Annotated in this window: 52 protein-coding genes and 1 pseudogene (1 of these 53 cut by a window edge); 28 read left to right on the top strand and 25 right to left on the bottom strand. The window is 63.0% G+C overall.

The window, feature by feature from the left end; all coding sequences use genetic code 11:
- The 3 genes from CI15_RS13890 to CI15_RS13880 all read right to left on the bottom strand — a co-directional run.
- Nucleotides 1–817 carry the 5' portion of an isoaspartyl peptidase/L-asparaginase family protein gene (locus CI15_RS13890; protein WP_062128671.1) on the bottom strand. The gene continues 173 nt to the left of window position 1, outside the view, so 817 of the gene's 990 nt are visible here — the first part of the coding sequence; its start codon is at nt 815–817; its stop codon lies beyond the left edge, outside the window.
- A complete protein-coding gene (locus tag CI15_RS13885) occupies nt 814–1908 on the bottom strand; it encodes a MurR/RpiR family transcriptional regulator (protein ID WP_062128669.1) in 1095 nt (364 codons plus the stop codon). The genes CI15_RS13890 and CI15_RS13885 overlap by 4 nt, the downstream gene beginning before the upstream one ends.
- Nucleotides 1909–2121: 213 nt before the next feature.
- Entirely contained in the window at nt 2122–3414 is a 1293-nt protein-coding gene (locus CI15_RS13880) for an MFS transporter (protein ID WP_174543229.1), read from the bottom strand.
- A gap of 94 nt (nt 3415–3508) precedes the next feature.
- On the opposite strand from CI15_RS13880, the gene CI15_RS13875 reads away from it, so the two are divergent.
- Nucleotides 3509–4219, top strand: coding sequence for a pseudouridine synthase (locus CI15_RS13875; RefSeq protein WP_062128665.1), 711 nt, complete (start codon nt 3509–3511; stop codon nt 4217–4219).
- 168 nt (nt 4220–4387) lie between these two features.
- On the top strand, nt 4388–4576 hold the full coding sequence (locus CI15_RS13870) for a hypothetical protein (RefSeq protein ID WP_062128663.1): 189 nt from the start codon (nt 4388–4390) through the stop codon (nt 4574–4576).
- 22 nt (nt 4577–4598) lie between these two features.
- Here the strand turns inward: CI15_RS13870 and CI15_RS13865 are convergent, their stop codons facing one another.
- Nucleotides 4599–5630 carry an NAD-dependent epimerase/dehydratase family protein gene (locus CI15_RS13865; protein ID WP_062128661.1) on the bottom strand — a complete coding sequence of 344 codons (1032 nt, stop codon included), beginning with the start codon at nt 5628–5630 and terminating at the stop codon, nt 4599–4601.
- A 95-nt stretch (nt 5631–5725) separates the two neighbouring features.
- Here CI15_RS13865 and CI15_RS13860 point away from each other — a divergent pair, with 95 nt between their 5' ends.
- From CI15_RS13860 to CI15_RS13845, 4 genes are all read left to right on the top strand, one after another.
- Nucleotides 5726–6757: a CDP-6-deoxy-delta-3,4-glucoseen reductase gene (locus CI15_RS13860; RefSeq protein WP_062128659.1), complete on the top strand. Its 1032-nt coding sequence runs from the start codon at nt 5726–5728 to the stop codon at nt 6755–6757.
- Nucleotides 6758–7150: 393 nt separating this feature from the next.
- Nucleotides 7151–8335 carry an acetylornithine transaminase gene (locus CI15_RS13855; protein ID WP_062128657.1) on the top strand — a complete coding sequence of 395 codons (1185 nt, stop codon included), beginning with the start codon at nt 7151–7153 and terminating at the stop codon, nt 8333–8335.
- Between the two features lie 19 nt (nt 8336–8354).
- Entirely contained in the window at nt 8355–8828 is a 474-nt protein-coding gene (locus tag CI15_RS13850) for a GNAT family acetyltransferase (RefSeq protein ID WP_062128655.1), read from the top strand.
- A gap of 258 nt (nt 8829–9086) precedes the next feature.
- Nucleotides 9087–9380, top strand: a complete 294-nt coding sequence (locus CI15_RS13845) for a GYD domain-containing protein (protein WP_062128653.1) — start codon at nt 9087–9089, stop codon at nt 9378–9380.
- Nucleotides 9381–9511: 131 nt separating this feature from the next.
- Here CI15_RS13845 and CI15_RS13840 read toward each other — a convergent pair whose 3' ends face one another.
- The 7 genes from CI15_RS13840 to CI15_RS13810 form a co-directional block, all read right to left on the bottom strand.
- On the bottom strand, nt 9512–10216 hold the full coding sequence (locus CI15_RS13840) for an ABC transporter ATP-binding protein (RefSeq protein ID WP_153041106.1): 705 nt from the start codon (nt 10214–10216) through the stop codon (nt 9512–9514).
- Nucleotides 10217–10233: 17 nt separating this feature from the next.
- Nucleotides 10234–11025 (bottom strand): ABC transporter ATP-binding protein, encoded by a 792-nt coding sequence (locus CI15_RS13835; protein ID WP_027198609.1) that lies wholly within the window; start codon nt 11023–11025, stop codon nt 10234–10236.
- Between the two features lie 20 nt (nt 11026–11045).
- On the bottom strand, nt 11046–12215 hold the full coding sequence (locus CI15_RS13830; RefSeq protein WP_062128649.1) for an ABC transporter permease subunit: 1170 nt from the start codon (nt 12213–12215) through the stop codon (nt 11046–11048).
- 26 nt (nt 12216–12241) lie between these two features.
- Complete coding sequence (locus CI15_RS13825; protein ID WP_062128647.1) at nt 12242–13192, bottom strand: branched-chain amino acid ABC transporter permease; 951 nt, start codon at nt 13190–13192, stop codon at nt 12242–12244.
- 228 nt (nt 13193–13420) lie between these two features.
- Complete coding sequence (locus CI15_RS13820) at nt 13421–14623, bottom strand: branched-chain amino acid ABC transporter substrate-binding protein (protein WP_062128645.1); 1203 nt, start codon at nt 14621–14623, stop codon at nt 13421–13423.
- Between the two features lie 542 nt (nt 14624–15165).
- Nucleotides 15166–16125, bottom strand: coding sequence for a 4-hydroxy-3-methylbut-2-enyl diphosphate reductase (gene ispH, locus CI15_RS13815; protein ID WP_062128643.1), 960 nt, complete (start codon nt 16123–16125; stop codon nt 15166–15168).
- Between the two features lie 2 nt (nt 16126–16127).
- On the bottom strand, nt 16128–16583 hold the full coding sequence (locus CI15_RS13810) for an FKBP-type peptidyl-prolyl cis-trans isomerase (protein WP_062128641.1): 456 nt from the start codon (nt 16581–16583) through the stop codon (nt 16128–16130).
- 208 nt (nt 16584–16791) lie between these two features.
- On the opposite strand from CI15_RS13810, the gene radC reads away from it, so the two are divergent.
- The 4 genes from radC to nadB all read left to right on the top strand — a co-directional run bounded on the left by radC (nt 16792) and on the right by nadB (nt 20150).
- Nucleotides 16792–17703: a RadC family protein gene (gene radC / locus CI15_RS13805; RefSeq protein WP_062128640.1), complete on the top strand. Its 912-nt coding sequence runs from the start codon at nt 16792–16794 to the stop codon at nt 17701–17703.
- A 211-nt stretch (nt 17704–17914) separates the two neighbouring features.
- The gene (rpmB, locus tag CI15_RS13800) at nt 17915–18148 is read left to right on the top strand and encodes a 50S ribosomal protein L28 (protein ID WP_007180631.1); all 234 of its coding nucleotides are present in this window, start codon (nt 17915–17917) and stop codon (nt 18146–18148) included.
- 10 nt (nt 18149–18158) lie between these two features.
- Nucleotides 18159–18326: a 50S ribosomal protein L33 gene (gene rpmG, locus CI15_RS13795; protein WP_008919555.1), complete on the top strand. Its 168-nt coding sequence runs from the start codon at nt 18159–18161 to the stop codon at nt 18324–18326.
- 225 nt (nt 18327–18551) lie between these two features.
- Nucleotides 18552–20150 (top strand): L-aspartate oxidase, encoded by a 1599-nt coding sequence (gene nadB / locus CI15_RS13790; RefSeq protein WP_062128638.1) that lies wholly within the window; start codon nt 18552–18554, stop codon nt 20148–20150.
- A gap of 123 nt (nt 20151–20273) precedes the next feature.
- Here the strand turns inward: nadB and nadC are convergent, their stop codons facing one another.
- The 6 genes from nadC to purN all read right to left on the bottom strand — a co-directional run bounded on the left by nadC (nt 20274) and on the right by purN (nt 27220).
- Nucleotides 20274–21197 (bottom strand): carboxylating nicotinate-nucleotide diphosphorylase, encoded by a 924-nt coding sequence (nadC, locus tag CI15_RS13785; RefSeq protein ID WP_062128636.1) that lies wholly within the window; start codon nt 21195–21197, stop codon nt 20274–20276.
- On the bottom strand, nt 21197–22336 hold the full coding sequence (gene nadA, locus CI15_RS13780) for a quinolinate synthase NadA (protein ID WP_174543230.1): 1140 nt from the start codon (nt 22334–22336) through the stop codon (nt 21197–21199). Before nadA ends, nadC begins: the two co-directional genes overlap by 1 nt.
- 130 nt (nt 22337–22466) lie before the next feature.
- Nucleotides 22467–23663, bottom strand: coding sequence for a DesA family fatty acid desaturase (locus CI15_RS13775; RefSeq protein WP_062128632.1), 1197 nt, complete (start codon nt 23661–23663; stop codon nt 22467–22469).
- A gap of 200 nt (nt 23664–23863) precedes the next feature.
- The gene (locus CI15_RS13770) at nt 23864–25240 is read right to left on the bottom strand and encodes a mechanosensitive ion channel family protein (protein WP_241495836.1); all 1377 of its coding nucleotides are present in this window, start codon (nt 25238–25240) and stop codon (nt 23864–23866) included.
- 70 nt (nt 25241–25310) lie between these two features.
- Nucleotides 25311–26570: an RsmB/NOP family class I SAM-dependent RNA methyltransferase gene (locus CI15_RS13765; protein ID WP_062128628.1), complete on the bottom strand. Its 1260-nt coding sequence runs from the start codon at nt 26568–26570 to the stop codon at nt 25311–25313.
- A complete protein-coding gene (purN, locus tag CI15_RS13760) occupies nt 26567–27220 on the bottom strand; it encodes a phosphoribosylglycinamide formyltransferase (RefSeq protein ID WP_062128627.1) in 654 nt (217 codons plus the stop codon). The genes CI15_RS13765 and purN overlap by 4 nt, the downstream gene beginning before the upstream one ends.
- Nucleotides 27221–27358: 138 nt before the next feature.
- Here purN and CI15_RS13755 point away from each other — a divergent pair, with 138 nt between their 5' ends.
- The 6 genes from CI15_RS13755 to dut all read left to right on the top strand — a co-directional run bounded on the left by CI15_RS13755 (nt 27359) and on the right by dut (nt 34830).
- Nucleotides 27359–28354, top strand: a complete 996-nt coding sequence (locus tag CI15_RS13755; protein WP_062128945.1) for a bifunctional riboflavin kinase/FAD synthetase — start codon at nt 27359–27361, stop codon at nt 28352–28354.
- A gap of 168 nt (nt 28355–28522) precedes the next feature.
- Nucleotides 28523–31360 (top strand): isoleucine--tRNA ligase, encoded by a 2838-nt coding sequence (gene ileS, locus CI15_RS13750; protein WP_062128625.1) that lies wholly within the window; start codon nt 28523–28525, stop codon nt 31358–31360.
- Entirely contained in the window at nt 31360–31866 is a 507-nt protein-coding gene (gene lspA / locus CI15_RS13745) for a signal peptidase II (protein WP_062128623.1), read from the top strand. The genes ileS and lspA overlap by 1 nt, the downstream gene beginning before the upstream one ends.
- Before the next feature lie 128 nt (nt 31867–31994).
- Nucleotides 31995–33212, top strand: a complete 1218-nt coding sequence (coaBC, locus tag CI15_RS13740) for a bifunctional phosphopantothenoylcysteine decarboxylase/phosphopantothenate--cysteine ligase CoaBC (RefSeq protein ID WP_062128621.1) — start codon at nt 31995–31997, stop codon at nt 33210–33212.
- Nucleotides 33213–33297: 85 nt separating this feature from the next.
- Nucleotides 33298–34314 carry an LLM class flavin-dependent oxidoreductase gene (locus CI15_RS13735; protein ID WP_062128619.1) on the top strand — a complete coding sequence of 339 codons (1017 nt, stop codon included), beginning with the start codon at nt 33298–33300 and terminating at the stop codon, nt 34312–34314.
- A gap of 69 nt (nt 34315–34383) precedes the next feature.
- On the top strand, nt 34384–34830 hold the full coding sequence (dut, locus tag CI15_RS13730) for a dUTP diphosphatase (RefSeq protein WP_062128617.1): 447 nt from the start codon (nt 34384–34386) through the stop codon (nt 34828–34830).
- A 146-nt stretch (nt 34831–34976) separates the two neighbouring features.
- Here the strand turns inward: dut and clpA are convergent, their stop codons facing one another.
- A complete protein-coding gene (gene clpA, locus CI15_RS13725) occupies nt 34977–37274 on the bottom strand; it encodes an ATP-dependent Clp protease ATP-binding subunit ClpA (RefSeq protein ID WP_062128615.1) in 2298 nt (765 codons plus the stop codon).
- Nucleotides 37271–37585, bottom strand: coding sequence for an ATP-dependent Clp protease adapter ClpS (gene clpS / locus CI15_RS13720; RefSeq protein ID WP_008919570.1), 315 nt, complete (start codon nt 37583–37585; stop codon nt 37271–37273). The genes clpA and clpS overlap by 4 nt, the downstream gene beginning before the upstream one ends.
- Nucleotides 37586–38142: 557 nt before the next feature.
- Here clpS and CI15_RS13715 point away from each other — a divergent pair.
- A complete protein-coding gene (locus CI15_RS13715) occupies nt 38143–38349 on the top strand; it encodes a cold-shock protein (protein ID WP_007180614.1) in 207 nt (68 codons plus the stop codon).
- Nucleotides 38350–38531: 182 nt separating this feature from the next.
- Here CI15_RS13715 and icd read toward each other — a convergent pair whose 3' ends face one another.
- Entirely contained in the window at nt 38532–39788 is a 1257-nt protein-coding gene (gene icd, locus CI15_RS13710) for an NADP-dependent isocitrate dehydrogenase (RefSeq protein WP_062128613.1), read from the bottom strand.
- A 262-nt stretch (nt 39789–40050) separates the two neighbouring features.
- Between icd and CI15_RS13705 the strand changes: the two genes are divergently transcribed.
- The 6 genes from CI15_RS13705 (at nt 40051) to CI15_RS13685 (ending at nt 46146) form a co-directional block, all read left to right on the top strand.
- Complete coding sequence (locus tag CI15_RS13705; protein WP_062128943.1) at nt 40051–40620, top strand: pseudouridine synthase; 570 nt, start codon at nt 40051–40053, stop codon at nt 40618–40620.
- A gap of 498 nt (nt 40621–41118) precedes the next feature.
- On the top strand, nt 41119–41313 hold the full coding sequence (locus CI15_RS35335; protein WP_075643700.1) for a hypothetical protein: 195 nt from the start codon (nt 41119–41121) through the stop codon (nt 41311–41313).
- Between the two features lie 144 nt (nt 41314–41457).
- A complete protein-coding gene (locus CI15_RS13700) occupies nt 41458–41973 on the top strand; it encodes a DUF192 domain-containing protein (protein ID WP_062128611.1) in 516 nt (171 codons plus the stop codon).
- Between the two features lie 274 nt (nt 41974–42247).
- On the top strand, nt 42248–44356 hold the full coding sequence (gene fusA, locus CI15_RS13695; protein WP_062128609.1) for an elongation factor G: 2109 nt from the start codon (nt 42248–42250) through the stop codon (nt 44354–44356).
- Between the two features lie 204 nt (nt 44357–44560).
- A complete protein-coding gene (locus CI15_RS13690; RefSeq protein ID WP_062128606.1) occupies nt 44561–45088 on the top strand; it encodes a cupin domain-containing protein in 528 nt (175 codons plus the stop codon).
- Between the two features lie 38 nt (nt 45089–45126).
- On the top strand, nt 45127–46146 hold the full coding sequence (locus CI15_RS13685; protein ID WP_062128604.1) for a HoxN/HupN/NixA family nickel/cobalt transporter: 1020 nt from the start codon (nt 45127–45129) through the stop codon (nt 46144–46146).
- A 345-nt stretch (nt 46147–46491) separates the two neighbouring features.
- Here the strand turns inward: CI15_RS13685 and CI15_RS13680 are convergent, their stop codons facing one another.
- Complete coding sequence (locus CI15_RS13680) at nt 46492–47736, bottom strand: HlyD family type I secretion periplasmic adaptor subunit (RefSeq protein ID WP_062128602.1); 1245 nt, start codon at nt 47734–47736, stop codon at nt 46492–46494.
- The gene (locus CI15_RS13675; RefSeq protein WP_062128600.1) at nt 47733–50126 is read right to left on the bottom strand and encodes a type I secretion system permease/ATPase; all 2394 of its coding nucleotides are present in this window, start codon (nt 50124–50126) and stop codon (nt 47733–47735) included. The genes CI15_RS13680 and CI15_RS13675 overlap by 4 nt, the downstream gene beginning before the upstream one ends.
- Before the next feature lie 578 nt (nt 50127–50704).
- Here CI15_RS13675 and CI15_RS36490 point away from each other — a divergent pair.
- Complete coding sequence (locus tag CI15_RS36490) at nt 50705–51013, top strand: ATP-binding protein (RefSeq protein WP_082814213.1); 309 nt, start codon at nt 50705–50707, stop codon at nt 51011–51013.
- A 50-nt stretch (nt 51014–51063) separates the two neighbouring features.
- A pseudogene (locus tag CI15_RS35325) lies at nt 51064–51520 on the top strand (IS66 family transposase); the annotation flags it as partial.
- Nucleotides 51521–51735: 215 nt separating this feature from the next.
- Here CI15_RS35325 and CI15_RS13665 read toward each other — a convergent pair.
- Nucleotides 51736–52443, bottom strand: coding sequence for a response regulator (locus CI15_RS13665; RefSeq protein ID WP_062128596.1), 708 nt, complete (start codon nt 52441–52443; stop codon nt 51736–51738).
- 155 nt (nt 52444–52598) lie between these two features.
- Here CI15_RS13665 and CI15_RS13660 point away from each other — a divergent pair, with 155 nt between their 5' ends.
- Together CI15_RS13660 and CI15_RS36485 are read left to right on the top strand one after the other, a co-directional pair.
- Entirely contained in the window at nt 52599–52907 is a 309-nt protein-coding gene (locus CI15_RS13660) for a transposase (protein WP_062128594.1), read from the top strand.
- A 161-nt stretch (nt 52908–53068) separates the two neighbouring features.
- Nucleotides 53069–53845, top strand: coding sequence for an integrase core domain-containing protein (locus tag CI15_RS36485; protein ID WP_063910536.1), 777 nt, complete (start codon nt 53069–53071; stop codon nt 53843–53845).
- Between the two features lie 564 nt (nt 53846–54409).
- Here the strand turns inward: CI15_RS36485 and CI15_RS13650 are convergent.
- Entirely contained in the window at nt 54410–55942 is a 1533-nt protein-coding gene (locus tag CI15_RS13650; protein ID WP_062128592.1) for a TolC family protein, read from the bottom strand.
- 399 nt (nt 55943–56341) lie between these two features.
- On the opposite strand from CI15_RS13650, the gene CI15_RS38040 reads away from it, so the two are divergent.
- On the top strand, nt 56342–56473 hold the full coding sequence (locus CI15_RS38040) for a hypothetical protein (protein WP_277621034.1): 132 nt from the start codon (nt 56342–56344) through the stop codon (nt 56471–56473).
- 474 nt (nt 56474–56947) lie between these two features.
- Here CI15_RS38040 and CI15_RS13645 read toward each other — a convergent pair.
- Nucleotides 56948–57451, bottom strand: a 504-nt coding sequence (locus tag CI15_RS13645; protein ID WP_153041104.1) for an aminotransferase class I/II-fold pyridoxal phosphate-dependent enzyme, incomplete at its 5' end; no start/stop codon positions are given.

Raw genomic sequence — 57451 nt, 5'->3', positions numbered from 1 at the left:
GCGAGACCTGGCGATAAGCCATCTGCGCGGCGACGTCGTAAGCGGCGACCATGCGCATGAACATTTCGCCGGAGCCGGTGGTCGAGACGGCGCAGGTCGCGTCGTCCGCGTAGCAGCCCGCGCCGATCAGCGGCGTGTCGCCGACGCGGCCCACCTGCTTGTTGGTCACGCCGCCCGTCGAAGTCGCCGCGGCGAGATGCCCGTGGCGATCGAGCGCGACCGCGCCGACGGTGCCGAACTTGCGGTTCGGATCGATCGGCTCGTGCGGCGTCGGCTCGTTGACGTTCGACGCCGCGCTCGCGAGCGTCGCGGCGTCGTGATCGAGCATCGGGCGCTGCTGCTCGCGCGCGACTTGCCATTGACGATAGCGCGCGTCGGTATCGAAGTAGCTGTTATCGACGAATTCGAGCCCCTGCGCGGCCGCGAACGCTTCCGCGCCTTCACCCGCGAACAGCACGTGGTCGCTGCGCTCCAGCACGAGGCGCGCGGCGAGAACCGGATTGCGCACGCGCTTCACGCAACAGATCGCGCCGGCATCGAGCGTGCGGCCGTCCATGATCGCCGCGTCGAGCTCGTGCGTGCCGGCCGCGGTGTAGACCGCGCCGTGGCCCGCGTTGAAGAGCGCGCAGTCTTCGAGCAGACGCACCGCTTCGCTGACCGCGTCGAGCGCGCTGCCGCCCTCGGCGAGCACGCGCTGGCCGGCGCTCAGCACCGCGTTGAGCGCCGCGTGATAGTCGGCTTCGGCGCTGGCCGACATCGAGGTGCGCAGGATCGTTCCTGCTCCGCCATGAATGGCAATGACTGCGTTGGAGTTCATCGTTTGGATCGTGGAGTGCGAGGGGTTCGAGGGGTGCGGGCCGCGGCGATGGCTTTCGCTTCGGTATCCCTGGCTTTTACGCCTTTGGCCTGGGTGTCGTTGCCGGCCTTCGCGCCGTCGCCGCGTTTGTCCTTCCCGGGCTTCGCGCGCGCGACCTTGCTCGCGGCACGCGCCGGTTCCGGCGCGGCGCCGGCCGCAGCGGACTGCGGATCGAACAGCCACGGCAGCACGAATTCGCTGAACTCGGCGGCCGCCTTGACCGAGCGTTGCGCGCGATACGCCACGGCATCGCACAACGCTTCGATCACCGCCAGCACGGCCGAATCGGCATTCGACGCGAGACGCCGGTCGGTGCGGACAAACAGCGACAGCTCAGCGAACCGCACGAGCGGCGAGCGCGGGCCGTCGGTGAGCGCGAGCACGCGCGCGCCGCGTTCGGACGCGAGGCGCGCGAGTTCGATCGTGTCCTCGACATAGCGCGGAAACGCGATGCCGATCACGAGGTCGCCCGCACCCGAGCGCACGAGGTGCCGCGCCGCATGCGACGGGCCGCCGCTCAGCGCAAGCGAATGCACGTTGTCGTGATACGGCAGCAGCCCGTGCTCCATCAGGCTCGCGAGAAACGCGCTGGCGCCGAAGCCGATCACGAACACGCGGCGCGCGGCGATGATCGCCTCGACGGCGGCCTCGGCGGCCGCGCGATCGATCGTGGTGCGCGTTGCGTGCAGATTGTTGGCAGCCTGCTCGAGCGACGCGTCGATCAGATCGTCACCGGCCGCGAGCGTTTCCTGCGCGCTGCGCAGCCGCTCGACCGGCGCGAGCGTCGCCTCGAAACCGCGCACGAGCGCCTCGCGAAACTGCGGATAACCGTCGAAGCCGAGCGCGCGCGCGAAGCGGTTCGCGCTCGCGACCGACGCGCCGACCACGCTCGCGAGTTCGTCGATACGCATCGTCGCCGCGCGGAACAGATTGGCCAGCACGTACTCGCCCATGCGCTGATGGATCGGCGTGAGCGTCGGCATCGCGGCGGCGATGCGCGCGGCAATGGCTTCTTCGGCGGGGTTCGGCACAGCGGACGGGTGATGGATCATGCGAGCGGAGAGGCGCGGTTGTTCCGAGCGATTCGATGAAATTATATTTACATGAAATGCAGGACAAAAAAAATTCATTTTCATCTTTCGAGGGTTTTCACCGACCATAGCCCTTCAGACAAGGGCGTTTAGCGTCCGCTCGATGCTGCGCCCCGATGAAAATCCATTTTCATCGGGGCGCATGGGGGCTTCACCGCCCGCCTTGCTTCAGGCTCAGCACGTCGCCGCGCTCTGCTCGGGAATGCCAATCAGCCGCGCCGCCGGCGACATCACGATGATCAGCGCCTGCACGGAAAACGCGAGCGCCGCCACGACGAGACACACATCGATGCTCCAGCGCGCGCTGAGCACGGCACCGAGCAGCGCGCCCACTGGCCGCGCGCCGTAAGTGGCGGTGCTGATCAGCGCGGACACGCGGCCGATCATCCGTTCGGGCGTGATCGCCTGACGCAGCGTCGTCGAGCCGACGACCCACAGGATCGGTCCCGCGCCGAGCAGGAAGAAGCTCGCGAGCGCGAGCCAGAACGACGGCGCGACGAGCGTCGCGACCATCACCAGCGACGCGAGCAGGCCGAACGACGGTCCGATGATCAGCAGACGGCCGAACGCGAGACGTCGCGCGATCGCGGGCGCGGCGAGCGCGCCGCACACCATGCCGACACCATAGGCGCCGAGCGTCACGCCGACCGCCGACGCATCGAGCCCGAGCCGATGCACCGCGTAAGGCACATACACGGCCTGAACGATGAAGAAGCCGAGATTGAAGAACACGGCGGTGAGCAGCATCGGCAGCAGCAAGGAATCGCGCAGCACGAAGCGCGTGCCGTCGCGCAGCTCCAGCATGAAGTGCCGCCGCGGCGCGGCCGCGCGCGGCGGCTCGCGCAATCCCGCCAGCAACGCGACCGCGCAGGCCGACAACGCCGCCGCGCCGCCATACGCCCAGCCCGCGCCGATCCAGCCGACCAGCACGCCGCCGAGCGCCGGCCCCGCCGAATACGCGACGCTGCGTGCGAGTTCGAGCCGGCCGTTGGCGCTCGCAAAGGCCTCGCGCGGCACGATCGACGGCACCAGCGACGGCGCCGCGACGTTGTAGGCGACCGTGCCCGTCGCGGCGACGAAGCCGAGCGCGGCGAGCAGAGGCAGGTTCAGCGCATGCGTGAGCACGAGCAGCAGCACGCACAGCATCGCGCAGACGCGCACGCTTTCGGCGAGCGTCATCAATACGCGGCGCGAACGACGGTCGGCCCATACGCCGAGCGGCATCGACAGCAACAGGAACGGCAGCGTCTGCGCGGTTTGCAGCAGACCGGTGTCGCGCGCGTCGGCGCCGAGCGCGAACACGGCGACGAGCGGCGCGGCGGCGAGGCTGATCTGCTCGGCCGATTGCGCGCACAGGTTCGACCAGGCGAGGCGCTGGAACGCACGGGGCAAACCGCGCGCATTACCGGGCGAAGGGGAAGGCGAAGGCGAAGGCGAAGACGACGAAGAGGAAGACGTGGCGGACATCGAGGCACTCCCGAGGGTTGACGTGAGGCATCCATCGTCGGCGCTCAGGACCTGCGGGGCGCTCCGCTTCTTGCGGTGTTATTCTTCGCTCGCCATGAATCTCGAAAGCATCCTCTTTACCCAAGGTTTCGGTTCGCGCCGCCAGTGCCGCGCGCTGATCGGCGACGCTCGCGTCAGCGTCGACGGTGCCGTCTGCACCGATGCCGACGCCGATTTCGCCGTCGCTGGCGGCGCGTTGCGCTTTAGCGTCGACGGCATCGAATGGCCGTATCGCGAGCACGCCTATCTGCTGCTGAACAAACCCGCGGGGTATGAATGCTCGCGCGATCCGCAGCATCATCCGAGCGTGTTCAGCCTGCTGCCGCCGCAGTTCGCCGAGCGCGGCGTGCAGTGCGTCGGCCGTCTCGATCAGGACACCACGGGCCTGCTGCTGCTCTCCGACGACGGCAAGTTCGTGCATCAGTTCACGTCGCCCAAACGCAAGGTGCCGAAGCTCTACGTCGCGACCACCCGCCATCCGCTCGACGACGCGCAGCTCACCGCGTTGCGCGCCGGCGTGCTGCTGCACGGCGAGACGAAGCCGAGCGCCGCGCTCGACGCTGAGGCGCGCGACACCCACACGCTCGCGCTCACCGTGCTCGAAGGCAAATACCACCAGGTCAAGCGGATGATCGCGGCTTCGGGCAACCGCTGCGAGGCGCTGCATCGCGAGCGGATCGGCGGGCTCGCGCTGCCCGCGGCGTTGGCGTCAGGCGCCTGGCAATGGCTCGACGAAGCCGGGCTCGCCGCGCTGCGGGCCGGGTAAACGACTACTGCATGGAGAGTGCCAACCTAAGCCCTTGATGCGCTGGAGAAAGCCCGCGCGCATTGCGGTGTGCCGCACATAGGCCGCTGCGCCGCAACATGCCGTTGCTTTCTTGTCGCCCTATACTCGTCTAAACAAACGACTACAAAGGTTTCAAGGAGGGGCGCCATGTATATCAACGGCACGATGGCGTTTTCACACGCGATGATTGTGTTTATCTGCTTTGCGCTGCTGCTGGTCGGCGGATCGCTGGTCATCATGCGGCTGCGGCACAAGTACCATCCGAACCTGATCGGTGCGCTGATCGGCGGCATGCTGTGTTTCCTGTTGCTGGAAGTGCTGCCTGCGCTGACCTGATGCGCGTGGGGGACGGTGTGGCCTAAGCGCCCTTGCCCGCCGCTGCGCGCAGAAAATCGTCGACGCTCGGATAGCGCAGACGCACGCGCAATTCTTCCTTCAGACGCCGGTTCACGAGCCGGCGCGACTCGCGCATGAACGACAGCAGCATCGGATCGATCTGCTGCTCGGCCTGCGCGCGCGTGATGCGCGGCGCACGCGCGAGTCCGAACGCGTCGGCGACCGCGTCGAAATAATCCCCCATTTTCAGCGACGAATCGTCGGAGGCGTGCAGCGCCCGCGCGGGCCGGCCATGCGTCGCGAGACGCACGAGGATCGCGGCGAGGTCGTCGGCGTGGATGTGATTCGTGTAGACGTCGTCGGCCTCGACGAGCGCCGGCGTGCCTTTTTCGAGCCGCGCGAGCGGCAGACGGCTGCGCGCGTAGATGCCCGGGATCCGTGCGATGCTCGCGGCGACGCTGCCGCGCGCGGTCGCGGCCCGCAACTGCCGCTCGGCCGACACGCGCCGTTTCGCGCGCGCATTCGCGGGCCGCAGCGCGCGCGTTTCGTCGATCCATGCGCCGCCGCAATCGCCGTAGACGCCCGTCGTGCTCGCGTAAACGATGCGCACCGGGGCGCGCGAACGGGCGGTCCGGCGCACCCCGTCGGGTACAATACCGGGTGTTTCAGCGTCCATACCTGAAGCGCGCGCGCGGCGCAGTCGCGCGATCGGCGCGACCGGCGACCTCGCCGCAGAAGCGCTGCCGCGGCCCGCGGCGCCTAGCGTTGCCAGCAGCGCGCGAGTGCGTCGATCGTCGTCGCCGGACTTCTGCGGCGGCGCGAGATGCAGCACCGTCGGCGCGAGGCGCGCGAGCCGCTTGAGGCTGCGGCGCACGTCGAGATCGCCGACGAGCGGCGTGACGCCCGCGGCACGCAACTCGGCGCAGCGCACGGCATGGCTCGTCAACGCGAAGACATGCGCGCGCGGCCGCAACAGAGGCACGCAGCGCATGCCGACGTCGCCGCATCCTACGATCAGCACGCGCGGCCGGCGGAAGTTTCGTGTCGCATTCATGGTGGACGCATTGTAGCGGTCACACGCAACAAGGTACCGCGCGGTTAATCCGGCGGGTCCGATTAAGATTCCGACTTTTCGATTTCGAACACTTTATGGCTTTTAACGTCACGCTCCGGCAAAGCGGCCGGCAGTTTCAGGTAGAACAGGACGAACCGGTGCTCTCGGCAGCCCTGCGTCAAGGCATCGGCCTGCCGTACGGCTGCAAGAACGGCGCGTGCGGTTCGTGCAAGGGCACGGTCGTGAGCGGCGAGGTCGAACAGCGCGCGCATTCGTCGTCGGCATTGTCGAACGACGAAAAGACCCGCGGCATGGCGCTCCTGTGCTGCGCGACGGCGTGCTCCGATCTCGAAGTCGACATCCGCGAAGTGGCCGGCGTCGGCGACGTGCAGGTCAAGAAGCTGCCGTGCCGCGTGAACGCGATCGAGCGCAAGGCCGACGACGTGATCGTCGTGAAGCTGCAACTGCCCGCCAACGAACGTCTGCAATATCTGGCCGGCCAGTACCTCGAGTTCATCCTGAAGGACGGCAAGCGCCGCAGCTATTCGATGGCGAGCGCGCCGCACGCCGAAGGGCCGATCGAATTGCATATCCGCCACATGCCCGGCGGCGCCTTCACGGATCACGTCTTCAACACGATGAAAGAGCGCGACATCCTGCGCTTCGAGGCGCCGCTCGGCACGTTCTTCCTGCGCGAAGACTCGGACAAGCCGATCGTGCTGCTCGCGTCGGGAACCGGCTTTGCGCCGCTGAAGGCGATCGTCGAGCACGCGGTGTTCAAGAACATCACGCGGCCCATGACGCTCTACTGGGGCGCGCGTCGCAAGAAAGACCTGTACCTGCTCGAACTCGCCGAGCAGTGGGCGCGCGAGATTCCGAACTTCAAGTTCGTGCCGGTGCTCTCCGAGCCCGACGCGAGCGATGCATGGACGGGCCGCACGGGCTTCGTGCATCGCGCGGTGATCGAGGATCTGCCCGATCTGTCGGCCTACCAGGTGTATGCGTGCGGCGCGCCGGTGATGGTGGAATCGGCTCAACGCGATTTCACGCAGCATCATCAGCTGCCGGAAGACGAGTTCTACGCGGACTCGTTCACGAGCGAGGCCGATCTCGCGAACGCGGTCTGATTGCCCAAGCGCAAACGGCCTGCCCGTACGCTGGAACGAGAGTTCGCGTGGGCCGTTCGCGCCGAACATGTCAGCCTCGCGGCAAGGCCGCAAATTCGCCTCGATGCAGCGCCGATGCAAATTCATGGTTTACACCGGTGCTTTTCTTATCGTATTCTTTCGCGCATGAACCGCATCCAGTCCGAACTCCGACGTCGCCGCTCGCCGCTCCCCTAGGGACGCCGCTGGCTTCGTCACGGACTCGCGCCACATCCAGACCTGGGCGCAAGCTGTTCGAATCATGAAAGCCACGGCATGCCGTGGCTTTTCTGTTTTTCCGGGCCGTCTTTTCGATGGGCCAAACCGACACCGTTTCTTCACCCTGCTCTTACCTTTTGCCTGGAGCCTGCCGTCATGAATTTCAATGAGTATCCAATCGATTCGCTGATGTACATCACGAACCGGCCCGAAATCGTATTCACGCACGGTAAAGGCTCGTGGATTTACGACAACACCGGCAAGCGCTACCTGGATTTCATTCAGGGCTGGGCGGTCAACAGCCTCGGCCACTGCAACGACGGCATGATCGAAGCGCTGAATACCCAGGCCAAGCTGCTGATCAACCCGTCGCCGGCGTTCTACAACGAACCGATGGCCAAGCTCGCGGGCCTGCTCACGAAGCACAGCTGCTTCGACAAGGTGTTCTTCGCGAACAGCGGCGCCGAGGCGAACGAAGGCGCAATCAAGCTCGCGCGCAAATGGGGCAAGAAGTTCAAGGACGGCGCGTTCGAGATCATCACGTTCGATCACAGCTTCCACGGCCGCACGCTCGCGACGATGTCGGCGAGCGGCAAGCCCGGCTGGGACACGATCTACGCGCCGCAGGTGCCGGGCTTCCCGAAGGCGGACCTGAACGACATCGCGTCGGTGGAAAGGCTGATCAACGCGAAGACCGTCGCGGTGATGCTCGAACCGATCCAGGGCGAAGGCGGCGTGATCCCCGCCACGCGCGAATTCATGCAACAGCTGCGCGAGCTGACGAAAAAGCACAACCTGCTGCTGATCGTCGATGAAGTGCAAAGCGGCTGCGGTCGCGCCGGTACGCTGTTCGCGTATCAACTGTCGGGCATCGAGCCGGACATCATGACGCTCGGCAAGGGCATCGGCGGCGGCGTGCCGCTCGCGGCGCTGCTGTCGAAGGCGGAAATCGCCGTGTTCGAGGCAGGCGATCAGGGCGGCACCTACAACGGCAATCCGCTGATGACCGCGGTCGGCTATTCGGTGATCTCGCAACTGACGGCGCCGGGCTTCCTCGAAGGCGTGCGCTCGCGCGGCGAATATCTGCGCGCGAAACTGCTCGAGCTGTCCGAAGAGCGCGGCTTCGAGGGTGAGCGCGGCGAGGGTCTGCTGCGCGCCCTGCTGCTCGGCAAGGACATCGGCAACCAGATCGTCGAGAAGGCGCGCGAGATGCAGCCCGACGGCGTGCTGCTGAACGCCGCGCGTCCGAACCTGCTGCGCTTCATGCCCGCGCTGAACGTGACCACCGAAGAGATCGACCAGATGATGGCGATGCTGCGTTCGGTCCTCGACTCGCTGTAATCGGCACAGGAGCGCACCGATGACGACGAACACGACGCTGTCGATCCGCCGCTTCGACGCGAGCGATACCGAAGCGGTGATCGCGCTATGGCAGGCGGTGTTTCCCGAGTATCGCGACGTGACGCGACCGCAGCGCAATCCGCGTCTGTCGATCGCGAACAAGCTCGCGACGCAGCCGGAGCTGTTCTTCGTCGCGGTGCTCGACGAACGCATCGTCGGCACCGTGATGGGCGGCTACGACGGGCACCGCGGCTGGCTGTATTCGCTCGCGGTCGACGCCTCGGTGCGACGTCATGGCATCGGCACGCGATTGGTCGCGCACGTCGAGGGCGAGTTGACGAAGCTTGGTTGTCCGAAGCTGAACCTGCAGGTGCTGTCGTCGGCGACGGCCGAAGTGCGCGCGTTCTACGACGCGCTCGGTTATCGCGCCGACGCGGTGATCAGCCTCGGCAAACGGCTCGGCCAATACGCGGACGCAGCAACGGCGGGCTGATTCGCGTCGTACACCTGATTAAAAGGCCGCATGCGCTGGTTGGCGCATGCGGCCTTTTTCCATGGTTCTCCGACAAACGGCGCACATATCGGCGGATTCGGACAATCAGCGGATGACGGGCAGTTGGATTGCCTAGAATCGTTTACGCACGAGACGGCGCCGGGGCTCGCAAAACACGTTTGCGGCGGTTCGCGACGCTCCCCGGGGACGGCTCATGCGACTGAGTCCCAACGCGTTTGAATCCTAAGGGGAATCTTCATGGCGACTTATGTGGTGCTCCTGCAATTCACGGATCAGGGTGTTCGAGCGGTCAAGAACACCGTACAGCGAGCCGGGCAGGCGGCAGAAATGGCGAAATCTTTTGGCTGCGAAATGAAGCAGATCTACTGGACCATGGGGGAATACGACCTGGTCTCGATCGTCGAAGCGGCAGACGAGCAGAGTTTCCTCGCCTTCGGCCTCGCACTCGGCTCGGCCGGCAATGTCCGCTCGCAAACACTGCGCGCATTCAACAAGGACGAAATCAGCGCGGTTATCGGGCGACTCCCATAATTCACGCCTTAGTCCGCAAAATAAAACGCGCCCCACGAAATGAATCGCGAGGCGCGTTGCAAGCCGGACGTGTGCGCGAAAGACACGCGCCCAGCTAATCACCTACTTTATTCACCCACTTATTCGCCCACTTATTCACCCAGATACGCGGCCCGAACCTTCGGATCGTCGAGCATCTGCTTCGCGTCACCCGACATCGTGATCAGACCGGAGTCCATCACGTAGCCGCGATTCGCCGCCTGCAGCGCCAGACGCGCGTTCTGCTCGACGAGCAGCACGGTCATGCCTTCGGAGGAAATCGAGCGCACCACTTCGAAGATCTTCTCGACCATGATCGGCGACAGACCCATCGACGGTTCGTCGAGCAGCAGCAATTTGGGCCGCGAGATGATCGCGCGTGCCATGGCGAGCATCTGCTGCTCGCCGCCCGACAGCGTGCCGGCGTATTGCGTGGCGCGCTCCTTCAGACGCGGGAAGAAACCGAACATGCGCTCGACGTCCGACTTGATGGCGTCGGTATCGGTACGCAGGTACGCGCCCATCTGCATGTTCTCGACGATCGACATGCGCGCGAAGATGCCGCGCCCTTCCGGCACCATCGCGAGACCGCGCTTCAGAAGCTCGTGCGCGGGCAGTCCTTTGATGGACTGACCCATGTACTCGATGTCGCCGGCCGCGTACGCCTTCAGGCCGGTGATCGCCTTCATCGTCGTGGTCTTGCCCGCGCCGTTCGCGCCGATCAGCGTGACGAGTTCGCCCTGCCCGACCTCGAGGTCGACACCCTTGACCGCCTGGATGCCGCCGTAGTTGACCTGCAGGCCCTTGATTTTCAACATTGCTTGTGTCGTGGACATCAGTGGACCCCCGCACCCAGATAAGCTTCGATCACCTTCGCATCCTTCTGCACGTCCTGCGGCAGACCCTGCGCAATCACCTTGCCGTAGTCGAGCACCGTCATCTGGTTGCACAGACCCATCACGAGCTTCACGTCGTGCTCGATCAGCAGAATCGTCTTGCCGTCCGCGCGGATCTTGTCGAGCAGCTTGGTCAGCTCGACTTTCTCGGTGGCGTTCATGCCGGCCGCCGGTTCGTCGAGTGCGAGCAGCTTCGGATCGGTCGCCAAAGCGCGGGCGATTTCGAGCCGACGCTGGTGGCCGTACGACAGGTTGCGCGACGTGTAGTCCGCGTATTGCGTAATACCGACGTAGTCGAGCAGTTCGAGCGCGCGCTCCTTGATCTCGCGCTCTTCCTGGCGCTCCGCCGGCGTCTGGAACACCGCGCCGAGCAGACCGTGCTTGGTGCGCACATGACGGCCGACCATCACGTTTTCGAGCGCGGTCATGCCGCCGAACAGACGGATGTTCTGGAACGTGCGCGCGATGCCCGCCTTGGCGACCTGATAGACCGCGGTCGGCGTGTAGTTCTCGCCATCGAGCTTGAACTCGCCCGAATCCGGTGTGTACAGACCCGTGATCACGTTGAAGAAGGTGGTCTTGCCGGCGCCGTTCGGGCCGATCAGACCGTAGATCTCGCCCGCGCGAATCTGCAGGCCGACCTCCGAAAGCGCCTGCAGGCCGCCGAAGCGCTTGTTGACGCCCTTCACGGACAGACGGATCGCCGCGTTGTTGCTTACGTTATCGCTCATGTCTTTTTCTCCACCGGACCTTATGCGCGCACCGGCTTCTTGCCGTTACGCTTCGCCAGCTTCGCAAGCCTGTCTTCGTGCTTCGGTGCGGGCCACAGGCCTTCCGAGCGATACAGCATGATCACGACCATCGCCAGACCGTACAGCAACTGGCGGATCACTTCGGTATCGACGATTTCATGGCCGAAGATCATGTTCTGCAGCGGACCCATCGTCGAGCGCAGGAACTCGGGGAACACCGCGAGCAGCACCGCGCCGAGGATCACGCCCGGAATATGGCCCATGCCGCCGAGCACCACGCAGGCGAGCACCACGACCGATTCCCAGAACGTGAACGATTCCGGCGACACGAAGCCCTGGAACGAGCCGAACATCGCGCCCGACAGACCGCCGAACGACGCGCCCATCGCGAACGCGAGCAGCTTCACGTTGCGGGTGTTGATCCCCATCGCCTTGGCGGCGATTTCGTCTTCGCGGATCGCGGCCCACGCGCGGCCGATACGCGAATGCTGCAAACGCGTACAGGTCCAGATCACGAACAGCGCGCACAGCACGAACAGGTAGTAGTAGAGGTACACCGACGGGAACTGCATGCCGAACAGCGTGTGCGTCTGCGACAGGCTGAAACCGCCGACCTGCACCGGGTCGATGCCGGTGATCCCCTTCGGGCCGTTGGTGATGTTCACCGGACGGTCGAGGTTGTTCATGAAGATCCGCACGATTTCCCCGAAGCCGAGGGTCACGATCGCGAGGTAGTCGCCACGCAGACGCAGTGTCGGCGCGCCGAGCAGAATCCCGAACATCGCGGCGAGCGCCATCGCGATCGGCACGATGATCCAGATCGGCACGTGCAGACCGTTCGGCGCGAGATGCGCGATCCACTCGAATTGCGTGGCGAGGTGCGGCGAGCTCAGCAGCGCGGCCGTGTAGGCGCCGATCGCGTAGAACGCGATGTAGCCCAAGTCCAGCAGGCCGGCAAAACCCACCACCACGTTAAGACCCAGCGCGAGCATCACGTACAGCATCGCGAAGTCGAGCACGCGGACCCAGTAGTTACCACCCGCCGCACCGATGACCATCGGCGCGGCGATCACGAAGACCGCGGTGAGGATGCCGATGGTCAGCGTCTTCGCGCGGTTCTTCTCGGGGATGAGCGTCGTGGACGGCTCGATCGGTTGAATTGAGGTCATGATTGTTGACTCCTTGTGGCCCGGGATCAGGCGCGATCCGCGACACGTTCGCCGAGCAGACCCGACGGACGGAACACCAGCACGATGATCAGCACGATGAACGCAAATACGTCCTGATAGTTACTGCCGAACACGCCACCTGTGAGGTTGCCGATATAGCCGGCACCCAACTGCTCGATCAGGCCGAGGATCACCCCGCCGACCATCGCGCCGCCGAGATTGCCGATACCGCCAAGCACCGCCGCGGTAAAGGCCTTCAGGCCAGGAATGAAGCCCATGTAGAAGTGCGCGTTGCCGTATTCGGATGCGATCATCACGCCGGCCAGCGCGGCGAGCGCCGAGCCGATCATGAAGGTCGCCGAAATCACGAAGTTCGGGTTCACACCCATCAGGCTCGCGACGTTCGGGTTCTCGGCGATGGCGCGCATCGCACGGCCGAGCTTGGTCTTGTGCACGAGCAGCAGGAGGCCGCCCATCACGAGGAACGCCACCACGATGATCACGATTTCAGTCATCGAAATCACGGCGCCGGGCGTCGTGTCGGTGGCCTTGATCACGTTGATCGGGTCGGTGGGCAACAGCTGCGGGAACGGCAGCGGATTGCGCGACCAGATCATCATCGCGAGCGTCTGCAGCAGGATCGAGACACCGATCGCGGTGATCAGCGGCGCGAGACGCGGCGCGCGCCGCAACGGCCGGTAGGCCACGCGCTCGATCGTGTAGCCGACCACCGCGCAGACCACCGCTGCGATGATCAACGCGATGACGAGCGTCAGCACATTGCCGAGGCCCGGAAAGTGGTTCTGCAGCACACCTATGGCGGAGAGCGCAACCATCGCGCCCACCATCAACACATCGCCGTGAGCGAAGTTGATGATGCCCAGAATGCCGTAAACCATCGTGTAGCCCAGTGCGATGATGGCGTAGACACTGCCAAGCACCAGTCCATTCAGGATTTGCTGGATGAAGATATCCATTTATTGCTCCTTAGCCCGTGCGACTGGATTCGCGTTTTTCATCTGCCGGTGGGCGGTGATGCGCTACGAATCTCAACGGCACTGCGGGTACTGATGTAAAAGACCGGTAAGGGTTATCCGCTGCCGGTTTGCCCTGACGACCGTGATGCGGTCGCAAGCTCCCCCTGGACGGATGCAAAAACGGCACCGTTGGATGGTGTCGGTGCCGTCAGGCCGAACTTCCCGTCATCACATCTTTACGACGTCGAGCACTGCTTTCTTGCCGTCCTTGAAGTCGTAAAGCGTAATGGCGCCCTCTTTCAAATCACCCTTGTCGTCGAACGCGATGTGGCCGATTACCCCGTTGTAATCGGTCGAAGGCATCGCAGCCAGCACCTTGGGCGCCTCGATCGAATTAGCGCGCTTCATTGCATCGACGATCACGTACACAGCGTCATACGTGAACGGCGCGTAAATCTGCACCGGCGTGTGGAAGCGGTCCTCGTACTTCTTTTCGAAGTCCGCTCCCTTGTCCATTTTCGAAAGCGCGAGTCCTGCTTCCGAACAGACCAGGTTTTGCACGGCGGTACCCGCCAGCTCACCCACCTTGTCGGTACACACACCGTCGCCGCCAAGGATTTTTGCCCTGATACCGAGCGCCGCCGCCTGCTTCGTAAACGGCCCGCCCGTCGCGTCCATGCCGCCGAACATGATGGCGTCCGGCTGAACACTCTTGATCTTCGTGAGAATGGCCCGGAAATCCGTGGCCTTGTCGTTCGTCGCCTCCCGCGCGACGATCTTCGCGCCGCTCGCCTCGGCGGTCTTCGCGAACTCGTCCGCGAGGCCCTTGCCATAGGCGGTCGCATCATCCACGACCGCGATGCGTTTGGCGCCCAGCGCCTTGGTCGCATAATTGGCGAGCGCCGGACCCTGCTGCGCGTCGGTCGCGACCACCCGATAGGTCGTCTTGAAGCCTTGCTGCGTGTACGCCGGATTGGTCGACGACGGCGAGATCTCGACGATGCTCGCGTCGCTATAGATCTTCGACGCCGGAATCGAGACCCCGGAGTTCAGGTGCCCGATCACCGCGACCACATGATCGTCGACCAGTTTCTGCGCGACGGCGGTGCCGGTTTTCGGATCCGCCGCGTCGTCCTGCGCGTCGAGCTGCAGCTCGATCTTGCGACCGTCTATCGTCAGACCCTGCGCATTGATTTCCTCGACCGCGAGGCGCGCCCCATTTTCGTTGTCCTTGCCCAGATGCGCGATGCCGCCCGTCAATGGGGCCGCATGACCGATCTTCACGATAGTCGCTTTGCTCGCGGCGGCGACCGCCGCGGCCGAAGCCGCCGATGCGCCCGTTCCCGCTTCGCCATCCTGTTTCTTGCCGCACGCAGTCAGCATCGCAACCGCGGCCGCGATGGACACGGCGTAAGCAAATTTGACTCGCATCAAGTAAGGTCTCCTGCGCCTTGCAAAATCCACTGTTCAGGACCTGAAGGCCTTGAGAACGCGCGCATTGTAACTCCAATTATGCGGCTGGCAATATTGTTGAACCGGTGGGGTTTTCCTGCATTGCAACCTGATTTTGAGAGCTAAATCCACCAAAAAGCGCAACCCGGTTGCGATCCGTTTTCGTGCACCAGTTGCACCGTCGCCGAGCCCGATGGCATCAAGTGTTGCGGGCGGTTGGCGTGAATGCCGGATAGGCCGGGCTTTGCGTCGGGTATGACCGTTTAGCGCATATTGATCAGCCGCACTAATTCAGTGCATGATTAATTCGCCTTAAAGCTTTTGTCAGCTTAAAACGGGGCTCCATCGTGTGAAAATCAATAAAAAACCCGATCACAATTCAAAATGATTTGTGCGCGAGACCACCGAATTCTGACGAATCCGCCCGATGTGGCACTTAATTTTTCGAAGGACCGCCGGTTCGGGACATAAAAAAAGCGCACCCTCGGGTGCGCTTTCCTTTCAGCGATGAAAACGGTTTGTCAAGCTGGCAGACCGAGCCCGCGCGGCAGCGGAAACGCGATGTTTTCCTCGATGCCCTCGAGCGCGCGCACGTTGCGCACGCCCAGTTCGCGCAGACGCGCGATCACCGCCTGCGCCAGCACTTCCGGCGCCGACGCCCCGGCCGTCACGCCGATGCGGCGCTTGCCCTCGACCCAAACCGGATCGATCTGATCGGGCGAATCGACCATATAGGCCGGCACGCCGAGCTTTTCGGCGAGTTCGCGCAAGCGGTTCGAATTCGAGCTGTTCGGACTGCCGACGACGACCACGACGTCGCACTGCGGCGCCATGAACTTCACGGCGTCCTGGCGATTTTGCGTGGCGTAGCAGATGTCCTGCTTCTTCGGCTCACGGATTGACGGGTATTTGGCCTTCAGCGCGCCGATGATTTCAGCGGCGTCGTCGACCGAGAGCGTGGTTTGCGTGACGAACGCGATCCGCTCGGGATCGGCGAGTTGCAATGCCTGCACGTCCTCGATGTCCTCGACGAGATGCATACCCTCGGCCGCCTGGCCCATCGTGCCTTGGACTTCCGGGTGGCCCTTGTGGCCGATCATGACGATGTCGAAACCGTCCTGGCGCATCTTCGCGACTTCGATATGCACCTTGGTCACGAGCGGACAGGTGGCGTCGTACACCCGCAGCCCGCGCGACTCCGCCTCCGAGCGCACGGCCTTCGACACGCCGTGCGCGCTGAAGATCACCGTGTTGCCGGCCGGCACTTCGTCCAGGTTCTCGATGAAGATCGCTCCCTTCTTGCGCAGATCTTCGACCACGTAGGCGTTATGGACGATTTCGTGACGCACGTAGATCGGCGAGCCATACAGCTTGATGGCCCGCTCGACGATCTCGATCGCCCGGTCGACGCCGGCGCAGAACCCGCGTGGCTGGGCCAGCAGGATCTCCGCTTCGGCAAGAGTCGTATCGGTCATGCTCATGTTTACAGAATCCCGATGATTTTCACTTCGAACGCCAGCGCCTGGCCGGCAAGCGGGTGATTGAAATCGAACAGGGCCGACGTTTCGCCGACTTCCTTCAGCACGCCGGCATAGCGCCCGCCGCCCGGCGCGTTGAATTCGACCAGATCACCCGGCGAAAAATCCTCGCCGATCATGCTGTTCTCCCGCAGCGTGGCGAGGGACACGCGCTGGATCAGGTCCGGATTACGCGGACCGAACGCCTGCCCCGGTGCTAGCTGAAAGGTCGAATGGTGGCCTACCTTCAAACCCAGCAAAATATCTTCCAGCGGCGGCGCCAGTTGACCGGCGCCGAGCAGCAGCGTGGCCGGCTTGTCGTTGAATGTATTGATGACTTCGGCGCCATCGGCAAGGGAAAGCCGGTAATGCAGCGTGACGTGTGAACCGGGTTTCACCTCGGAAATGTCGATGATGCTCATGCAATGCTCGCTCTGTCGTTGCGCGCTGCACGCGTGCGCCGCGGGCGCAGTCGACGCGTGTGGCAAACCGTCGGGTGCCGTGCGCAAAGCGTCTATTGTAAGCCACCTCGCGGGCGCCGGCTTGAGTCCGTCGCGCGCGAGAGCGGTACGGCCCGCCGGCGCGTTGCGCCGAGCGCGCCGTCAACCTTACGCGGAGGACTCTATATATATGGTTGATTTCGCCAGCACGATCGACGAAACACTGCCGCCAACGGCGCGGCCGAAATCGCGAGTACGGGGTAGGGAAGGCACAAAAGGCGCGACGGACGGGCCGACCAGGGCTTCGCCCAAAGGCACCGGTTCAAATGCCCGCGGCGGGCCGCAACTGCTCCGTGGCAAATGGCTGCGGCGCGACATGCCGCGCGAGCGGCTGATCGAGCAGGGTCCCGACGTGCTGTCGGATACCGAAATGATCGCGTTGGTGCTCGGCTCCGGCCTGCCAGGCCACGACGTATTCAGCGTCGCGCGGGCGCTGCTCGAGCGCTTCGGCTCGCTGCGCGCGATGCTCGACGCGACGTACACGGACTTCGACGACATTCGCGGCATCGGGCCCGCGAAAAAGGCGCAATTGCTCGCGATCATGGAAATGGCGCGCCGCTCGCTCGTCGACAAGATGCGCAAGCGCCCGCTCATGAATTCGCCCGAAGCGGTCGAAAGCTATTTGCGCCTGCTGATTGGCGGACAGCCGCAGGAGGTGTTCGTATCGCTGTTTCTCGACGCGCGCCATCGGCTGATCCGCTGCGAGGAAAGCGCGCGCGGCTCGCTGACGCGCATGGCCGTGTATCCCCGTGAAATCGTGCGGCGGGCGCTCGCCGCAAACGCGGCCAGCCTGATCGTCGCGCATAATCATCCGTCCGGCGCCGTCGAGCCCAGCGCGAGCGACTGTCAGCTCACGCGGACGCTGCGCGACGCGCTCGCCCTCGTCGACGTGCAGTTGATCGATCATCTGGTGATCGGCGCGGACAACGTATACTCATTCGCCCGCGCCGGCTGGCCAGGCGCCGCACGCCCGCCCGCGCGGAGGCGGGAAGCGGAAAGGCCGCCGCACACCGCTGTGTGCCGCATCGCAAATAAGGTTTGATTTTGCGGCTTTTTTTCTGCTAGAATTCCGGTTTGCCTATTTCCAACCCCCTGTTCCGAAGCCATCAAGGCGTTCCGCAAAGGTCAGGCGGCTGTGGTAGCGAGTGCATCGATATACAACTTCGGCGCAACCTCGCACATCTTCAGCGCGACTCTTTTCGGGAAACTTTCACGGCGTTCGAACTCAGAATTAGCGTATTAGGAGTGCTCTCATGGCACGCGTATGCCAAGTAACTGGGAAAGCGCCGATGAGCGGCAACAACGTTTCCCACGCGAACAACAAGACCAAGCGCCGGTTCCTGCCGAACCTGCAAAACCGCCGTATTTGGGTGGAAAGCGAAAACCGTTGGGTGCGTCTGCGCGTTTCGAACGCCGGTCTGCGCCTGATCGACAAGAACGGTATCGACGCTGTGCTCGCAGACCTGCGCGCACGCGGTGAAGCCTAAGGAGTAAATCATGGCGAAAGGCGCACGCGACAAGATCAAGCTGGAATCGACCGCAGGCACGGGTCACTTCTACACGACCACGAAGAACAAACGCAACATGCCGGAAAAGATGCTGATCAAGAAATTTGATCCGGTCATCCGCAAGCACGTTGACTACAAGGAAACCAAGATCAAGTAATCTTGGCTCTCCAGCCTGACGAAGGCAAAAACATAAAAAGCCTCGCATTCGTGCGAGGCTTTTTTGTTTTGCGCGGCCGTCGCGACAGCGCTGCATTGCGCACGAATCGCCCTATTCTCCGTTTGGCCAGCTTTCGCTAGCGCGTTGCGGCGCGTATCCTTTGTCGTTTTCGCGGCGCGCGGCTCGCGCGTCGTTACGGTAAAACGAAAGACGGAGATGTGGGCAATGGAATTCGATGTGGCGATTGTCGGAAGCGGTCTGGCTGGTTTGAGCGTCGCGCTCAATCTCGCGCAGACACGGCGCGTTGCTGTGATCGCCAAGCGATCGCTGACCGAGGGCGCGAGCGACTGGGCGCAAGGCGGCATCGCCGCGGTGCTCGATTCCGCAGACAGCGTCGAGAATCATGTACGCGACACGCTGATCGCGGGTGGCGGCCTGTGCGACGAGACGGCAACCCGCTTCATCGTCGAGCATGGACGCGCCGCGATCGAATGGCTGATCGAACAGGGTGTGCCGTTCACCAGGGACGACGCCGCGGAACTCGGCTTTCATCTGACGCGCGAAGGCGGCCACAGCCATCGTCGGATCATTCACGCGGCCGATGCGACCGGCCACGCGGTCGTCGCCACGCTCAGCGAGCAGGTCCGCCAGCATCCGAACATCACGCTGTTCGAAGACCATCACGCGATCGACCTGATCACCTCCGAGCGCCTCGGCCTGCCGGGCCGCCGCTGCCACGGCCTGTACGCGCTCGATCTGCAAAGCGGCCGCACCGTCACGATCGAAGCGCCGCATACCGTGCTCGCGACCGGCGGCGCCGGCAAGGTCTACCTCTACACGACCAACCCCGACACCGCGACCGGCGACGGCATCGCGATGGCATGGCGCGCGGGCTGCCGCGTGTCGAACATGGAGTTCATCCAGTTCCACCCGACCTGCCTGTTCCATCCATACGCGAAGTCGTTCCTGATTTCGGAAGCGGTGCGCGGGGAAGGCGGCATTCTGAAGCTGCCCGACGGCACGCGCTTCATGCCCAATCACGACGAGCGGGCGGAACTGGCGCCGCGCGATATCGTCGCTCGGGCAATCGACTTCGAGATCAAGAAACGCGGCATCGATTGCGTGTACCTCGACATCAGCCACCAGCCGGCCGAATTCCTGCACGAGCATTTCCCGACGATCCTCGCCCGCTGCCTCGAGTTCGGTATCGACATAACGAAAGAGCCGATTCCGGTCGTGCCGGCCGCGCATTACACGTGCGGCGGCGTCGTCACGGATCTGGCGGGCCGCACCGACCTCGCGGGCCTCTACGCGGTCGGCGAAACGTCCTGCACCGGCCTGCACGGCGCGAACCGGCTCGCCAGCAATTCGTTGCTCGAATGCCTCGTGATCGGCCGCTCGGCTGCCGAGGCGATCGAGGCGGAAGGCTTTGCCGCCGCCGTCCACGCCCCGCTGCCGGCCTGGGACGAAAGCCGCGTGTCCGATCCGGACGAGGAAGTCGTGGTGGCGCACAACTGGGACGAGTTGCGCCGGCTGATGTGGAACTACGTCGGCATCGTGCGCACCGACAAGCGGCTCGAGCGCGCCAAGCACCGGCTCGCGCTGCTGCGCGACGAGATCCACGAGTACTACGCGAACTTCAAGGTGAGCCGCGACCTGTTGGAGTTGCGAAATCTGGTCGACGTGGCGTCGCTGATCGTCGACGGCGCGCGCTCGCGACGCGAAAGCCGCGGCCTGCATTTCAGCCGCGACTGGCCGGCCAGTTTGCCCAAGGCGCTGCCGACGGTGCTCACGCCGAAGTATGTGCGCAGGCGGAATGCCTAACGGCCTTGCGTCGAAGGGCACGACGAAACGGCACCACAAACGACAAGGCCATTGCCGGAAAACTCCGGCAATGGCCTTGTTCAGTTAGCGCAAGCGTTTCTTGATCCGCGAAACGCGCGAGGCTCAAACGATCCGCATCGAATAGTCGGTCGCGCGCACGTCCTTGGTCAGCGCGCCGATCGACACGCGGTCAACGCCTGTCTCCGCGATCGTACGCACGGTCTCGAAGTTCACGCCGCCAGATACCTCCAGCACCGCACGCCCCGCCGTGATACGGACCGCGTCGCGCATCATGTCGAACGAGAAATTGTCGAGCAGAATCGACTGCGCGCGATGCGCGAGCGCGGTTTCCAGTTGTTCGAGCGTTTCGACTTCGATCTGGATCGGCACGCCCGAATTCAACGCGAGCGCCGAGTCCATCGCCGCACCGACGCCGCCGGCCGCGGCAATGTGGTTTTCCTTGATCAGGATGCCGTCGTAGAGCGCGAGCCGCTGGTTTGCGCCGCCACCGACGCGCACCGCGTACTTCTGCGCGAGCCGCAAACCCGGCAGCGTCTTGCGCGTATCGAGAACGCGCGTACGCGTGTGCGCAATTGCGTCGACATAGCGGCGCGTCGCGCTCGCCACGCCCGACAGCAGCTGCAGGAAATTCATCGCATTGCGCTCTGCCGTCAGCAGCGCGCGCACCGGCCCGCGCAGATCGCAGACCGTCGTGTCGGCGCTCATGCGATCGCCCTCGCCATAACGCCATTGAACTTCGATCCGCGGGTCGACCGAGCGCATCACCGCGTCGAACCACGGCACGCCGCACAGCACCGCATCCTCGCGCACGATAATGCGAGCATTGCGGACGTCATCCGCGGGCACGAGGCGACCGGTCTGATCGCCGCTGCCAACGTCTTCGGCGAGCGCATCGGCGACGTTGCGCGCGAGCGCCGCGTCGAACGCCGCGCCGTATTGCGCGTGAATCTCCGCGAAAAGCGGTGACACTGCGTTGCCCACTTCGCGCGCCGCCGCCTGCTCGGCTGCCTTCTCCATCACCGTCATTACGCTGCCCCCACGTTCGAATACAGTTGCGCGTCGCGCGCGAGATCGCCGCTCGCCTGCACGCGCTTTTTGTGGCGCGCCGCGAAGTCGAGCATGCGGTCGATCGGCAGGCGTGCCCGTTCGCCGATCGACCGATCGACGAAAATCTCGTTGTGGCCGCGCTCGAGCACGTCGGCCAGATTCGCGAGCCCGTTCATCGCCATCCACGGGCAATGCGCGCAGCTCTTGCAGGTCGCGCTGTTGCCGGCCGTCGGCGCGGCGATCAGCGTCTTGCCGGGCGCGGCGAGCTGCATCTTGTGCAGGATCCCGAGGTCGGTCGCGACGATGAAATGCGTTGCATCGAGCTTCTGGGCGGCGTCGATCAGTTGCGTAGTCGAGCCGACCACGTCCGCCTGCGCGACCACATTGGCCGGCGACTCCGGATGCACGAGCACCTTCGCGTGCGGATACTCGGCGCGCAGCAGATCGAGTTCGATGCCCTTGAATTCGTCGTGCACGAGACACGAGCCTTGCCACATCAGCATGTCGGCGCCGGTCTTGCTTTGGATGTAGTTGCCGAGATGACGGTCCGGCGCCCAAATGATCTTTTCGCCGCGCGCATGCAAATCGGCAACGATCTCGAGCCCGATCGACGACGTCACCATCCAGTCCGCGCGCGCCTTCACGGCCGCGCTCGTGTTCGCATACACGACCACCGTGCGGTCTGGATGGGCATCGCAGAACGCCGAGAACTCATCGACCGGACAGCCAAGGTCGAGCGAACAGGTCGCGTCGAGATCGGGCATCAGGATGCGCTTGCCGGGGCTCAGGATTTTCGCAGTCTCGCCCATAAAGCGCACGCCCGCGACTACCAGCGTTTGCGCCTCGTGATCGCGCCCGAAGCGCGCCATTTCCAGCGAATCGGCGACGCAGCCACCGGTTTCGTCGGCGAGCTCCTGCAATTCGGCATCGACATAATAATGCGCTACCAGCACCGCCTTCTCGCGCTTGAGCAACGCACGAATGCGCGCCTTCAGCGCCTGTTTCTCTGCGGGCGACGGCGTCTCGGGCACCTTCGCCCACGCCTGCCCGATTCCGCAAGTCGTGCCCTGCGCCTGAGGCCGATCGTATTCGACGGCCTTGATCGCTTGCTGCTCCATCATCTCCTCTGCCCTCACCTGGCCGCCGCGGCTTGCCGCTCGCGCTACAGACGCGATGCTTTTCCGCAGCCCAAAAATGCAAAACCCCGCCAACGCGGGGTTTTGTGACGTTCTTAAATTTTAATGGATTTCAGGCATAGCGACGCAGTCGCATCGCGAAGTCTTGCAGCGCCTTGATACCACTCTGCTCGGCGCGATGGCACCAGTCCTGCAATTGAACCAGCAGTTGTTCGCGCGAAGCGTTGGAGCGCTCCCACATCGCCGCGAGTTCGTTGCGCATGTCGATGTAGGTCTTCAGCTTCTGGCTGTTCGCGAAAATCTGCGGCAGCTGGAGCTTCTGCGGCTCGTTCAGACCTGCTTCTTCCTTGTGGAACCAGCTCCGCGCGCCACGCATCACCTGATACTTTTCACGCGCACCGACTTCCTTCAGATGCGCAAGCTCCTGGCGGTACGCGCGCTTGATCGTGTTCGCGTAACGCGCCATCACTTCGTAACGGTTCGCGAGCACGGCCTGCAGCGTGTCCTGATCGAGCACGAGCTTGCCGGTGGTCAGGCGCGGCGTCGGCGCAACCTTCTTCACCTTGGCCAGACGAAACGCCTGCATGATGCGGATGTACATCCAGCCGATGTCGAACTCGTACCACTTGTTCGACAGCTTCGCCGACGTCGCATACGTGTGATGATTGTTATGCAGCTCTTCGCCGCCGATGATGATGCCCCACGGGAAAATGTTGGTGCTCGCATCCGACGAATTGAAGTTGCGATAGCCCCAGAAGTGCGCAAGACCGTTGACCACGCCCGCGGCCCAGAACGGAATCCACACCATCTGCACGGCCCAGATGGTCAGTCCGACGACGCCGAACAGCGCGACGTTGAGCACCATCATCAGGCTCACGCCGAGAATCGGGTACTTCGTGTAGACGTTGCGCTCCATCCAGTCGTTCGGCGTGCCGTGGCTGAACTTGCGCATCGTTTCTTCGTTTTTCGCTTCGGTGCGATAGAGCTCGGCGCCTTCGAGCAGCACCTTCCAGATGCCGCGCGTCTGCGGGCTGTGCGGATCCTCTTCGGTCTCGCACTTCGCGTGGTGCTTGCGGTGAATCGCGGCCCACTGGCCGGTGAGCATGCCGGTGGTCATCCACAGCCAGAAACGGAAAAAATGACTGGCGATCGGGTGCAGATCCAGCGCGCGATGCGCCTGGCAGCGATGCAGATAGACGGTCACGCCGATGATCGTGATATGCGTCACGATCAGCGTGTACACGACGAGTTGCCACCAGGAGAAATGCAGCAGGCCGTGGGCAAGGAAATCGAGCAAAGAATTCAACAAGGTAAGTTACCTGCAGAACGAGAGATTCGGAGCACACGCGCCGCGTGTGTCATGAAAGTGAAAGCATACAGCGGGACAGGACGATATTCTACTTGAAGCGTCCCAAGTGTTTGTAACAAATAGGGATTTTTTGTGCGGCATCAAGCTGATAGTGACTGCCGCGTCGCTCGCGCGGACGCCGTAACGGCGTGAAAACGGACCTAGCGGCCGTCGTTGACGGCCCCGTTGGCGGGCCTCAGCGCCGGATCGGCAGCAGCGAGCGCAGGGTCGGTCATTGTTACCGGGTGCGGCATTGCGCCGCTTGCTGGGGCGACAATGCGCACCTCGCGTTGCGCGAGCGGAATCGTGACGCCGTGCTCGGAAAAGAGACGCCAGATATTGCGATTGACCGTCGAGCGCACGCCACCCGTTCCGCTCGCCGCGTCCTCGATCCAGAAGCCTAGTTCGAGATTGATACCGTCCGGACCGAAGCCGACCAGAAACGGCGTCGGCGCCGGTTCGCGCAGCACTCGCGGGACGTCGTCGGCGGCCTGGGCGAGCAGCGTCATCACCTGCTCGACGTCGGACGTGTAGGCGATCTGCACGGCCAGCCTCGCGTACCCACGCGTCAGATACGACGACTGGTTCTGCACGACGTCGGTGATCAGCTTTTCGTTCGGAATCAGCGTCTCGATGCCGTCGAGCCCGCGCACCACGGTGTAGCGCGTGCGGATCTGCGTGACGCGGCCTTGCAGGCCGCTCACGTTGATCGTGTCGCCGATCCGCAACGAGCGGTCGAGCAGGATGATGAAGCCCGACACGTAATTGCTCGCGATCTTCTGCATGCCGAAGCCGAGCCCGACGCCGAGCGCGCCGCCGAACACGCCGAGCACGGTGATGTCGATGCCGACGATCGACAGGCTGACCAGGATCGCCGCAAGCACGAAGGCCGCACGGCCGACGCGCGCGACCACCACTTTGAGATTGGCGTCGAGCGTCTTCGAGCGCATCAGGCGGTCTTCGAACGTCGAGCCGAGCCACATCGCGACGATCATCGTGACGCCGACCCACAGCAGCCCCGTGATCAGCGACAGGAGCGTCATGTGCGCGTTGCCGACGCGAAAGCGCACGCTGTCCATCCACTCGATCACGGCGTTCTGGATGCCCAGCAGCGTGAGCACCATGCCGACCCAGACGACCACCGAGACGATTTTCTCGACGAGAAACAGCCACGGATGCTCCCCGCCCTCGCGATTGAACACCCGCCGTGCGAAGAAAAACACGATGTAGATCAGCCCGATGCCGACGAGCGGCACCAGCGCCAGATCGAGCAGCGCGGTGTCCATGAACGGATCGGCGATCGCCCGCGCGAGCCACACGAGCGCCGCCCCGATCAGCGGGAAAGCCGCGCGGTCGAGGCTCTCCATGCCGAAGCGCAGGCTCTGGTAGCGCGGCCGCTCGATGCGGCGACGCAGCGCCCGCGCGAGCAGCCACGCGACGACCAGCGTCGCGACCAGGATGGCGACCTGCCACAACATCACGGGCTGACCGAAGTCGCGCGCGATGTCGCTGAACATGTGGGGAAAAGTCGTATGCATGGATCTCGCCGAAATCGCCGGCGCGGATGGATTCGTCGACGAACCCGCGCGCCGGCCAGGAGCCGGTTGCCTAGCTCTGGCGCTCGAGCACGGCGGCGAAGAAGCCGTCGGTCGCGTGGCGGTGCGGCCACAGCGACAGGTAGTCGCCCATTTCCAGTTCGATGCGCTGCTCGGCGAGCACGTCACGCGCGGGCACCAGCGCGAAGTCCGGGTGATCGGCGAGGAACTGCTGCACGATCGCCTCGTTTTCCGCCTCGAGAATCGAGCACGTCGCGTAGACGAGTCGCCCGCCCTTCTTCACGAGACGCGCCGCGCTCGCGAGAATCGATGCCTGCTTCGGCGCCAGCTCGGTAATCGACTCCGGCGACTGGCGCCACTTCAGATCCGGATTGCGGCGCAGCGTGCCGAGGCCGCTACACGGCGCATCGACGAGCACGCGGTCGATCTTGCCCGCCAGACGCTTGATCTTCGCATCGTGTTCGCTGTCGATCAGCACCGGATTCACGTTCGACAGACCGCTGCGCGCAAGCCGCGGCTTCAGCTTCGCGAGACGCCGCTCGGAGATGTCGAACGCGTAGAGGCGGCCGGTCGAGCGCATCGCCGCGCCGAGCGCCAGCGTCTTGCCGCCCGCGCCCGCGCAGAAATCGACGATCATCTCGCCGCGCCGCGGCGCGACCAGCGAGCACAGCAGCTGGCTGCCCTCGTCCTGCACTTCGAGCCAGCCCTGCTGGAATGCATCGAGCTTGGTGAGCGCCGGCTTGCCGACCACGCGCACGCCGAGCGGCGCGAACGGTGTCGCGCCCGCCTCGATGCCGGCCTTCGACAGCGCGCCCAGCACGTCTTCGCGGCTCGCCTTGATGGGGTTCGCGCGCAGATCGAGCGGCGCTGGATAGTTCAGCGCGGCGGCCAGCTGCGCGAGTTCGGCGGCCTCGAAGCGCGGGTTCAGCGCCTGGCAGATCCAGTCGGGCAGGTTCAGGCGAATCCGCAGCGGCAGACTTTCCGGGTCGATCTTCGCCACGTGTTCGAGCCACGTCGCCTCGGCCTCGCTGACGAACGGCTTGAGCGCCGAGCGCCCGGCCGTCTGCATCAGGCCCAGCAGTGCCATGCGGCGCGCCGGGCTGCCGGTGCCGCTTTCGGCCAGATGCGCGAACTCCATCCGGCGGCGCAGCACCGCGAACACCGCCTCGGCGATCACGCCGCGCTCAGAGTGTCCGAGCTTCGGATGCGCGCGGAAGAAGCGGCTCGTGGTGGCGTCGGCGGGGCCATTCAGCCTCAGCACTTCGGCTAGCAGCGTTTCAGTTTGTCCAATCAGGAAACCATGTAATCTCATGCGCCCTCTCCGGCGGTGTGACCGGCAAAGAGCCATTGCGGCTCCGACGGCGTAAGCGTGACGCGCGAGCCGTCGAGAGCGAGACGCCCTTCGACGAACCAGCGCACCGCGCGTGGATAAATGATGTGCTCGGTGGCGAGCACGCGTGCGGCGAGCGTTGCAGCGGTATCGTCCGCCTCGACAGGCACCGCCGACTGCAACACGATCGGCCCGTGATCGAGCTTCGACGTGACAAAATGCACCGACGCGCCGTGCAGCCGCACGCCGGCGTCGAGCGCCTGCTGGTGGGTCTTCAGGCCCGGAAAGCTCGGCAGCAGCGACGGGTGCACGTTCAGCATGCGCCCTGCGTAGTGGTCGACGAAGCGCGAGGTCAGCACGCGCATGAAGCCCGCGAGCACGACGAGGTCCGGCGCGAACGCGTCGATCTGCTCGGCGAGTGCCGCGTCGAAGCTATCGCGATCCGGAAACTGGCGATGATCGACCACCGCGGTGGCGATGCCGTGTGAGGCCGCGAACGCGAGCCCCGCGGCATCGGGACGGTTGGCAATCACGGCGGCGACCCGCGCCGGCCAGCCCTCCCCTGCGCAGGCGCGCACGATGGCTTCCATGTTGCTGCCCCGCCCGGAAATCAGGATGACGAGTTTTTTCATGGGCGGATTTTATCATTCGGCAATCGCCGGACCGCGACCGCGCAGCCTTCTGTTGCGCCAAGTGTTTATAATCGTGTGTTTTGCGGCACCTTGGCCGCGCCCCTATTGCAACCGCAGCAACCGCTGCATCCCGCTATCGTGAGAGTCTTCCGCGGTCTTCCCAATGCCGAGAGCCGCGCGCCGTGCGCGCTGACCATCGGCAACTTCGACGGTGTCCACCGCGGCCACCAGGCTCTGCTCGCGCACGTGCGCGCGGCGGCCAATGCGCGTGGCCTGCCCGTCTGCGTGATGACCTTCGAACCGCACCCGCGCGAGTTCTTCAACCCGGCCGGCGCGCCGCCGCGCATCGCGATGCTGCGCGACAAGCTCGAGGCGCTGCGCACCAACGGGGTCGACCGGGTCGTGGTCGAGCACTTCAATCAGACGTTCGCGAGCCAGTCGCCGGATGCGTTCGTCGAGCGGATCATCGTCAACGGATTGCACGCGCGCTGGATCATGATCGGCGACGACTTCCGCTACGGCGCGAAGCGCGCCGGCGATTTCGCGTCGCTGCAGGCGGCCGGCAAGCAGTACGGTTTCGAAGTCGAACAGATGGCGACGGTCGCCGATCCGTCGGGCGCGCGCATTTCGAGCTCGGGCGTGCGCGCGGCGCTGATCGCCGGCGACCTGGATTCGGCGCGCGCCGCGCTCGGGCGCGACTATCTGATCAGCGGGCACGTCACGCACGGCATGAAGCTCGGCCGCGATCTCGGCTTTCCGACGCTCAATCTGCCGATCGCGCACAAGCGCCCGGCACTCGCCGGCATTTTTGTCGTCCAGGTTCACGGCATCGCCGAGCAACCGCTGCCGGGCGTCGCAAGCCTCGGCCTGCGCCCCACCGTCGACGATTCCGGCCGCGTGCTGCTCGAAGTGCACCTGCTCGACTGGCACGGCGACGCGTATGGCAAACTCGTGCGCGTCGAATTCCTGAAGAAGCTGCGCGACGAGGAGAAGTTCGTCGACCTCGAAACGCTCACCGCCGCGATCGCGCGCGACGTCGCCAATGCGCGCGCGTGGTTCGCCGCGGTCGGCGCCGGCACGCCGGGCAGTCGTTCCACCGGTTTCGCCACCTCGGCCACCGACCGAATTAGATAACCGCCGCGGTTCGGACCGGCGCGCCACGCCGCACGAACCGCCGCTGCGCGCATCGAAGGGCGTCCGGGCTTCACGCGGAGCCGCCTGCCGGACGCGTCTCACGCTCCTCGCGCGTCGCGCAATCCGCGCGCCGCTACGCATAGAAACGAATTCACCGCCACCCACATCATGAGCAACAAGAAAGCCGATTCGAAACCGCAGTCCCGCTACCCGGTCAACCTGCTCGACACGCCGTTCCCGATGCGCGGTGACCTGCCCAAGCGCGAGCCCCAGTGGGTCAAGGACTGGCAGGAACGCAAGGTCTACGACACGATCCGCGCCGCCTCCAAAGGCCGCAAGAAGTTCATCCTGCACGACGGCCCGCCGTATGCGAACGGCGACATCCACCTCGGCCACGCGGTGAACAAGATCCTGAAGGACATGATCGTCAAGGCGCGCAATCTGGCGGGCTTCGACGCGGTCTACGTGCCGGGCTGGGACTGCCACGGCATGCCGATCGAAATCCAGATCGAAAAGCAGTTCGGCAAGGCGCTGCCCGCGGCCGAAGTGATGCAGAAGGCGCGCGCCTACGCGACCGAGCAGATCGAGAAGCAGAAAGTGGGCTTCCGCCGTCTGGGCGTGCTCGGCGACTGGGACAACCCGTACAAGACGATGAACTTCGCGAACGAAGCCGGCGAAATCCGCGCGCTCGCGAAAATCATGGAAAAGGGCTACGTGTTTCGCGGCCTGAAGCCGGTCAACTGGTGTTTCGACTGCGGCTCGGCGCTCGCTGAAGCGGAAGTCGAGTACAAGGACAAGACCGATCCGACGATCGACGTCCTGTTCAGCTTCGCCGAACCGGAGAAGACCGCACAGGCGTTCGGCCTCGCCGCGCTGCCGCGCAACGAAGGCGGCATCGTGATCTGGACCACCACGCCCTGGACCATTCCCGCCAACCAGGCGCTGAACCTGCATCCGGAAATCGTCTACGCGCTCGTCGACACGCCGCGCGGTCTGCTGATCCTCGCCGAGGAGCGTGTCGAGGCCTGCCTGAAGCTGTACGGCCTCGAAGGCACGATCGTCGCGACGACGCAGGGCGAAAAGCTCGTGAACCTGCGCTTCAACCACCCGCTCGCGTCCGCGCATCCGGCCTACAAGCGCACCGCGCCGGTCTACCTCGGCGACTACGTGACGACCGAAACCGGCACCGGCGTCGTGCACTCGTCGCCCGCCTACGGCGTGGAAGACTTCGTGTCGTGCAAAGCGCACGGCATGGCCGACTCGGACATCATCAACCCGGTGATGGGCGACGGCCGCTACATCGAATCGCTCGCGCTGTTCGGCGGCCTGTCGATCTGGGCGGCCAATCCGCAGATCGTCGAGGCGCTGCAAGGCGCCGGCTCGCTGCTGCGCACCGAGAAGTACTCGCACAGTTACATGCACTGCTGGCGCCACAAGACGCCGATCATCTACCGCGCCACGTCCCAGTGGTTCGCCGGCATGGACGTGAAGCCCAACGACGGCAACAAGACGCTGCGCGAAACCGCACTCGAAGGCATCGAGAACACGGCGTTCTATCCGTCGTGGGGCAAGCAGCGCCTCTTCAGCATGATCGCGAACCGCCCGGACTGGACGCTCTCGCGTCAGCGTCAGTGGGGCGTGCCGATGGCGTTCTTCGTGCACAAGGAAACCGGCGAGCTGCATCCGCGCACGCTGGAGCTGCTCGAGCAAGTCGCGCAACGCGTCGAGAAGGAAGGCATCGAGGCATGGCAGACGCTCGATCCGCGCGAGCTGATCGGCGACGACGCGAACCTGTACGAAAAGAACCGCGACACGCTCGACGTGTGGTTCGACTCGGGCACCACGCACTGGCATGTGCTGCGCGGCTCGCACAAGGACGAGCTGCAATTCCCGGCTGACCTGTACCTCGAAGGCTCGGACCAGCACCGCGGCTGGTTCCATTCGTCGCTGCTGACCGCGTCGATGCTCGACGGCCGGCCGCCGTACAACGCGTTGCTCACGCACGGCTTCACCGTCGACGGCGAAGGCCGCAAGATGAGCAAGTCGCTCGGCAACGGTATCGATCCGCATGAGGTGGCGAACCGCCTCGGCGCGGAAATCATCCGCCTGTGGATCGCGTCGACCGACTACTCGGGCGAGCTCGCGATCTCCGAGGAAATCCTCAAGCGCGTGACGGAAGGCTACCGCCGTATCCGCAATACGCTGCGCTTCCTGCTCGCGAACCTGTCCGACTTCGACTTCGCGCAGCACGCGCGTCCGGTCGAAGACTGGCTCGAAATCGACCGCTATGCGGTGGCGCTGTCGGCGAACCTGCAAAACGACATCCTCGCGCACTACGAGAAGTACGAGTTCCATCCGGTGGTCGCGAAGCTGCAGACGTTCTGCTCGGAAGATCTCGGCGGTTTCTACCTCGACGTGCTGAAGGACCGCCTCTACACCACCGCGGCGGATTCGGTCGCGCGCCGTTCGGCGCAGACCGCGCTCTACCACATCGCGCACGGCCTGCTGCGCGTGATGGCGCCGTTCCTGTCGTTCACCGCGGAAGAAGCCTGGAAGGTGTTCCAGCCGAACAACGAAACGATCTTCACCGAGACGTACCACGCCTACCCGGCCGTCCCAGACGCCGGCGCGCTGCTCGACAAGTGGACGCTGCTGCGCGCGGCGCGCGGCGACGTGACCAAGGCACTCGAAGAGGCGCGGGTCGCGAACCTGATCGGCTCGTCGCTGCAGGCGGAAGTCGAAATCCGCGCGAGCGGCGCGCGTTACGACGCGCTCGCGAGCCTCGGCGACGACCTGAAGTTCGTGCTGATCACGTCGGCGGCGAACGTCGTCAAGGTCGACAGCGAAGCGGACGAAGGCGTCGAAGTGATCACCTCGAAGTACCTGAAGTGCGAGCGCTGCTGGCACTATCGCGCGGACGTCGGCGCGAACGCCGAGCATCCGTCGCTGTGCGGCCGCTGCTTCAGCAATCTGTTCGGCAGTGGCGAAACGCGGAGCGCGGCATAATGGCGAGAACCATGTCGAAAACGTCCACCGCAAGCAGCTCGCTCGCACCCTGGCTCGGCATTGCGCTGATCGTCATCCTGTTCGACCAGCTGACGAAAATCGCCGTGCGCAAGGTGTTCGCCTACGGTGTGCCGCACGAGGTCACGCCGTTCTTCAACCTGATCCTCGTGTACAACCGGGGCGCCGCGTTCAGCTTTCTGGCGATGGCGGGCGGCTGGCAGCGCTGGGCGTTCACCGCGCTCGGCGTGGTCGCCGCGCTGGTGATCTGCTATCTGCTCAAGCGCCACAGCGGACAGAAAATGTTCTGCACGGCGCTCGCGCTGATTCTCGGCGGCGCGCTCGGCAACGTGATCGACCGGCTCGCGTACGGCCACGTGATCGACTTCCTCGATTTCCACGTGGGCGGTTGGCACTGGCCGGCGTTCAATCTCGCCGACAGCGCGATCACGATCGGCGCGATCCTGCTCGTGATCGACGAGCTGCGGCGGGTACGCGGCACACGCTAACGTCGCCGACGTGAGGCACGGCTGCGGTTACGCGAGCCGTGCCTCGCGTCCGGTTTGAAACGCGCGGCGGCAACGACGGGCAGGCCCCCTCGCGCCGCCGCGCGATCACGCTTTGTCGGAGGCTTTCGTTGGCAACCGCAGAACTCGCAGGCAAACACCTCGTCCTCGGCATGACGGGCGGCATCGCCTGCTACAAGATCGCCGAACTCACGCGTCTGCTGACCAAGGCAGGCGCGACCGTGCAGGTCGTCATGACCGAAGCGGCCACCCAGTTCATCACCCCCATCACGATGCAGGCGCTGTCGGGCCGGCCGGTCTACACGAGCCAGTGGGACGCGCGCGTGCCGAACAACATGGCGCACATCGATCTGTCGCGCGAAGCCGATGCGGTCGTGATCGCGCCCGCGTCGACCGACTTCCTCGCCAGGCTCACGCACGGCATGGCCGACGATCTGCTCTCGACGCTGTGCATCGCGCGTGACTGCCCGCTGCTCGTCGTGCCGGCGATGAACCGGCAGATGTGGCAGAACCCGGCCACGCAACGCAACGTCGCGCAACTGCGCGCCGACGGTGTCCAGGTGCTCGGCCCCGATTCGGGCCCGCAGGCCTGTGGCGAAATCGGCGACGGCCGCATGCTCGAAGCGGCCGCGACCTTCGAGGCGATCGCGTCATTCTTCGCGCCGAAAATCCTGGCGGGCCGGCGCGTGCTGCTGACCGCCGGACCGACCTTCGAACCGCTCGACCCGGTGCGCGGCATCACGAATCGTTCGAGCGGCAAGATGGGCTTCGCGCTCGCGCGCGCCGCGCAGCAAGCGGGCGCCGAGGTGCATCTGGTGGCCGGTCCGGTCGCGCTGGAAACGCCGTGGGGGGTATTGCGCGAAGACGTGCAAACCGCGCAGCAGATGCACGACGCGGTCATGCACGCGATCGCGGACGCGGACATTTTCATCGGCGTCGCGGCGGTGGCCGACTGGCGTGTCGACCATGTCAGCGATCAGAAGATCAAGAAGACCGCCGATCGCACGCTGCCGAGCTTTTCGTTCGTCGAGAATCCGGACATCCTCGCCGCGGTCGCGAAGCTGCCGAAGCCGCCGTTCGCGGTCGGCTTCGCGGCGGAGAGCGACAACCTCGAGGTTCACGGCGAGGAAAAGCGCGTACGCAAGAACGTGCCGCTGCTGATCGGCAATCTGGGTCCGCAAACGTTCGGGCTCGATGACAACGAAGTGATCCTGTTCGAAGCAGGCGGCGCGACGAAGCTGCCACGCGCCGACAAGCAGACGCTCGCGCGCGCGCTGATCGCGGAAATCGCCAGGCGTCTGCCGCCCGACACCAGTCCGGTTCGCTGAGCGAGCGAGTGAACGGCGCTAGGCCTTGACGCCTCTGCCCGCCTTGCCTGCCTAGCCAACCGGAATCATCTGGAGCACTACTGCCATGACGCTACTCTCCGTGCTCGATCAAACACCGGTGATCGCCGGCCATTCGGTGGCGGACGCGATCGCCGCCACCGTCGAACTCGCGCAGCTCGCCGACGACCTCGGCTACACGCGCTACTGGTGCGCCGAGCACCACGGCCTGCGCGGCGTGTCGAACCCCTGCCCTGAAGTGATGCTGGCACGCCTCGGTAGCGTGACCAAACGCATTCGCATCGGCTCGGGCGGCATCATGCTGCCGTACTACAGCCCGTTCAAGGTCGCCGAGCAGTTCATGATGCTCGAGGCGCTGTTTCCGAACCGCGTCGATCTCGGCGTCGGACGTGCGCCGGGTGGCGACATGCGCACCGCGCAGGCGGTCGCCGCCGGCGCCTACAATCGCGGCGAGCTTTTTCCGCAGCAGGTCGCCGAGCTGCTCGGCCTCATGCACGGCACGCTGCCCGACGATCACCTCGCGCAGGGCGTGCTGCTGCAGCCGCAGATCGAGACGCGCCCACAGTTGTGGATGCTCGGCTCGAGCGAATTCGGCGGTCTGCTCGCCGCGCAACTGGGCATCCGTTTCTCGTTCGCGCATTTCATCAACGCGCATTTCGGCAAGCAGGTCGCGCTGGCGTACCGCGAGCGGTTCCAGCCTGGCAACGAGGCAGCGCAGCCGTATCTGGCGACCGCGGTCTTCGTGATCTGCGCGGATACCGAGCAGGAAGCCGCGGACCTCGAAAAAGCCGTCGATCTGCGCCGCGTGCAGATGGCCTATGGCTTGAACGAACCGATTCCATCGATCGAGCAAGGCATCGCACAGGAGTATGGCGAGCGCGAACAGCTCGTGATCGACCGGGAGAAGCCGCGCAGCATCATTGGCACACCAGAGCGCGTCACCGAGCGGCTCACGGAGTTGCAGCAGCAGTTCCAGGCCGACGAGCTGATGGTGCTGACCGTCGCCGGCAGCTACCGCGCGCGCCTGCGCTCGTACGAACTGCTCGCCGATGCGTTCCAGCTCGGCTCGAACAAGGCGGCTTGATCGCTGCTGAGGTCCTGCCGGTCCGCGAGCTACCCCTTTCCTCAAACCCACACCCACTATCGAACCTGAATGAAACTCGACTTGAAGATTCTCGATGAGCGCATGCGCGAACAGCTCCCCGCCTACGCGACGACCGGTAGCGCCGGTCTCGATCTGCGCGCCTGCCTCAGCGAACCGTTGACGCTGGAACCGGGCCAAACGGCACTGGTGCCGACCGGACTCGCGATCCACGTCGGCGACCCCGGTTATGCGGCGCTGATTCTGCCCCGCTCGGGACTTGGCCACAAGCATGGGATCGTGCTGGGCAATCTGGTCGGCCTGATCGACTCCGACTACCAGGGTCAACTGATGGTGTCGACGTGGAATCGCGGCGAAACGACGTTCGTGCTGAATCCGATGGAACGGCTCGCGCAACTGGTGATCGTGCCGGTCGTGCAGGCCGAGTTCAATGTTGTCGATGACTTCGAGGAAAGCGTACGCGGCGCGGGCGGGTTTGGTAGCACCGGTAAGCATTGATTGAATGCTGCGACGCGGCAACCAGGTTTTGCCGCCGACGCCGCCAGCAGAAGACCGGAGCGCGAAAAAAAACGGCGCGGGATAAAACCCGCGCCGTTCTGTTTTCGGTGCCTGGCCGGCTTAACGCAACGCCGGCCCCACTGATATCACTCGACTTCCACCGCCTCCGGATTCGGATTACGCGGCGCCGGATGCTCGTCGAAGGTCAACTGCACCTTGTCCTCCGCATCGACGTCGACCGTCACGCGGCCGCCGTTCATCAGCTTGCCGAACAGCAACTCGTCGGCGAGCGCGCGACGGATCGTGTCCTGGATCAGGCGCTGCATAGGCCGCGCGCCCATCAACGGATCGAAACCGTGCTTCGCCAGATGCTTGCGCAGCGCGTCGGTGAAGAGCGCATCGACCTTCTTCTCGTGCAGCTGATCTTCCAGCTGCATCAGGAACTTGTCGACCACGCGCATGATGATTTCCTCATCGAGCGAACGGAAGCTGATGGTCGCGTCCAGACGGTTGCGGAACTCCGGCGTGAACATACGCTTGATGTCGACCATCTCGTCGCCCGCCTCGCGGCGGTTCGTGAAGCCGATCACCGACTTGCCCATCGCCTCGGCGCCCGCGTTCGTCGTCATGATGATGATGACATTGCGGAAGTCCGCCTTGCGGCCGTTGTTGTCCGTCAGCGTGCCGTGGTCCATCACCTGCAGCAGCACGTTGAAGATGTCGGGGTGCGCCTTTTCGATTTCGTCGAGCAGCAGCACACAGTGCGGTTTCTTCGTGATCGCCTCGGTCAGCAGACCACCCTGGTCGAAACCAACATAGCCCGGAGGCGCGCCGATCAGTCGGCTCACCGCGTGACGCTCCATGTACTCCGACATGTCGAAGCGGATCAGCTCGATGCCGAGCGTGAACGCAAGCTGCTTCGCGACCTCGGTCTTGCCGACGCCGGTCGGACCCGAGAACAGGAACGCACCGATCGGCTTGTCGAGCTTGCCGAGGCCCGCGCGCGCCATCTTGATCGCGGCCGACAGCGCGTCGATCGCCGGGTCTTGCCCGAACACGACGCTCTTCAGATCGCGGTCGAGCGTTTGCAGCTTGCTGCGGTCGTCCTGCGACACACTTTGCGCCGGCACGCGCGCGATCTTCGAGATGATTTCCTCGATCTCGTTCTTGCCGATCGTCTTCTTCTGCTTCGACTTCGGCAGAATGCGCTGCGCCGCGCCCGCTTCGTCGATCACGTCGATCGCCTTGTCCGGCAAGTGACGGTCCGTGATGAAGCGCGCCGACAACTCAGCCGCCGCCGACAGCGCGCCCGACGAATACTTGACGCCATGGTGCTCTTCGAAGCGTGACTTGAGTCCGCGCAGGATCGCGACCGTCTGCTCGACGGTCGGCTCCGTCACGTCGACCTTCTGGAAACGACGCGACAGCGCCGCGTCCTTTTCGAAGATGCCGCGATATTCGGTGAAGGTGGTCGCGCCGATGCACTTCAGCGTGCCCGACGAGAGCGCCGGCTTCAGCAGGTTCGACGCATCCAGCGTACCGCCGGATGCGGCGCCCGCGCCGATCAGCGTATGGATTTCGTCGATGAAGAGAATGGCGTGCGGGCGCTCCTTCAGTTCCTTCAGCACCGTCTTCAGACGCTGCTCGAAGTCGCCGCGATACTTGGTACCCGCGAGCAATGCGCCCATGTCGAGCGAATACACCTGGGCATCGGCGAGGATATCCGGCACTTCGCCGCGCGTGATGCGCCAGGCGAGCCCTTCGGCGATCGCAGTCTTGCCGACCCCGGCCTCGCCGACCAGCAGCGGATTGTTCTTGCGCCGGCGGCACAGCACCTGCACCACGCGCTCGACTTCCGACTCGCGCCCGATCAGCGGGTCGATGCGGCCGTCTTTCGCCATCTGGTTCAGGTTCTGCGTGAACTGGGCAAGCGGCGTTTCCTTCTGCGCGGCGGCTTCGTCGGACTCGGCATTCGCGTCGCTCGCTTTCGCGGGGTCCGAACTGCTTGTCTTGGCGATGCCGTGCGAGATGAAATTGACCACGTCCAGACGCGTGACGCCCTGCTGCTGCAGGTAGTACACCGCATGCGAGTCCTTCTCGCCGAAGATCGCGACCAGCACGTTAGCGCCGGTCACTTCCTTCTTGCCGTTCGAGGTGGACTGCACATGCATGATGGCGCGCTGGATCACACGCTGAAAACCGAGCGTGGGCTGCGTGTCGACGTCGTCCGTGCCCGGCACGGTCGGCGTGTTGTCATGAATGAAATTGCGCAGGTTCTGACGCAGATCCTCGATATTGGCCGCGCATGCGCGCAGTACCTCTGCCGCGGTCGGGTTATCCAACAGCGCGAGCAAAAGATGTTCGACCGTTATGAACTCGTGCCTTGCCTGGCGCGCTTCCATGAACGCCATATGCAGGCTGACTTCCAGTTCCTGGGCAATCATGCTTCCTCCATCACACACTGCAGCGGATGCCCGGCCTGCCGTGCGTGGGTAACGACTTGCTCGACTTTGGTCGACGCGATGTCCCGCGTATAGACCCCACAAACTCCCCTACCCTCGCGATGCACCTTCAACATGACCTGCGTTGCGGTTTCACGATCCTTATTGAAATATTCCTGCACGATCATCACGACAAATTCCATCGGCGTGAAGTCGTCATTCAGCAGCACCACCTTGTACATGGACGGCGGCTTGAGTTTCTGCTCCTGCCGCTCCAGTACGGTGCCGTCCTGCTTGTCCGGGATAATCGCCATACACCCATTCTAAACAACTAGGACAGGCCCGCAATCCTGTCAAAACCCGGCCGCCCGGCCGATGAACCCGTTCGCTGCCGCCCGGCGGATCACGACGCTGTCATGATTGGCCTGGCCTGCGCGTTTTCGACGGGCCGATTGCGGTGCCGGCCCCCCATCCTGCCATGCGCGGCGACTGCTGCGCCGCGGTCGGATCGAGTATCGCACAACCTGCCGGGACTGGCTGGAAACGCTCGCCGCGCTGGGCGTCGACGCTGCGGGCACAGCCAGCATGTGAGTCGATTATGCGACTTTTCAAGCCACGCCGCTTGCGCCACCGCACATACGGAAGCGGGAAAAACCCTGGAAAGCGGCCTGTTTGCAACGCGACAACGACGTCTCAAAATTTTCTTGACACTCGAATAAAGAGCCCCAACAATCAAGCTGGCACTTTTTTCACTAAGCCATAATTTCGAAAAAATGCCGATGGTGAGCTTGTGAGGAGGAATCGACTGCCTCGTGCGGTCGTGGCTTTTCGAGGGCTCGTGGTGGTGACATGAGTTACAGGGGAAGTTGGAATGGCAACTGGTACGGTCAAATGGTTTAACGACGCAAAGGGTTTCGGATTCATCACGCCTGATGAGGGTGGCGAGGATCTGTTTGCACACTTCTCGGCCATCCAGATGAATGGCTTCAAGACGCTGAAGGAAGGCCAGAAGGTCACCTTCGAGGTCGTGCAAGGCCCGAAAGGCAAACAGGCATCGAATATTCAGGCACCAGCCTGAGGCGTTCGTTACCCGTCCTTTTTGAAACCCGGCTCCGCGCCGGGTTTCTTTTTTTGCGGCGGGTTTCTGTCGCAGCGGATTTTCCGGCCGAAAAACCGCGCGAAAAATCTGGGTAAAAAAATACCCCGGCCGTTTGCTGGCGCCGGGGTTTTTATGCAAACCGGATAATCCCGGCGCATCAATTACATATTTTCGATCATGACCTGGCCAAATGCGGAGCACGACACCTGGGTCGCGCCTTCCATCAGGCGGGCGAAATCGTAAGTCACGCGTTTTTGCAGGATCGATTTTTCCATCGAGCTGATAATCAGATCCGCCGCCTCGAACCAGCCGAGATGGCGCAGCATCATTTCCGCCGAAAGTATTTCCGAGCCCGGATTCACATAATCCTTGCCCGCGTATTTCGGCGCGGTGCCATGCGTCGCTTCGAACATCGCGACCGAATCCGACAGGTTGGCGCCCGGCGCGATGCCGATGCCGCCGACCTGCGCGGCAAGCGCATCCGAGATGTAGTCGCCGTTCAGGTTCAGCGTGGCGATCACGTCGTATTCGGCCGGGCGCAGCAGGATCTGCTGCAGGAACGCGTCGGCGATCACGTCCTTCACGACGACGTCGCCGCCTGTCTTTGGATTCCTGACTTTCATCCATGGGCCGCCGTCGATCAGCTCCGCGTTGAACTCCTTCTGCGCCAGCGCGTAACCGTAGTCGCGGAACGCGCCTTCGGTGTACTTCATGATGTTGCCCTTGTGCACGAGCGTGACCGAGCGGCGTTCGTTGTCGAGTGCGTACTGGATCGCCTTGCGCACCAGACGCTCGGTGCCTTCGCGCGACACCGGCTTGATGCCGATGCCCGACGAATCCGGAAAGCGGATCTTCTTCACGCCCATTTCTTCGCGCAGGAACCTGATGATCTTCTTCGCCTGCTCGGATTCGGCCGGCCATTCGATGCCCGCGTAGATGTCTTCCGAGTTCTCGCGGAAGATCACCATGTTGGTCTTCTCAGGCTCGCGCACGGGCGACGGCACGCCCTTGAAATACTGCACCGGCCGCAGGCACACGTAGAGGTCGAGCTCCTGGCGCAACGCGACGTTCAGCGAGCGGATGCCGCCCCCGACAGGCGTGGTGAGCGGCCCCTTGATCGATACGACGTACTCCTTGACCGCCTGCAGCGTTTCGTCCGGCAGCCACACGTCCGGGCCGTACACCCGGGTCGCCTTCTCGCCCGCGTAGATTTCCATCCAGTGGATTTTTTTCTTGCCGCCGTACGCCTTTTCGACCGCCGCATCCACCACCTTGATCATGACCGGCGTGATGTCCAGACCGGTGCCGTCGCCTTCGATATACGGGATGATCGGTTCGTCGGAAACATTGAGCGAGAAGTCGGCGTTGACGGTGATCTTGTCGCCACCGGTCGGAACCTTGATGTGCTGATACGGCATGATCGGACTCCAGTGAAAGCTGTGCAAAAGCTGATGGGAGACTGCGAAAAAGACGCCCTCGCCGCGCGATGCCGAACGTCCGCAAGCGGCCTGGCGCCATTCTAGCCCACACCCCGCGCGCGCCGCGGCCGCTCCCGGCTGCGGGTTTTCCAACATGGACGGCACGCTCGGGCGTGCCGCTTTCCTCTATAAGATACAAGAATCGGCATCCCGATTTATGCATTATCATCGCGCCGTCATCGCCCTGTCGTATCGCTCCCGTATGCACCTTCTCGCCCTCAACAAGCCGTTCGGCACCATCTGCCAGTTTTCTCCGCACGAGACGCGCGCGTCGCTTGCCGACTGGGTCAAGGTCCCCGGCGTCTATCCGGCGGGCCGGCTCGACTCCGACAGCGAAGGCCTGCTGCTGCTCACCGACGATGGCGCCCTGCAGGCGCGCATCGCCGAGCCGCGTCACAAGCTCGTCAAACGCTACTGGGCACAAGTCGAAGGCGCGCTCGACGAGGCCGCGTTGAAGAAACTCGCGCGCGGCGTCGATCTCGGGGACTATGTGACGCGCCCATGTCAGGCCACCTATGTCGAACCGGCCAGCTCGCTCTGGACGCGCACGCCGCCGATCCGCTATCGCGCGGCGATCCCAACCACGTGGATCGAGCTGTCGATCACCGAAGGCAAGAACCGGCAGGTGCGTCGCATGACGGCCGCGGTGGGTTTCCCGACGCTGCGTCTGGTGCGCGTCGGCATCGGTGCGCTTGACATTTTTTCACTCGGACTGCAACCCGGAGAGAGCATCGAATTACGAGCGAACGCGCCATGGGATGGCATCGCCTGAACATTATTTAAAGATTGTTCGTTCATCATCAGCGCACCGCCGGTGCAACTCACGCACGCGCAAATACGCCATCACGTGATCACACCACGCCCGTTTCACGGTTGTGACAATCAACGCTAACTCGTTGTAGCAACAAGCAAAAAAATGCGTGAAACGCAGGCCCGAAAGGCGTGAAACAAATTGGCTCGCGCGGGCCTCGTACAAGCCGTTTCATCGCATCTCATCGCGATAAAAATTTCCGCGCGATTCGCGTCAACCGCCCTACAACTCCACGCGTTATTCGACGCAGATGCCGCTGAAGCTATCCGGCATTGAGCCTTAAAGACCTTTGCATACGCCGTATCTACGCGGCGAGTACGAAAGTCCGAACGCTAGCAGACGCATCGAAAATTTTGTTCGATGCGGCTGTCAACCGAAAGGTGGATGGCACGTTTACCGACATGACTCTACATAAGCCGGGTCATTTGGTTAATTAACTCAAAGCTGAGGATTCACAAAATGAACAAACTGATCGCCGCTCTGGTCGCTGGCCTCTTCGCAACGGCAGCATTCGCACAAGCATCGGCACCGGAAGCAGCTACGGCAGCTCCGGCAGCAGCAGCTTCGTCGGCAAAGAAGACCACCAAGCACGCTCACAAGAAGTCGCACAAGAAGGCAGCAGCTGCTGCAGCAGCTTCGGCAGCTTCGGAGTAAGTTGCTTGTAAAAACGCAGTCAAGAACTACCTTCATTGCCGTTCTTACGGCGTTGTAAGGCAGATCACCGCAAGGCGATCTGCCTTTTTGTTTTTGACGCGCTCGCGTAACATGCGCGAGTTAATTTCAGCAAGGAGTCTTGCCGTGCGATTTTCCATGCGCTCGTTGATTGCGCGTTTCGCCGTTGCCGTTGCATTGCCGCTCGCGGCGCTCTCGTTCGTCGCCACTAGCACGCCCGCCCTGGCGCAGCAGATGCCGCCGGGCGCCAAGCAGCCCGGCGATTTTCCGCGCGTCAAGCTGACCGCGGGGATGTTCGTGATCGACGCGGCCGTCGCCGCCAACGACGCGGACCGCGAACAGGGCTTGATGTATCGCACGAATCTCGGACCCAACGAAGGCATGCTGTTCGTGTTCAACGAGAACGCGGGCCACTGCTTCTGGATGAAGAACACGCTGATCCCGCTCTCGATCGCGTTCATGCGCGCCGACGGCACGATCACCGACATCGACGAGATGCAGGCCGAGACCACCAACAATCACTGCCCGACGCACAACGGCGTGTTCGCGCTGGAAATGCCCAAGGGCTGGTTCTCGGCAAAGGGCATCAAGCCGGGCATGCAGATCCAGGGCTTGCCGCCGGTGCCGGGTATCACGCAGTAAACTCCCCCGCCGCCGGGCTGCGCCCCTGAGCGACCACTCAAGCCGCCCGCCCCCGCTCGCCCTCCCCAAAAAGCCGGCGCCTCAACCCGAGGCGCCGGCTTTTGTTCGTCCGCTGAGCCCCGCGCGGCCGGCCCTCGCGCCGGCTGGCAGGATTCATGCAAAAGACCAATCGACGCGCTATCCTTGTAATCTCGGCAACAGCATCCAGACTCCCCGGGCGCCCCTCGCGGTCGCCCGGCATGCGTTTCAGGCGCGCCATTACAAGGAGATTCACGTGCCCCGCAAGACTCCCATCGAGCGCTACCGGAATATCGGTATCAGCGCTCACATCGATGCCGGCAAAACCACCACCACCGAACGGATCCTGTTCTACACCGGCGTGACCCACAAGATCGGCGAGGTTCACGACGGTGCGGCGACGATGGACTGGATGGAACAGGAGCAGGAGCGCGGCATCACGATCACGTCGGCGGCCACCACCGCGTTCTGGAAAGGCATGGCCGGCAACTATCCCGAGCATCGGATCAATATCATCGACACCCCCGGGCACGTCGACTTCACGATCGAAGTCGAGCGCTCGATGCGCGTGCTCGACGGCGCCTGCATGGTGTACGACTCGGTCGGCGGCGTGCAGCCGCAATCGGAAACCGTGTGGCGCCAGGCGAACAAGTACAAGGTGCCGCGCATCGCGTTCGTCAACAAGATGGACCGCGTCGGCGCGGACTTCTTCCGCGTGCAACGGCAGATCGGCGATCGCCTGAAGGGTGTCGCCGTGCCGATCCAGATTCCGATCGGCGCGGAAGACCACTTCCAGGGCGTGGTCGACCTCGTGAAGATGAAGGCGATCTACTGGGACGACGACAGCCAGGGCATCAAGTTCGAGTACCGCGACATTCCGCCTGAACTTGCGGCCACCGCAAAGGAATGGCACGACAAGATGGTCGAGGCCGCTGCCGAGGCAAACGAGGAACTGCTCGAAAAGTATCTGGGCGGCGAGCACTACCTGACCGAAGAAGAAATCAAGCACGGCATCCGCTCACGCACGATCGCCAACGAGATCGTGCCGATGCTGTGCGGCAGCGCGTTCAAGAACAAGGGCGTGCAGGCGATGCTCGACGCGGTGATCGACTATCTGCCGTCACCCGTCGATGTGCCGGCCATCACGGGCCACGACGAGCACGACAAGGAGATCGAGCGTCATCCCAACGACGACGATCCGTTCTCGGCACTCGCCTTCAAGATCATGACTGACCCGTTCGTCGGCCAGCTGATCTTCTTCCGCGTGTACTCGGGCGTCGTCAATTCGGGCGACACCGTCTACAACGCGATCAAGGAAAAGAAGGAGCGCCTCGGCCGCATCCTGCAGATGCATGCGAACGAGCGCAAGGAAATCAAGGAGGTCTACGCGGGCGACATCGCCGCGGCCGTCGGCCTGAAGGAAGCGACCACCGGCGACACCCTCTGCGATCCTAACCATGTGATCATCCTCGAAAAGATGATCTTCCCGGACCCGGTGATCTCGCAGGCTGTCGAGCCGAAGACCAAGGCCGACCAGGAAAAGATGGGCATCGCGTTGAACCGTCTCGCGCAGGAAGACCCGTCGTTCCGCGTGCAGACCGATGAGGAATCCGGGCAGACGATCATCTCCGGCATGGGCGAGCTGCACCTCGAAATTCTGGTCGACCGGATGAAGCGCGAGTTCGGTGTGGAGGCGACCGTCGGCAAGCCGCAGGTCGCATATCGCGAAACAGTGCGCAACAAAGTCGAGGACGTCGAAGGCAAGTTCGTCAAGCAGTCGGGCGGCCGAGGCCAGTATGGTCACGCGGTGATTGCGCTCGAGCCGAGCGCACAGGGCAAGGGCTACGAGTTCGTCGACGCGATCAAGGGCGGCGTGATCCCGCGCGAGTTCATCCCGGCCGTCGACAAGGGCATCCAGGAAACGCTGAAAGCCGGCGTGTTGGCGGGCTACCCGGTCGTCGACGTAAAGGTCACGCTGACCTTCGGCTCGTACCACGACGTCGACTCGAATGAAAACGCGTTCCGCATGGCCGGCTCGATGGCGTTCAAGGAAGCGATGCGCAAGGCGAAGCCCGTGCTGCTCGAACCGATGATGGCCGTCGAGGTGGAAACGCCCGAGGATTTCATGGGCAACGTGATGGGCGATCTGTCGAGCCGGCGCGGCATGGTGCAGGGCATGGAAGACATCGCGGGCGGCGGCGGCAAGCTGGTGCGCGCGGAAGTGCCGCTCGCCGAGATGTTCGGCTACTCGACGTCGCTGCGCTCGGCCACCCAGGGCCGCGCAACCTACACGATGGAGTTCAAGCACTACGCTGAAACGCCGAACAACGTCGCCGAAGCCGTGATCAACGCGAAGAAGCAATGACGCTCACGCGGCGGCATTGAGTGCGACAACCCGCAGCCCGCTCCCCGTGAGCGGGCTTTTTTTTCGCGGCGTCGTTTGCATCCACACGGCACGCCGCCGTTTTTTGAACGTGCCAGAATGTCGATCATTCATGTGGCACGCGCCTCAATCGTAAGACCGGAGCAAACGACTCGAACGCGGCATGCAAGCCGAGGAGGAGACACGATGAGCCAGGATCACGAACATCCACACTACCGGGCCGAGCACCAGGCGGCCGATGCCAGCCAGCAGATCGACTGGCGCGAGCACGGCGTGAAGGTCATCCGCAGCGATCAGCTCGACACCAACACCGCGCAGACGCCGGGCATGAACCGCGCGGCCGCAATCAACGCGGCGCGTGTCGGTGCGCAGAAAATCTGGGCCGGCACCGTCACCATCCATCCGAACGCGAAGACCGGCGCGCATCATCATGGCGCGCTCGAAAGCGTCATCTATGTGGTGCGCGGCCAGGCGCGCATGCGCTGGGGCGAGCATCTGGAATTCACCGCCGAGGCCGGTCCCGGCGACTTCATCTTCGTGCCGCCGTATGTGCCGCATCAGGAGATCAACGCTAGCACCGACGAGCCGCTCGAATGCGTGCTCGTGCGCAGCGACAACGAAGCGGTCGTCGTCAACCTGAACATCGACGCGGTCGAGCAGCCGGAAACGGTCTACTGGGTCGATCCGATCCACAAGCATCCACACGATCACTAAGCCGCTGATTCACTTGATCACTTAACTGCCCGCGCCACATGACGCCTACCGCCTCGCTGCGCCCTCGCCTCGTCACGCTCTACGCGGTACTGATCGCCGCCAACCTGGGCGCATGGCTGTGGGCGCTGCTCGCGTTTCGCCACTATCCGCTGCTGCTCGGCACCGCACTGCTCGCGTATGGCTTCGGTCTGCGTCATGCGGTCGACGCCGACCACATCGCGGCGATCGACGCCGTCACGCGCAAGCTGATGCAAACCGGCAAGCGGCCGGTCGGCATCGGGCTCGCGTTTTCGCTCGGTCATTCAACGGTAGTGATCGCGGCGACGATCGGCATCGCGTGGACCACGCATTCGCTGCATGGGCGTTTCGAGAGTCTCAAGGAGGTCGGCGGCACGCTCGGCACGCTGGTTTCCGCGACGTTCCTGCTGGTGCTCGCGGCGGTCAATCTCGTGATCCTGCGCGACGTGTGGCGCCGCTACCGGCACGCGCAACAGGGCGACGCGGCGAGCGCAGCGTCAGCCGAGACGCTCGCTCCAGCCGGGCTCCTGTCGCGCGCATTGCGGCCGCTGTTCCGGCTGGTGACAAAAAGCTGGCACATGTACCCGGTCGGCGTGCTGTTCGGGCTCGGCTTCGACACCGCGACCGAGATCGGCCTGCTCGCGATCGCCGCGTCGCAGGCAAGCACCGGCCTACCGCTCTATTCGATCCTCGTGTTCCCCGCCCTCTTCACGGCTGGCATGACGCTCGTCGATTCGACCGACAACGTGCTGATGGTCCACGCGTACGGCTGGGCGATGGACGACCCGAAACGCAAGCTGTACTACAACGCGAGCATCACGTTCGTGTCGGCGGTGGTCGCGATCGTGATCGGCGGCGTCGAGGCGCTGAGACTGATGTCGGATCGCTTCGGTTGGAGCGGCGGCGTGTGGGATGCGGTCGCGGGCATCAACGATCATTTCGGTGCGCTCGGCTATGCGATCGTCGCGACCTTCATGGCTTGTTGGATCGGCTCGGTGCTGTTTCATCGCTGGCGACGGCAGGCCCCGGTGGCAAGCTGAGTCGCCACGGTACGACGCACTCGACGCAAGCGGGCAGCATCCCTGCGCAATGTCAAGCGGCGCATCACGCTGATCGCCGTGCATCGGATCCTTTTCGTCGCAGGCGAAGATCCCGACCGTGCCATAGATCCTGCCATTGGCGGACTCGTTGATCTACCGGTTGCCGCTGGCCCCGCTGGGCCTTCACCCTGCGGCATGACACGCAACCCCGAAGCGACCCGAAGATGTCGCAATGCTCACGACACCTTCAAGACTTGAATCGGCGGTCGAGTTCCGCCTAGGAGAAAAGGGAACTCGCCAGCTTAACTTCCCTAGCAGTCCGGAAGGATTATCTCGCAACAACTTCTACCGCTCCCGGAACGCTTCACGCGCTTTGAAAATCGGCTTGAGCAAGTAGTCAAGGATGGTTTTCTCGCCGGTACGGACGTCGACCGTCGCGACCATGCCCGGTAGAATCGGTAGGCTTTTCCCGCCTGCATGCAACTCACTCGAGTCTGTCAGCACAAGCACGCGGTAGTAGGTGGCATCGGGCCGGCCCGCTGCGGCCTTTTGGTCGTCCTTGAGGGTGTCAGGACTGATGTTCTCAACCTTACCCTTAAGGCCGCCATAAATGCCGTAGTCGTAGGCAGTGATCTTCACGGTGGCCGGTTGACCGGGATGCAGGAATGCGACATCCGAAGGCTTGATGCGCGCCTCGACGAGCAACTGATCTTCCAGCGGAACGATTTCCATGATGTGCTCGCCCGGCTGAATGACCCCGCCAATCGTATTGAAGCGTACGTTCTTCACCGTGCCATATACGGGTGCCACCACCGTCGTGCGCTGCAGGACATCGGCGCGACCCACTACGGTCTCGCTGGTTTGCGCCAGTTCGAGTTCCAGCTTCGTCAGTTCCGAGTTCGCATCGGCCTGAAACTTATTGCGCCGCTCGACGATCTGCGAGCGCAGGTCGTTTGCTTGACGGCGCATGCGTAGCAGTTCGACTTCGGATACCAGCCCCTTGGCCGCCAGCGGCTCGGCCAGCCCGATTTCCTTGCCCGATAGCGAGTAGCTCTTTTCCAGCGAAGTCACGCTGTCGTCCAGTGCCCGGCGTCGCGCGTTGTATGCTAGCGTCTCCTGCTTCACGACCGCAGGCACGGCTTTCACGTCGTCCGGAAACGTCAGCGTTTGCCCGTAGGCCTCGGCGCGCAAACGCGCGATCGTCGCCTTCAGGCCGACTGATTTGGACCAGGCTTCACGATAGCTTGTCTCTGCACGCGTTGGGTCGATCTTTGCCAACACCTGGCCCTTCTTGACGATATCGCCTTCCCGTACATCCAGTTGTTCGAGAATCCCGCCTTCCAGACTCTGGATGACTTGCTCACGGCTCTTCGAAATGATGGTCCCGTCGCCGTGCGTAATCTCCTCCACGCGAGCAAAGTGCGCCCAGGTCAGACTGACTGCCAGAATCGCGAGAATCACGTAAAGCATGATCATCGAGCCTGGGGTCGACTGCGTGAGCAACGATTCCTTGATGTCGGCCATAAATGCGGCGTCGCCTGGGGTGAGCCTGGCTTCTTTCACACCGCGTCTGAGAATATTGAAGTTCATTGAAATTGCTCCTCGTTCGGCACGCCTGCCTGCTTGGTACCGGCTTGCGCAGTGGCTGCTGAAACGACCTTTCTTGCGGCCATGATCCTGATATCCCTAGGGGCGGCCTTAGGCCCCGTGGGAGTAGCGGCTGAACCGGAAGCGCTTGTGGCCACGGTTCCCGGCGGAGTGCGCTGTTGCACTTGCGACTGCGCCCCATTCACGTCAGACGCCTTAGCGTTGCCCGACAGCGCGGCGAGGATCTTGTGCTTCGGACCGTCGGCCACGACTTTGCCTTCCTCGACGACCACAATCCGGTCAACCAGTGCCAACAAGGATGGCCGATGGGTCACGACAACGATCGCCTGTCCGACCGTTGCGCGCGCGAGGTGCTCAAGGAAAACCGCCTCGGTCTGGCTGTCCATCGCGCTGGTCGGCTCGTCGAGCAACAGAAGCCGCGGCCGGGCAAGGAGGCTGCGTGCTAACGACACCAGTTGACGCTGGCCGCCGGAGATGCCTAGACCTCCTTCTCCGATAGGAAGGTTGATGCCCTTTGGATGGCGGCTGGCGAAGTGGCCAAGCCCGGTTAGATGCATCACGCGCAAAAACTCGTCAGCGCTCGCTTCGGGGCGGCCGATCATCACGTTTTCGCGCAGGGTGCCGTGAAAAAGACGTGCGTCCTGGCCCACGTAACCCACCGCTTTGCGCCAGTCGGCCAGGTCAATCTGCTCGACATCCAGACCGTCCGTAAACACCTGTCCGCTGACCGGTGCATAAAGACGCGCCATCACACGCAGCAGGGTGGATTTACCGCTACCAACTCGACCCAGGATGGCAACCCGCTCACCGACTCCGATGCTCAGATTGACGTCCTTCAGAACTGACGGATTCTGTTGCATGTCTGACGCCGGGTATGAGAAGCAGACGTCTTTCAACGTGATTTGTCCTGCGAGCGGTGGCTTAGGCAGATAGTTGCGTGACGGATCACGGTCGACGGGCATCGCCATCAGGGCATTCAACGAATGCAGCGCGGCCTTCGCCTGCTGGAAGCGCAAGGCAAGTCCCATCACCTGGCCCAGCGGCGCGGTGATTCGACCGGCCAGCATCACGGTGCCGATAAGCGCACCTTGCGTCAGCTCGCCTGCGGCAATCAGGTACACGCCCAGTACAATCAGCACCACCGTCTGCAACTGCTGCAAGAAGGTGATGAAGCTCATTGCCTTGCTGGAAATCTGGCGCGACTTCATCGACGAGGATGCCGCCATCCCGCTGAAGGTCTCCCAACGCTTTTGCATATGGCCTTCACCACCCACGGCCTTCAGTGTTTCAAGACCTTCAACCGATTCGATCAGTACGCCCTGCTTGAGCGACGCTTCCTTGAGATTCTCTTTCATGAGTCGGGCAAGCGGCCACTGCACGAACAAACTCGCCCCGATGATCAACGGAATCATCAACAACGGCACCCAGCCGAGCGAGCCTCCGACCGCGAACACCACGCCCACGAAGACGAACACAAACGGCAGATCGGAAATCGCAGAGAGCGTCGCGGAGGTCGCGAAGTCTCGCACCGACTCGAACTCGCGCAGCTGGTTGGCGAATGAACCAGCTGAGGCCGGCTTGTGCTCCATCCGGATGGAGAGCGCACGCCGAAACAGAAGCGTGCCCATGATCAGATCCGCCTTCTTGCCAGCGACGTCCAGCAAATGGCTACGGACATGTCGAGAAATCGCTTCGAATAGCATCGCAATGCCTACGCCGATCGCGAGCGACCAGAGCGTGACGTAGGCTTGGTTCGGTACCACGCGATCGTACACATTCATTGTGAAAAAGACGCTGGCGAGGCCGAGCACATTGATCAGCAATGCGCCAAGCGCGGCACTTGCGTAGTAGCGCCGATATCGCCATAGCGTACCCAGCAGCCAGTGGCCGGCCGGTTCGACGCTGTCGCCTTCGTGCAACTCGATTCTGGCCGTCGGCTTGACCAGAATGGCGTAGCCCGCGTAGATCTCATCCATTTCATCCTGGGTGTACTCCACCGGCTCCTGGCCGATTTCCGGCACGATCACCTGGTACAGAACGCGGCTCTTGGCTTCCTTGTCCGGATTCGTCCGTCTACCCAGCAACACGCAGCCGCCCATCCGGCGATGGAGCAAAATGGCCGGTAGCACGTGCCCCGGCAGCAGTTGCAGGTGACGCTCCACGAGACCCGCGGTGAGACCCGCATTTGACAGAGCGCCGAGCGCCAGCGACGGCGAAAGCATCCCGCTCTTCGGCAGGCCAGCGGTCAGCGCCTCCGCCGTCTTGCCACAACCGTAGTGCTCGCAGATCCACATTACGGACCTGAGTAGGCCGTCCTCGTTGGTCAGGGTCTGCGCCGCAGCCTGCACATCAGGAAAAACGTCTTGAGTCATGATCGGAACCGGTTAGATTGATCGTTGTGGCGCAATACCTGAACCGTGATCTGGACGTACAGAACGATGAAACAATTCTTGTCGCCTAAGGGTCGATTCGGCTACTTCGCGTGGCTGATGAACGAAACGTAGAATTTCGCACTGGTTCCCATTGTCTAAAAATAAGTCAGCTGAAAAAATCAGACGGTCACATCGACGGAGCAGGACCAGTACGAATTCGTAGCTCGCTCACCTTTCACCCAAATGCCACTGGACGGAGCAGCGCTAAAGCGAGGCCCTCACGCGAGCGGCTTATAAACCAAGGCGAAAACTCGGGTACTGACGTCGTTTGCATAGCGAATCAATGCGCGACGCCATTCTGAATATTGGGGGAGCCTTTGGAGAACAATCCCAGCAGCGGCACGCCAGCCCATGAACTCAAACGAATGCGGGCAGTTGCGCTGTGCGCAATTGCTCTCTCGGGCGCAGACAACCCGATCGGCATTTCGTTGTGCAGGCGACTCTGGCCGCACCTCTGACCTCGTGCGGCGGCTCCAGCTCGCTGGTCGTGAACTGGCTCTCGATGTTGCCATCAATCGCTGGATCTATTCGATCTGCTCATTCTGGACGATCTCGGGTATGTCACCAATGACCAGGCCGAGACATCGGTCCTCATTGAACTCATCAGCTCCAGGTATAAGCGCCGCCCCATCCCTTCCATAACAGCCGGTCACCGCTTAGGGAATACAACAAGGTGTTCCTTGATCCGTCTATGGCATTGGCGGCCGTCGGCCTGTTGGTTCATCACTGGACCGTCGTCGAGCTTGACGTCGCGAGTTATCGCCGTACGCGCCCGGTCATACGTCCCGAGTTGGACTGAAGGTCTTGGACGCATCGTATCCACTTAAAATAGGTGGACACGTGAACACTACAAAACAGGCAATGCCGTTCTCGCTGTCTTTACGACAACGAGCGCGACGCCGTGGTGCTGAATACCGAAGAGCGCCGGGAGCTTCGACGGCGCCGGAGCACACTGGTGCACGACGCCCTTTGCAAATGGAAGATGTCGCAGCGCAAACTGGTTCCGGAAGGCTCCGCGATTGCGAATGCGCTCGACTACAGTCCTAAACGCTGGGAAGCGCTGACGCGCTATCCCGACGACAGGCACGTGCCGATAGACAACAACTGGGTCGAGAATCAGATCCGTCCATGGGCCATCGGCAGGGCGAATTGGCTGGTCGCTGGCTCACTTGCGAGCGGTCTGACGCGCCACAGCCATCACGTGCCTGCTGTGCTCAGCACAACTCAATGCACATGAACCGCACGCCTATCTAAGCAATGTGCTCACATGACTGCCGATCCGCCGAGCTAGCGACATCGCAGCTTTGCTACCACGTCGCTGGCTGCCGGCCTAAACCATCTACCAGCCGAATCCTTCAAGACGGGTGGGTTTGCTGACCGCTTACCCACAACGTCGACGTGCCGTAGCGCCGGGAGGACTTCTCGCCAAAGACTGATTGACGCGCTGCGATTGTCAGCGTCAGTCAACATCTCCATTTTCGATGCCGCCGCGCCATTCTCATATTGTTTGTCGCCTATCTCTCATCCAGATTGTCGCGCCACAATAGGGTTAGCTTGCCCCCGGTTTGGGGTCGTCCAGCCCATCATTGCGATCTTTGTCATCCGGCTCCTCCGCGAGCGCCGCCCCGATCGAGTACTTGATCAGCTCGGTGTCGGTCTCCACGCCAAGCTTACGCATCGCACTGGTCTTTTGCGCGCTGATAGTCTGTTTGCTGCGACTGAGTTGCGCCGCAATTTCGTTGACAGAGAGTCCCGATACAAACAGCCGAATTACCTCAGACTCACGCTTGGTGAGCGCCCGGCTACTGGAACCGGAAGATTCAACGTCGAGCTGCCAGACAATCTTCGAAATGGTAGGGGAAAAATAACGACCATTTGCATATGCGCCATGAATTGCGGCTAGCAGATGGTCGGTCGTATCAGCCTTACTTAGAATGCATTGAATGTCGAGCTTGAGAATAGAGCGAATCACGCCAGGATTGTCAATCATGGTCAATATGACAATCCGTAGAGCCGGGTACCGGCGTCGCAAAAATGAAAACAGTGTGATGCCGTCGCCATAGTCTCCGCCGGGCATCGCGTAGTCGGATACGAGTACGTCGCAGGGCTGCTTGCCAAGTGCGGCAACCAATTCGGTGGAATTGCCAACCGTATCCACAACGTCAAGCGTGCGGTGCTTCTTGAGCGTATGGAGTAATCCGGCAACGACAGCTGGATGGTCATCGGCGAGAATGACCCGGATGGTGAAATCATCCATTTGAAGGTTTCCTGCTTTGAAATGTAGTCACATACATTACAGATTTCGAATAGATCGGTAATGATTGAGAGACGCCCGAGCAAATCTGGACAGCCGGACAAGTGGATTGACCGGAACCTGAGCCAACAATAGTGCGGGCAAAGGGACCTGACACGATGACGAGGAAAACCCGACAGACACAGTCCTCGGCGTTCATAGCGAAGGTGGCGCCGGCAACGAATAAAGGCGAGCGGACGCTGGCCCAACTGGCGCAGCAGTTCGACACGCATCCGAACCAGATCATGGAATGGAAGCGACAGTCGCAGGAGCGTGCGGCAGACGGTTTTGGCGCGGCAGGAGCGCCGTCGACCGAGCGACCGGCAGACCTGATGGCACTGCATGCCAAGATCGGCAGCTTGACGCAGGCGAATGACTTCTTGGACGGCGCGCCCACCAAGGCGGGATGGCTGGGCGCAAAGCGATGATCGACCGTACGCCTGCGCTGGGAGCTTCGCAATCGATGCCGCTCGTCGGCACCGGAGGACCAAACGCGCATTACCGACCGCTTGCGGTGAACGGGGCCAATCAGCTCCTGATGTGGTAACTCGACGAGCGGCACATGGAGGTTCCGTTTGTCTGAGCGCGGATGCTGGTGCACCTGTTGCGCCGGAGAGCCCATGGAGTTAATCGCCGCCGCGTGCTCACGCTGATAAAGGGCATGGACGTGGAAGCGCTTTACATCAAGCCGACCGCGATCCACCGCGACACGCAGCACAATATCTGGCCTTATCTGCTGCGTGGCCTGAAGACCGAACGGGCCAACCCAACGGCGGCACTCGACACGACGTACATTCCGACGATGCATGGCTTCATCTATCTGACGCCAGTGATGAACGGGCTGAGTTGCAAGGTACTCGCACACGGGGGTGCCATTACGCTGAAAGCTAAGTACGCTATCGAGGTACCCGAGGAGGCACTCGCGCGCTGCGGGCTGCCCGACATCGTGAGCACCGATCAGGGCGGACTGTTCGCGGCGGGCGCGTTCACCGAGGCCGTGCTGCGGGTATTCCGGCTGTCGATGGATGGCCGTGGCAGCTGCTGTGACAACGTGTTCGCCGAACAAGTCTGGCGCAGCCTCAGGTACGAGGGAGTCTATCTGAAGGCCAACGAGTCGGTCAGCCATGCTCGGCGCTCCATTGGCGAATACATAGAGCTGCTCAACCGGAAACAGCCCCCATTCGAGCCTAGCAGATCAGACGCCGGGAGGCATACTTCGCGACGCTGCCTGCGATCAAATCGGCGGCGTGGTTGCGTCGGATGCTCCATTCAAAAATATCGAGAACCTGTCCGAACGAGCCAGGGAACACCTCGCAGCTCGGGTGTGGGGGGCATCCGGTTCAACAAAAGTGCCCACTCCCACTAATGCCTAGTTGTCCCGACGGTGAGTGATTATGTCAGAATATCGCGCGCAATAATCGCGGCGGCACAAATATAGGCAACCCGTCCGGAAAACAACCGACCGCCGCGGAGTTTTTCAGAATGACGCCCCACGGAGCCTTACCTGACAAAGCTTCGAACGATCCTGCCACGTGACTGACAAACAAGGACAAATCACTCGACCCGTGAATGTCGCCGGAAGCTACGTCCGTAGCAGCCGTTCAATACTTAGGTCCGGGAACGTGCGTGCGCGTTCGGTCACATAGTTGATCAGCGGCTCGACTACACACACTCGCCATAGCGGCGGCGACCAACTTCATAGCCTTTCCGCTATGACAGGTGCGCCAGCATCAGTGCTCAGGCAAGCTGAACTCCATGTGTAGTTCGTCGACTCGTCACATCAGCGACTCATTGGCCCTGCTGACCGACCGTGGTCGGTAGTACGCGCTCGATCTCGCGGTGCCGACCGGCTGCGTTTGTTGTGAACCAGATAGCGCATGCGTACGGTCGATTATCCCTTTGCGCCCAGCAACCCCGCCTCGGTGAACGCTCAACTGCCGCTGCGGCCAGTCGCTAGCCAGTCAACCAGTGCACCTGCCGATGCGTATTCCAGCAGTACCGCCGCGTAGCCGTCGAAGCGATTCGTCACTTCGCTCACGCTGTTGCCATAGTGATCGTTCTCGGCGAGCAACACATCCAGAAGGGTTCGTTTGCCCAGGTGGTACCACTGTTCGAAGAAAGCCTTGCGCACCTGATCAGTCTCGGCGGAGAGTCGTTCATATTGGTCCGCACGGCTAAGCATAGTGTGCGCGTCCTGATCCGCAGCACGAATGCCATATTCAAGGTCACGCCGCCGCTGATCGAAGCGCTGCCACGTGGCATGTGCCCTATACCCGGCCGCAGCCGTGGCCGCCTGCGTCGAACCGCCACGAAATGCCCCCCAGTTGAGCGTCAGCATGGTCTGCCACGGAGCTCGTTGTCCCGTGCCTCCGACCCCGGTATTCGCACTGACAACCCAGTTGACCGACGGCAGTCCCGACGCTTTCACCGCCTTTGCATTCAGGTCGGCAGCATTCGCCTCAGACTGAATCTGACGCAGGCTCGAATGAGAATCTACCTGCTGCAGAAGTTGCGGCAGTTTGCCGGGCTCGATGGGCCAGTTGCGCGCGCGCGGAATCGGCGGAGTGGTCTCGCCTACCAGCTTCTGTAACTTCAGTTCCGCATCGCGCACCCTGGCTTGTGCGGAATCACGCGCGGCTTCAGCCTGCAACAGACGGGCCTTCGCCTGCGTGAGTTCGCTACCGCGACCTCGGTCGACAGCCACAATTTCACCGAGCATTTTCACGAGCGTGGCCATCCTCTCGACGAATTGCTGACTCAACTCAACGATTGCGCGTTGTTTGCCCAACTCAACAAGCGTGCTCGTCACGTCGAACGCATTCTGGTCGCGAGCCGCAGTGTAATTGCTGCGCGCGGCATCCGAGAGATGCTCACGGCTCCCAATCGTGTTCTTTGTGCGGCCCCAGTCGTATACGGTCGTGGTAACAGTCGCCGTAACCACATTACCGTTGTCGTAGCCGTTCTGATTGCCGGGACCAAATTTAAGGCCCTGCGTCTGCGAGCCGATATCAACTTGTGGCCACCGCTGCCCTTTCGCTTCGTCGACATCTGCGTTTGCGGCCTCGTAGTCGGCATACGCCTGCCCCACTTCGGGACTGCGCTTCTCCGCCTCCTCGACAGCGCTAAGGAAGATGCGACGTAGCGCGGCTGAATCTATCGAAGGTATGCCATCTGTACTCGACGGTTGCGTTTCAAGCCACTGCGCGAACGTCGTTGGGGGCGTGCGGCTTGTCGACGTAGACGGCTGTTTTGCCTCCGCCGAAATTGATTTCAGTGCAATTGCAGCATCGCTGACCAATGCCTGATCAGGCTTCGTTTGCGCACCTACATGGCCACTTGCCACCAAGCCAAGCAGTGCCGTAATCAGCCATCCCATCGGGCGGTGTGCCAAAGCGGGAGGGCCTTCCTCGTGGGTCAAGGTCCGCATCGCAGCTTGCACATCAGGTCGAATATCTTGAGTCATGATCGGAACCGGTCAGATTGATCGTTGGTAACGCGACGCCTGAACATAGGTCCGACACTTTTAGAACGATGGAACAATCCTCGTCGTCTCAGGGGTCGATTCGGCTACTTCGCGTGACTGATGAACGAAACATAAAATTTCGTGTTGGATCTCATTGTCGGAAAATCAGTCAGATGGCGAAATCAGACGGCCGCACCGAACTGGCGGGACCAGTACGAATTTGCATATCGCCCTGATTTCGACTGGTGGGCCAACTCCGGCCCGCGGCACCTTTGCCTTGGATACCGGGGAGTGGGCACGTCGATGCGGTTTCGCACCTCCCGGGTCCCTGTTTGTCTGCCGTCATGGCCGACCAGGGCTGAGCAGCGCAGGCGCAAGGGGGGGTGAACGCTGGAGGAGATGGAATTGTTGCGCCTGAAAGCGGAGAACAAGCGCCCGAGGATGAATCTGGGAATCAAGAAAAAAACGGCGGCGCTCTTTACCAAAGACCTGCTATCCGTCGAGAACAACTTGAGCGAGCGTCGCATTTGATCGCTGTGGGCGGGGGAGGAAGTCCTATCTCCTTTGCTGGGACGGTTGCCCGAGTGAAGGCGAGCGTCATGATCATAGCCTTGACGCTCGCGCGCCACACCTGCAAGTCGAGCCTCGCGAGTATCTGCTCGATTTGCCAGCCGATTTGGCTCAAAGTGGGCCCGGCGCCGATATCGGCGAGCTGGTGTCGTTCAACGTTGCGAGACTACTGAGGCAACGGCAAGCCCCGCCTGACACCACGACCGAGCGTTGGAGTAACTCCGCGTTCGCGTCGAACCCAGCGCGAATGAATTTTGGTGCGGCTTGCTTAATTCATCGCGTACGTCCAGTGGGCTCACTGATGACTCGAAGGATTCCGTCGTTTTCAGCATTCCTCGGACTAGTCTGCTCGTTGGTTTGCTAGAACAGCTTCCGCCGAAGCAGAAACACGATTTTCTAACTGACGTTTAAGCGATACAACTGTCTGGCGACCCATCAGGCCGTATGACGTTTGCGGTAGCCATCGAGGAAACGCGCGATCCGGTTGATCGAATCCGCGAGGTCGTCGACGTTCGGCAGGAACACGACGCGGAAGTGATCCGGCGTCTTCCAGTTGAAGCCGGTGCCCTGCACGAGCAGCACGCGCTCTTCGAGCAGCAGGTCGAGAATGAACTGCTGGTCGTTCTGGATCGGATACACCTTCGGGTCGAGCCGCGGGAACATGTACAGCGCCGCCTCGGGCTTCACGCAGCTCACGCCGGGGATCGCCGTCAGCATGTCGTACGCGAGCTCACGCTGCCTGTAGAGTCGCCCCCCTGGCGCGATCAGGTCGTTGATGCTCTGATAGCCGCCGAGCGCGGTCTGGATCGCGTACTGGCCGGGCACGTTCGGGCACAGCCGCATCGACGCGAGGATGCCGAGCCCTTCCAGGTAGTCTTTCGCGAGCCGGCGGTTCTCGCCGGTCAGGCCCGAAATGGCCATCCCGCCGGCCCCAAAAAA

Source organism: Paraburkholderia monticola (genome assembly GCF_001580545.1).
Taxonomy (GTDB): domain Bacteria; phylum Pseudomonadota; class Gammaproteobacteria; order Burkholderiales; family Burkholderiaceae; genus Paraburkholderia; species Paraburkholderia monticola.
Note: the sequence above shows the minus strand (reverse complement) of the source record. Positions and strands in the feature narration are given on the sequence as shown.

What these genes read in the sequence shown, in the direction of transcription:
- CI15_RS13685 (WP_062128604.1), top strand. Translation starts at nt 45,127, where the DNA reads ATGACGCCTACCGCCTCGCTGCGCCCTCGCCTCGTCACGCTCTACGCG.
- CI15_RS35335 (WP_075643700.1), top strand. Translation starts at nt 41,119, where the DNA reads ATGAACAAACTGATCGCCGCTCTGGTCGCTGGCCTCTTCGCAACGGCA.
- rpmG (WP_008919555.1), top strand. Translation starts at nt 18,159, where the DNA reads ATGGCGAAAGGCGCACGCGACAAGATCAAGCTGGAATCGACCGCAGGC.
- icd (WP_062128613.1), bottom strand. Translation starts at nt 39,788, where the DNA reads ATGCCGTATCAGCACATCAAGGTTCCGACCGGTGGCGACAAGATCACC.
- clpA (WP_062128615.1), bottom strand. Translation starts at nt 37,274, where the DNA reads ATGATTGCCCAGGAACTGGAAGTCAGCCTGCATATGGCGTTCATGGAA.
- nadC (WP_062128636.1), bottom strand. Translation starts at nt 21,197, where the DNA reads ATGACGGTGATGGAGAAGGCAGCCGAGCAGGCGGCGGCGCGCGAAGTG.
- nadB (WP_062128638.1), top strand. Translation starts at nt 18,552, where the DNA reads ATGGAATTCGATGTGGCGATTGTCGGAAGCGGTCTGGCTGGTTTGAGC.
- CI15_RS13820 (WP_062128645.1), bottom strand. Translation starts at nt 14,623, where the DNA reads ATGCGAGTCAAATTTGCTTACGCCGTGTCCATCGCGGCCGCGGTTGCG.
- CI15_RS13680 (WP_062128602.1), bottom strand. Translation starts at nt 47,736, where the DNA reads ATGAACTTCAATATTCTCAGACGCGGTGTGAAAGAAGCCAGGCTCACC.
- nadA (WP_174543230.1), bottom strand. Translation starts at nt 22,336, where the DNA reads ATGGAGCAGCAAGCGATCAAGGCCGTCGAATACGATCGGCCTCAGGCG.
- CI15_RS13715 (WP_007180614.1), top strand. Translation starts at nt 38,143, where the DNA reads ATGGCAACTGGTACGGTCAAATGGTTTAACGACGCAAAGGGTTTCGGA.
- lspA (WP_062128623.1), top strand. Translation starts at nt 31,360, where the DNA reads ATGGCGAGAACCATGTCGAAAACGTCCACCGCAAGCAGCTCGCTCGCA.
- CI15_RS13850 (WP_062128655.1), top strand. Translation starts at nt 8,355, where the DNA reads ATGACGACGAACACGACGCTGTCGATCCGCCGCTTCGACGCGAGCGAT.
- CI15_RS13835 (WP_027198609.1), bottom strand. Translation starts at nt 11,025, where the DNA reads ATGAGCGATAACGTAAGCAACAACGCGGCGATCCGTCTGTCCGTGAAG.
- CI15_RS13690 (WP_062128606.1), top strand. Translation starts at nt 44,561, where the DNA reads ATGAGCCAGGATCACGAACATCCACACTACCGGGCCGAGCACCAGGCG.
- purN (WP_062128627.1), bottom strand. Translation starts at nt 27,220, where the DNA reads ATGAAAAAACTCGTCATCCTGATTTCCGGGCGGGGCAGCAACATGGAA.
- rpmB (WP_007180631.1), top strand. Translation starts at nt 17,915, where the DNA reads ATGGCACGCGTATGCCAAGTAACTGGGAAAGCGCCGATGAGCGGCAAC.
- CI15_RS36485 (WP_063910536.1), top strand. Translation starts at nt 53,069, where the DNA reads ATGCTGGTGCACCTGTTGCGCCGGAGAGCCCATGGAGTTAATCGCCGC.
- CI15_RS13875 (WP_062128665.1), top strand. Translation starts at nt 3,509, where the DNA reads ATGAATCTCGAAAGCATCCTCTTTACCCAAGGTTTCGGTTCGCGCCGC.
- clpS (WP_008919570.1), bottom strand. Translation starts at nt 37,585, where the DNA reads ATGGCGATTATCCCGGACAAGCAGGACGGCACCGTACTGGAGCGGCAG.
- dut (WP_062128617.1), top strand. Translation starts at nt 34,384, where the DNA reads ATGAAACTCGACTTGAAGATTCTCGATGAGCGCATGCGCGAACAGCTC.
- radC (WP_062128640.1), top strand. Translation starts at nt 16,792, where the DNA reads ATGGTTGATTTCGCCAGCACGATCGACGAAACACTGCCGCCAACGGCG.
- CI15_RS13765 (WP_062128628.1), bottom strand. Translation starts at nt 26,570, where the DNA reads ATGAGATTACATGGTTTCCTGATTGGACAAACTGAAACGCTGCTAGCC.
- CI15_RS13885 (WP_062128669.1), bottom strand. Translation starts at nt 1,908, where the DNA reads ATGATCCATCACCCGTCCGCTGTGCCGAACCCCGCCGAAGAAGCCATT.
- CI15_RS13855 (WP_062128657.1), top strand. Translation starts at nt 7,151, where the DNA reads ATGAATTTCAATGAGTATCCAATCGATTCGCTGATGTACATCACGAAC.
- CI15_RS13660 (WP_062128594.1), top strand. Translation starts at nt 52,599, where the DNA reads ATGACGAGGAAAACCCGACAGACACAGTCCTCGGCGTTCATAGCGAAG.
- ileS (WP_062128625.1), top strand. Translation starts at nt 28,523, where the DNA reads ATGAGCAACAAGAAAGCCGATTCGAAACCGCAGTCCCGCTACCCGGTC.
- CI15_RS38040 (WP_277621034.1), top strand. Translation starts at nt 56,342, where the DNA reads ATGGAATTGTTGCGCCTGAAAGCGGAGAACAAGCGCCCGAGGATGAAT.
- CI15_RS13865 (WP_062128661.1), bottom strand. Translation starts at nt 5,630, where the DNA reads ATGAATGCGACACGAAACTTCCGCCGGCCGCGCGTGCTGATCGTAGGA.
- CI15_RS13830 (WP_062128649.1), bottom strand. Translation starts at nt 12,215, where the DNA reads ATGACCTCAATTCAACCGATCGAGCCGTCCACGACGCTCATCCCCGAG.
- ispH (WP_062128643.1), bottom strand. Translation starts at nt 16,125, where the DNA reads ATGAGCATGACCGATACGACTCTTGCCGAAGCGGAGATCCTGCTGGCC.
- CI15_RS13860 (WP_062128659.1), top strand. Translation starts at nt 5,726, where the DNA reads ATGGCTTTTAACGTCACGCTCCGGCAAAGCGGCCGGCAGTTTCAGGTA.
- CI15_RS13880 (WP_174543229.1), bottom strand. Translation starts at nt 3,414, where the DNA reads ATGTCCGCCACGTCTTCCTCTTCGTCGTCTTCGCCTTCGCCTTCGCCT.
- CI15_RS13705 (WP_062128943.1), top strand. Translation starts at nt 40,051, where the DNA reads ATGCACCTTCTCGCCCTCAACAAGCCGTTCGGCACCATCTGCCAGTTT.
- CI15_RS13650 (WP_062128592.1), bottom strand. Translation starts at nt 55,942, where the DNA reads ATGACTCAAGATATTCGACCTGATGTGCAAGCTGCGATGCGGACCTTG.
- CI15_RS13845 (WP_062128653.1), top strand. Translation starts at nt 9,087, where the DNA reads ATGGCGACTTATGTGGTGCTCCTGCAATTCACGGATCAGGGTGTTCGA.
- CI15_RS13770 (WP_241495836.1), bottom strand. Translation starts at nt 25,240, where the DNA reads ATGCATACGACTTTTCCCCACATGTTCAGCGACATCGCGCGCGACTTC.
- CI15_RS13870 (WP_062128663.1), top strand. Translation starts at nt 4,388, where the DNA reads ATGTATATCAACGGCACGATGGCGTTTTCACACGCGATGATTGTGTTT.
- CI15_RS13840 (WP_153041106.1), bottom strand. Translation starts at nt 10,216, where the DNA reads ATGTTGAAAATCAAGGGCCTGCAGGTCAACTACGGCGGCATCCAGGCG.
- CI15_RS13810 (WP_062128641.1), bottom strand. Translation starts at nt 16,583, where the DNA reads ATGAGCATCATCGACATTTCCGAGGTGAAACCCGGTTCACACGTCACG.
- CI15_RS13735 (WP_062128619.1), top strand. Translation starts at nt 33,298, where the DNA reads ATGACGCTACTCTCCGTGCTCGATCAAACACCGGTGATCGCCGGCCAT.
- CI15_RS13665 (WP_062128596.1), bottom strand. Translation starts at nt 52,443, where the DNA reads ATGGATGATTTCACCATCCGGGTCATTCTCGCCGATGACCATCCAGCT.
- CI15_RS13675 (WP_062128600.1), bottom strand. Translation starts at nt 50,126, where the DNA reads ATGACTCAAGACGTTTTTCCTGATGTGCAGGCTGCGGCGCAGACCCTG.
- CI15_RS13825 (WP_062128647.1), bottom strand. Translation starts at nt 13,192, where the DNA reads ATGGATATCTTCATCCAGCAAATCCTGAATGGACTGGTGCTTGGCAGT.